The organism is Neoalteromonas arenosi (assembly GCF_030362855.1).
Taxonomy (GTDB): Bacteria; Pseudomonadota; Gammaproteobacteria; order Enterobacterales; family Alteromonadaceae; genus Alteromonas_E; species Alteromonas_E arenosi.
This window is the reverse complement of the sequence record NZ_JAUCBP010000006.1, coordinates 1-57,671: the sequence shown is the minus strand read 5'-3', so window position 1 is coordinate 57,671 and position 57,671 is coordinate 1. Positions and strand designations below refer to the sequence as shown.

The window sequence follows — 57,671 nt, the reverse complement described above, 5'->3', positions numbered from 1 at the left end:
TATCCGTTAAAAAACCCAAGTTTCCTCGGTTTACGCCAACCACAGCCACATTAAAACTGGCCAGTACACGCGCTGCGCCAATCATATTGCCGTCACCACCAACAACAATTGCTAAGTCGGCACGCTTGCCAATGTCTACCAGACTTGCTGCGTGTAGATCAGGACCGTTAAATTCGCCGGCAATCTGCTCTTCTAGCAAGATGATACAGTTGCGCTCCCGCAAAAACTCGATAACTGCATCAAGGCTTTCATGGGTGAGGGAATGTGAAGTCTTACCTATCAGACCGACAGTCTTGTATGTCATTGAATCAGTTGTTTAAAGTCGATGTTCGCTCAAACACTAGCAGAAAAGGGAGCAGAGTAAAACCGCAGGTTATAACCCGCTCCTATTATTGGCTATCGACAGGTCCAACCGCCATCTAAAATCAACGTTTGACCGGTGATATTTTTCGCTGCGTCCGACATTAAAAACTCCGCAGTAGAGGCCAGTTCTGATGGCTCAATAAAGGCTTTCTTGGGCATCGGCTCTAACATGATTTTATTCACCACATCCTCTTCGCTGAGGTTGTTTTCAACCGCTTGCGCTTTGATTTGTTGCTCAACCAAAGGCGTCTTTACATAGGCCGGACACATGGTATTTATGGTTACATCACAATCGCCAGTTTCCAGTGCTACAGTTTTAGCAAACCCTAACAAACCGTGTTTGGCCGCGACATAGGCTGATTTAAAGGGTGAGGCTACCACAGAGTGAATGGAGCCCACATTGATAATACGACCAAAATTCTGCTCGCGCATATGCGGAAGAAAGGCCTGAGTAAGGAGTGCAGGCCCAACTAACATGACTTGAATTAGCTGTTGCCATTTATGCGCAGGAAAATCGTCCAGCCGCGCAACATGTTGGATCCCCGCATTATTTACCAACACATCAATAGGGGTTTCGATAAGTGTTTTCGGTAATTGTGCAACGGCATCGGCATCACAGACATCTACTGCAACTGCTCGGCATTTAGCACCGGCCTGAGCGAGTTTTGTGCAGGCGTCCTCAGCAGCACTCTGATTGAGATCGGCAATGACAACAAAGTGGCCAGCAGCTGCAAGCTGTGCGGCAATACCAAAGCCAATCCCGCTGGCACCGCCTGTGACTAGTACGTTTCTCGATGTGGACATGCTATTTCCTAGATTATTCAGTTCGGGTATTTAATGCATTTACCATATTCACTACGGCTTGAATTTGCACTGCGTCTTTAGTCGCATAGTCGCTACCGGTGTAACCCCACCAATCCCAGCAACCGTGGGGGTTGAGCGGCATTAACATACTGGATTTGGTCTGTGGGTATAGCACAACGATATTGTTGCTGTTTGCCCATTGGTTGATGCCAGTCATCTGCGCGTAACTGTTGCCCACGGCTTCTGCGTTTTGTTTACAGCCATGAAAACTTACGTGTACGCGGCAGGATTCACTTTCGCAACTCTTTGGAATAAACACATAGCCTTGTTCAGCTAGTCCCATTGCACTGTCACCAGAAAGCGCGACTTGATCAACAGTAAACAGTCGTTCGTCTGCTTCCACAGGCGGGTTTAACTCACTGTACAAATGGTTGAGCATTTCACCCGCCGCGTCATAGTCGCAGGCTGCGATATACGGTGATTCCGATGCTGAACATGATGAACCATTCGATAGTGTAGGGAAGTGATGACCAAAGGGCTTGTCATCGATATACTCAACATTGTCAGGTGCTGTCCAGGTTAAATATTGCTCATTGACGGCATCGGCTGCCGATCGATTTACGGTTTGGTCAAATAACCCGTGCAAAATCCAGATGCGGTCATCAGATATGTTATCTAAGGGCGGAATATCCCCTGCTGCTGAGTACTGCTGAGCCTGTTCGAGCAATAGCGCATTATCGATAGGCGGGTTTGCTGTTGCTACACATTGGCTAAGTGCCTTGCGGATATCGCCTTGCGCGCAGTAATAAGGTCCAGTACCAATAATACCAATACCACTTATCCAATCACTATTGGCGAGGTGAAACTGGGTCGCCATATAGCCGCCGGAGGACAAACCACTAACCGTAGTTTGGCTGAGGTCAAGACTTAATGGTGGTAATTGTGCTGAAGCGGCAAAGCTCAGACCAAGCATGGCTGGTAAGACGGAAATTTTCGTCTTTGTTTCTCGCATGATGCTATTCCTTTATTGAAACGGTTTACCTGACTGAAGGCTCAATCTTGTAAAAATTGACGGATTGTTTCGGCGTGTTTAGCGATACCGATGACCCCTTCTAAATGTCCCAAGTCACCCTGTAGCTCAACGTATTGACTATCGCTTTGATTGGCTACAAGTGATTGATGTGCTTCTCTAGCGTGATACGGCATAAGCAACAGGTCGTCAGTAGCGGGTATAAATAAGGTTTTGGCTTGGATTCGAGCTAGTCCAGTGGCTAAATCTTGTCCCTGACCGGTCAAAAACAGCTGACACGCGCGAACGAGATAAAGCAAGTGATTGGCGTCCATCGATTGGGCTCTAGCCTCAGCTCGCTTGCGCAGCCAAGCAGTTATAACGTGCTCTGCATTGATATCGTTGAGCACATCAGGTGCTAAAGATTGATGTTTGAGTGTTTCACCTTGCTGATTAAAGTACGCCGGTGTTAAGGCATCTTGGGTAATAAACATCAACGCTGCGGTGAGTCCAGCTAACGGAGGTTGGCTTTCATAATAATCACCTTTCTGCCAATTTGGGTCGATTTTTATCGGTAATGCCCAGCGCTCCAAAAACGTCGTTGTCCAAGCATCAGCGTGCGCTGCACCGATCACGGAGATAAGTCTAGGTATCCAAGCAGGATAAGCACTGGCCCATTCAATCGCTTGCATCGAGCCCATTGACGGACCTGCAACGGCATATAATTGCTGGATACCTAAGCTTTCCAACAGCGCTTTTTGAACATTGACTAAATCGCGCATGGTGATCACAGGAAAAGCTAAGCCATAAGGTTTGCCTGTGGTAGGGTTGATTGACGCCGGCCCCGTGGTAATCACTTTTGGATCATGGACACCAAGATTGGCCAGGGAATCAACGCTGATCACGAAAAAGCGATCAGTATCGATGGCTTTACCCGGTCCGATAATGGCATCCCAATAGCCCGGAGCCGGATCATCTGGATGATACTTTCCGGCTGCGTGAGAATTACCCGTAAAGTAATGCGTGATCAGAATGACGTTGTCTTTAGCCGCATTGAGCTCGCCGTAGCTTTCCCAGCCCACAGTGACATTCGATATCGTCTTACCATTGAAAAATGTAAACGAGGGCATCTCAAATCGCTGTTTTTCTACCAACAATGATTGCGCTTGCGCATGCATACTCAGCGCGATAACAACAAGCATAATGAATGTTTTTAAAAGCAGTTGCTGCATAGCTGACAGATCCTAGAAAATACTAAATAGGCCGATGGCCATCACTAAGCCGATCAACGGCACAACAACGGTCAATGCAGCCAAAGGCCAATAGGCGGCTTGGTGAGTTTCACCACAAATGGCGCGAATAGTGGTAACGACGTAACCATTGTGTGGCAGCGAATCCAATGCACCGGATGAAATGGAAACGATGCGATGCAACTCCTCTGGGTCTACACCCTGGTCGAGATAATGTGGGCCAACCAATGGCAAAGCAATGGCTTGTCCACCGGATGCAGAACCGGTCAAACCTGCGATGACACTCACTGCAATTGCGGCGCCGATCAGCTCATTGCCAGGAATTTGGGTCATCACTTCTACGGTCGTTTGAAACGCTGCGGTCGCTTTGGCAATCGAGCCAAAGCCAACGACAGCGGCGGTGTTACCGATCGCCAACAATGCCCCGGTGGTGCCTAAGTTTACCGCCTGTGGTAAATTGTGAAAATGTTGGAAATTGATCGCCATTAGCGTCAACACACCACCCCCAAGGGCTACAATCAATGCTAATTGAGCTAATGCTTCGTGCAGAGTAAAAGATAAGATCAGCACCACTATCAAAGGAATTATTCCTGTCATCGGGTGAGGGTAATCGCGTACGGGAATTTCTGGGTCGCTGCTGCGAACTTCAAATTTTTCGCCGTTATCAACCGCTTTGCCAATCATCTTTTTCAGCCACCAATAGCCGAACAACGCCATAAACACCGCGACAACGAAACTGACCTCCCACGCGGCAAATGGGCTGGTACCCAAGTATTTGATTGGGATCCAGTTTTGGATTTCAGGTGAGCCTGCTGAGGTCATCGTAAAGGTCACCGAGCCAAATGCCATGGTGGCGGGGATAAATCGCCGGGGTAAGTTGGCGTCTTTGAATAAACTCAATGCCATCGGATATACCGAAAATGCTACGATAAATACGCTTACGCCACCGTAGGTCAAAATTGCACACGCCAAAACTACTGCCAGTACGGCGCGATGAAAGCCTAGTTTGTCAACAATCCACTTAGCCACCGCGTCTGCGGCACCTGTATCTTCCATGAACTTGCCGAATAATGCACCGAGCAAAAACATGAAAAACCACGACGCGATAAAGCCGGTAAAACCTTGCATGTAAGTAGTAACAAAGTTTCCATCCCCGATAAAGATCGGCAAGCCGCTGGTGAGCGCCACGATCAACGCGCACAACGGAGCAGCTATGAACAGATTCATGCCGCGAATAGTTAAAAATATAAGTAGTCCAAGGCCTCCAACAAGACCGATCAAACTGAGCATAATGCGTTTCCTAATTGAGTACTGTGACCGCAGCCTCTTGAAAACAGTGGCTATAGTGAGAAATTTTGATTAGTTTGCCCATAGTACCATCGTACTACATACCTTAACGATATTTTCACATAGATTTAACAACAGACCGTAGCCCTGATAGACGCATTACAACAATTACAGGAAACCCTAAGGGACAACACTATGCAATTACAATTTTACCCTCAACGCTTCACTCAAAGCGCGTGTGCAACTGCTGTTGCAGCTGCCTTACTAAGCGCCAGTGGCAGTGCGTTAGCGCAGCAAGCAGACGGTTCTGAAGCCGACACTGGCAAACTAGAACGCATCGAAGTCACAGCGCGGAAAACTGTCGAGTCGCTGCAAGAAGTACCTGTTGCGATTACGTCTATCGGTGCGGTAGAGCTCGAACAAAAGGGTATTTCGGTACTGACAGAGCTACAGCAATTCTCACCCAATACTACGCTGCAAGCGAGTCGTGGTACTAACTCGACATTAACAGCATTTATTCGGGGCTTAGGCCAACAGGATCCTCTTTGGGGATATGAGCCTGGTGTAGGTATTTATATTGATGATGTTTATTTGGCACGTCCGCAAGGTGCTGTTTTAGATTTGCTTGATGTCGAGAGAATTGAAATTCTGCGTGGCCCACAGGGGACTTTGTACGGTAAAAATACCATTGGTGGTGCGGTAAAGTACGTCACCAAAGAAATGACCGGTGACATGACCTTTAATGTGCAAGGTACTATCGGAAGCTACTCGCAAAAAGATGTCAAAGTTACGGGGCAAATCCCGGTAATTGAAGATAAGTTTTTCATCGGTTTTGGTTATGCTGACCTGAGCCGCGACGGCTTCGGCCAATATCTAATATCGGCTTTGCCAAATCAGGATTTGGAAAACTACAACAAGGATTTGTGGGCGGCGCGATTGTCCATGGAGTTCCACCCAGCTGACGATTGGTTTGTGCGCGTTAACTGGGATAAAACCAAAGACACCTCAAACGCCAAAGGCGGCTATCGCTTGCTTCCCAGTTTGTTAACAGATGCTCCGGTGCCCGATAGCGTGTTTGATTCTTACACTAGCTTGCCGACGTTCAATGAAGTGACGTTAGAAGGGTTTAGCTGGATGATCCGTCACGACTTTTCCGACAATTTACAGTTGAAGTATATCGGTTCAACCCGTGAGAGTTACTCGCCTACAAACATTGATTTTGACAATACACCGCTGGATATTTTCGATGTGCCAGCCGAGTACGATGACGACAATACCACCCACGAGTTACAAGCAAACTACAGTAGTGGCGATTTCTCATTAGTCAGTGGCTTGTATTTCTACGATGGTGAATCATGCGGTAACTTTGATGCGATTCTGGGTTTCCTTGGACGAGTCGCCTTTGCGGTTCCAGGTTTAACCCGCGAAGTTACTGGTTGCAACAATAGTGAGAGCTGGGCGGTATATTCCCAAGCCAACTTCAACCTAACTGATCAACTTTCGTTGTCGGTCGGTGCGCGTTATACCGACGAAGAAAAATCAGCATTCGTAAACAATGGCTTAATTTTCGATAATGTCTACCCGTATTCAGGTTGGATCCCAGGTTATGAGCGCCCTACAGGAGATATCATTCCTCAAGTTTTAGGTACCGACACCGATGGTGATGGCATTCTCGATGCCCCAGCGGTTGAAAGTTGGTCGCGATTTACCCCGCGCGTGGGGGTTGAATATCAGATGAGTAAAGATGTGATGTTTTATGCCAGTTACTCACAGGGCTTTAAATCAGGCACATTCAATCCGCGAGCAACAATTAATGAGCCTGGCGTAAACCCAGAAATCGTAGACTCAATCGAGATTGGTATGAAGAGCGATTGGAGCGATAATTTACGCGCCAATATTGCGGTGTTTACTTACGATCACAAAGACCGCCAATACATTGGTATTGAAGGCAACAGCAATGATCCTACAGCATTGCTGCAGCGTTTGCGTAATGCCGCTGAAACAGCTGCGGATGGCATTGAAGCGGACTTTACTTATGTTGCAACTGACAATCTACAGTTTGGTTTGTCAGTCGGTTATATCGACTTTGAGATCAAGCGAAACGATGCGATCCCACCACTGATTGGTTTGTCGAACACACCTGAGCTTACGTATAACTTCTCTGCTGCGTATGTATTAGAGTCTGACATTGGTGATTTCGTGTTTAACGCCAATTACTATCGTCGTGACGATTACTTGATTTTTGAAACCAGCGACTTAATTCAACAAGACGCATACGGCATGGTTAACTTAAGCGTCAGTTGGGAGAGTGTTGAAGGTGATTGGTATGCCAGTCTACACGGCAAAAACTTAACTGATGAAGAGTATGTTATCGGTGGCTATGACTTCGTCACCCGCAACGATGACGGTACCCTAGGTGCAGGTTTGGGCGGCGATACAACGTTGATTGGCTATTACGGCGATCCGCGGACTATCCACTTAACGGTTGGTTATCGCTTTTAAGTAATTACGGTCTTCTTGTGGGTACCTTGGCGGCTTCGGCCGCCTTTTTTGTGATAGACTTTTGCTCATGCAGATTACAGAACAAACTCATATGCTGATCGCTGATGATCACCCTTTGTTTCGAGCGGCAATGCGTGCTGCGTTAACCGATGTTGTCAGTGGTGAGCTCTTCGAAGCTGAAGATTTTAGCGCAGCACAACAGTGCTTGCGCGAAAACCCAGATATAGAGCTGGTATTTTTAGATTTGTCGATGCCCGGTAACCACGGTTTGACGGGACTGACGCAAATTCGCAATGAATTTCCTAATACTCTGGTAGTGATAGTGTCTGCTGAAGAAGAGCTTGCGGTGATCAAAAAAGCCGTCGCGCTTGGCAGCAGCGGATATATACCCAAATCCACGTCGTTAGACGATATGGTGACAGCGGTGAAAACCATACTCAACGGTGATAATTGGCTACCGGCGCATATTTCGCTGGACGCTGAGACTCAAACAGCTGAAGAGTCCGATTTTTTAGAGCGTTTAGGCCAGCTTACACCGCATCAATTCAATGTGCTTAAAATGCTCGCTGACGGTCGTTTAAATAAGCAAATTGCTTATGATTTGGGCATATCAGAATCGACAGTAAAGCAACATGTATCAGCGGTATTGAAAAAGCTTGGGGTTATTAATCGCACCCAGGCTGGGGTGCTGTTTAAACAAACTTTACAGTTGTAGAATTAACAGCATGCAAATTTAGGCGTTAGCCTTTATGTGCGTAAGGCAGACAGTCAGTGCACTTTGCTGCCAGAGTTCTTTCTGTAGGCGGTTACCTTCACAAAATAATCTCTGTGACGAACGGCGTTGACAATCTAGCTGTCAGCGACATACTCATAGTCAACGCATAATTTATCTGCGTTAAAGGTATGTTCCCACGATAAAAGGATTGATTATGCAACGTCGCAATTTTACTTCCATTGTTTTTTGTAGTTTGCTTGCACTGGGTCTCGCTGGTTGTAACTCCACAGCAGAATTCGATAATAACACCTTAGGCAAAGTGCTTAATTATCAACAACAAACCGCTCTGTTTGTATACAGTGATCACGATGTGACTGCTGAGTCAGTGTTGCCATTAATGCGCGTCAATGGTCAGGACATTCACTTAGTTACAACAGGCTCAGTGACAGTCGTTCCGTTGCAACCGGGTGTACACAAAGTCTCTTTACACAGCAAAGAGACGCCCTTTGACTATCGCGATGATGCGTTTTACGCCGCTGAAATCGAAGTTAAACAAGGGCAGCAACTGTATTTCCGCTGGCAAGAAGACAATCAGATGTTTGTAACCTTCGAGCGTCCAATGCTGACTCGCGGCGATTATAACTACGGTTTTGTTACTGCTGATGTTGCAATGACTGATATTGAAAATGGCCGTTTTTCGAAATTCACAGTCTCTGAGCTTGTCGAAGTTCAATAACTCAATTCAGAGCAGCGCATTAGGTTGTTGTCAAACAACGGCGTAATGCGCGTTTTAGTGCCACCGGTTTTACTGGTTTGGGTAAAAAATCCAAACCGATCGTAAGCGCTTCATCTTTTACTGAATCATCGCGATTTGCCGTTGTGAGTATGCCTGGCACCTTTTTACCCCACTGACTAAACCCTTGAGTCACAGCATCAATACCGGTTTCTCCGCCATTCAAGTGATAATCAACAATGACTAAGTCAGGGGCAGTTGGAACGTTGCTCAACAGCTGTTGTTGTGAATCTGCCACTGTCACCGTAGCGCCCCATTGTCGCAATAGAGCGGTAACAGCTGTTTGTATTTGATGTTCATTTTCAATCAATACTACGTGTGAATCGGCGAGGAATTGCTCAGAAGCGGAATCTTGCTGTGCCGGTAACAATTGTCCCTTTTGAGGTGCGTCAGTTTTACTCACACTATAGGGAACTGAAACGGCGAACAGACTGCCTTGATGGCGTTTAGAGCGCAGCGATACTTTGTGGCCCAGCAAAGAGGACATACGCTCGACAATCGTCAGTCCAAGACCTAAACCCGCGGCTTGATGTTCAGGGTGGACCCTATGGAACTCATCAAATATTGCGGCTTTTTGTTCGTCAGCTATGCCAATACCATTGTCAGCGACAATCAACTGCAGCTGTTGTCCAGGTCTGCGTTTAGCCCCAATAATAACTTTAGCTGGCACATCAGTGCGCGTATATCGAATCGCATTAGAAATCAGGTTTTGCAATATTCTGCGCAATAGTTTTTTGTCTGACTCGACGACGTAGTGACTCACTACAAAGCGCAACGAAACCGATTTCTGGGCGGCAATGACCTGAAATTCTTTTGCTAAACTGGCAAACAAGTCATTGATTGGAAAGCGCGTGATATGCGTTTGTAGTACACCCGAGTCGAGTTTGGTGATATCGAGCAAGCTGTTAAGTAAAGATTCGGCGCTGTTGAGGGATTGTTGAATACCCTCACTAATGTCCTGCATTTGCTGCGAAGTGTTACTCGATGCTGTTAGTTGATTTAACATGGCTGAGTAAAGCACTGCTGCATTCAAAGGCTGCATTAAATCATGCCCTGCAGCCGCCAAGAACTTGGTTTTACTCACATTAGCTGCATCGGCTTCCAATTTGGCGATTTCTAATTGCTGAGTGCGTTCATAAACGCGTTCTTCTAGTTGTGCTTTGGCTGCACTTAATTGCTCCTGAATTTGAATGTACTCACTGATATCTGCATAAGTCGTAACATAGCCTCCGCCGGGTAACGGTCGGCCGTTAATCTCTATTGTGCGTTTATCGCTTTGCCGGCGTACATATTTGTATTCACGTCCAGTACGCATGTGATCGATTCGCTTGGCAATTTCCTGTTCTATGTCGGCTTGCTGGCCAAATAATCCGCGTTTGGCATTAGCACGCAACACCTCTTCGATGGGCATCCCGACATTAATGAAACCCTCTGGATAGTCAAATAACTGCAGATAACGTTCGTTCCACGCTAACATGGTTAAATTGCTATCTAGAACACTGATCCCTTGTTGGATATGTTGCACCGAAGACTTCAGAACTTCGTGATTAAATTGCAGCGTTTGCGAGGCGCGTTCGGCCAAGTCAACCAATTCATGCATATTGGATCCGCGGCCATGCGCTATAGTGGACAGTAAAATACGCGCCCCGGCAATCCCCACTTGTGAGGCTAAACGCCGCTCGCAATGACTCAACATGGGCGCGCTGGCAATAGCTTTTGGAGATTCTGCAGTGGTTGCTAATAAATCTTGAACTTCATGCGCGGGCAATATGCGTCTTAACAGCGCATCTAAATCGCGCATGTAAATCATCAAATGAGGCTGGCTTTCGCTGTTCTGATTAGCCGTCTCACGCGGTTTACTCAACCATGTAATAATGACGTGCACTAAAACATTGGCGCACAAACTCATAATGAATGCGCTCGCTAATTCAGCATCGCTGGGCACTGGATCGAAGTAATAGCTCGCGGTAATACTTGGCCACAGGATGAGCACCGCCCAACACACGCTCCCGGTTATAATGCCTAGCCAAGCCGCCAACGCATTGCTACGCGCCCAAAAGAACGGCATCAGTATCGCCGGAGTTACTTGTGCAAGCAGGGCCATGGCGACTGTGCCACTTTGTACTAAGGGGGCGGTTTGACTAATGTTTACGTGATACCAATAAGCTACGGCCAACACTATGATCACGGTTAACCGCCGGATCGTTAATACTTGCTGAGTACGCAATGGTCTGTTTTGCTGTTTATTTAGGGCCAAGCGCAACCACAGCGGTGTGACGAGGTTATTAGCGATCATTATCCCCAGTGCAAGCGTAGCGACAATAACCATGCTGGTGGCGGCGCCTAGACCGCCAATAAACGCAGTAATAGCGACAAAGGCTTGCTCTTGTTCGATGGGGATAGCCAGAATATAACTATCTGTGGAGTAGGTGGCACTGTCGAGTACGATGTCACCCGCCAAAGCGATGGGTAAAATAAACAGACTCATCAGCACCAAGTAGGTTGGAAACAACCAACGAGCGGTTCGCAGCTCATCTTCACCGTTGTTTTCGACGAAGTTGATATGGAATTGCCGCGGCAGACAAAACGCTGCGCAAATTCCCAATAATGTATGGCATACGTATACCCACGTGGCACTTTCGCTGGTCAGAGTTTGACGTGCCTCGGCGTTCTGAGCCGCTTGCACAAAGATATCCAAAGGACCGTCGAACAATATATAACAGGTGTAAAATCCGACTATCAGGATACCGACCAATTTAATGATTGATTCGAACGCAATGGTCGTCATTAAGCCGGGATGCTTCTCGGTAAGACTTAGTGTCCGCGTCCCAAACAAGATTGCGAATAAAGCCATTAGACCAGCAACGTAAATACCGACGGTAGAGGTGTTTGCAACGTTATCAGAAGCGATCAAGTTAAATGATAGGGTTATCGCATCAAGCTGCAGGGCGATATAGGGAATGACACCAATAAAACAGACCAGAGTTACCAAGGCACCAATACTAAATTGGCTGTTGTAACGCGCACCGACAAAGTCGGCCAATGAGCTTATCTGATGGGTTTGGCAATATTGTGCAATACGGCGAATTAACTCAAAGCCAAACACAAAAGCGATAATCATGCCCAAATAGGTCGGTATAAATGCCCAGCCGTATTGCGCAGCTTGGGTGGTGGTACCAAAAAAAGCCCAAGACGTACAATGCACACCCAATGCAAGGCTATATATATACGGGTGCTGCTGGTGCTGTTGCTTTTTGCGGTCTGCGAAGAATGCAATCGCAAACAATACCAGCAAGTAAAGCACGACAATGCCGGACACAACCCAAAGACTAAACATACCGTTTATTTCATTGATTTCGATAGGTTTATCATGACAGAAATCACTGGTTAGCCAAAGTCTTTAACCAGCAATCGCAAAAATTATCCATAAAAGTGGTGGGGTTACCCTTGAACCCGCAAAATCAAACCCCATTTAGCCCCCAAAGTGAGTTTTAGCAGGTTATTAGACTGGAGGGATGCATGAGCGAACCACGCGACGTGCAAGAAAACGCAGCAGCTGAATCTGCCTCTGAGGAGGCGTTGCAGCAAGAGGTAGCAAACGAAGCAGTTGACGCGCAAGCGACTGACACTGACGTTGAAGGGGAATTAGAAACCCCAGAAGAAATCATTGCAGCACTCGAAGCTGAATTAGCTGCGGCGCAAGCCACGATTGATGGTCAGCAAGAAAGTGTCTTACGCGCTCGAGCTGAGATGGAAAACGCCAAGCGACGTGCCGAAGCAGAAGTCAGTAAAGCACGTAAATTTGCATTGGAGAAGTTTGCCGGCGAGTTGTTACCAGTCATTGATAATCTCGAACGCGCGATTCAAGTGGCAGATGCGGACAATGAAGTGGTCAAGCCTTTACTGGAGGGTGTTGAGCTAACCATGAAGTCGTTTGTCAGCACGGTTGAAAAGAATGGGTTGACCATTATTGATCCGCAAGGTGAGCCGTTTAATCCTGAGATGCATCAGGCTATGTCGATGCAGGAATCTGCCGACATGCCTGCCAACACAGTTATGGCGGTGATGCAAAAAGGTTATCAAATTAATGGCCGGTTATTACGACCAGCCATGGTAATGGTATCGAGAGCGCCAGAAGGCGGCGTAGATACCCAAGCATAATTGAGTAATTAGTGCGTTTTTTTCGTGGTAAACATTGAAATTTTGTTGAATAGCCCCACAACTAACGCAGGTATTTAGAAACAGTTTTTTGGAGACACACAATGGGTAAAATCATTGGAATCGATTTAGGTACAACAAATTCATGTGTCGCAGTTCTAGACGGCGACAAAGCGAAAGTGATCGAAAACGCCGAGGGCGATCGCACTACGCCATCTATCATCGCATACACAAACGATGGTGAAACGCTTGTTGGTCAACCGGCCAAGCGTCAGGCGGTAACTAATCCGCAAAATACATTATTCGCGATCAAGCGTTTAATCGGTCGTCGCTTTGAAGATAAAGAAGTTCAGCGCGACATCGACATCATGCCGTTTAGCATTGTTAAAGCTGATAATGGCGACGCATGGGTTGAGGCGAAGGGTGAGAAAATGGCACCGCCACAAATCTCTGCCGAAGTATTGAAAAAAATGAAAAAGACCGCTGAGGACTATCTTGGCGAGGAAGTAACGGGTGCGGTAATTACAGTACCTGCTTACTTTAACGATTCACAGCGTCAGGCGACGAAAGACGCTGGCCGAATTGCCGGTCTTGACGTTAAGCGTATCATCAACGAGCCAACTGCCGCTGCTCTTGCATACGGAATGGATAAGAAGTCTGGCGACAACGTTGTTGCCGTGTATGACTTAGGTGGTGGTACATTCGATATCTCAATCATCGAGATAGATGAAGTTGACGGCGAACACACGTTTGAAGTACTTGCGACTAATGGTGATACTCACCTTGGTGGTGAAGACTTCGACAACCGCGTAATCAATTACTTGGTTGAAGAGTTTAAGAAAGATCAAGGCGTTGACTTACGCAAAGATCCTTTGGCAATGCAGCGCCTTAAAGAAGCGGGTGAAAAAGCCAAGATTGAATTGTCTTCTGCACAGCAAACAGAAGTTAACTTGCCATACATCACAGCAGACGCGTCAGGTCCTAAGCACTTAGTGATCAAATTGACTCGCGCTAAGCTTGAGTCATTGGTAGAAGACATGGTTAAGGCTTCTCTTGAACCTGTTAAGCAAGCGCTAGCAGATGCTGACTTAAGCGTGAGCGACGTACAAGATATCATTCTTGTTGGTGGTCAGACGCGTATGCCGTTAGTACAGAAGTACGTATCTGAGTTCTTCGGCAAGGAGCCGCGTAAAGACGTGAATCCAGACGAAGCTGTTGCAGTCGGTGCGGCAATCCAAGGTGGCGTATTGTCAGGTGACGTTAAAGACGTACTACTGCTAGACGTTACACCTTTGTCTTTGGGTATCGAAACCATGGGTGGTGTAATGACTGCTCTGATTGAGAAGAACACAACGATTCCTACTAAGAAATCACAAACTTTCTCAACGGCTGAGGACAACCAGTCAGCGGTTACCGTTCACGTGCTTCAAGGTGAGCGTAAGCAAGCGGGCGGTAACAAGTCACTAGGTCAGTTTAACCTAGAAGGTATTCGTCCAGCACCGCGCGGCGTACCGCAAATCGAAGTAACTTTCGATATCGATGCTGACGGTATCCTGCACGTGTCTGCGAAAGACAAAGACACGGGTAAAGAGCAGAAGATCACCATTAAAGCGTCATCTGGTTTGAGCGATTCTGAGATTGAACAAATGGTTCAAGACGCAGAAGCCAATAAAGAAGCTGACAAAAAGTTCGAAGAGCTAGTACAAGCGCGTAACCAAGCTGATGGTATGGTTCACGGTACTCGCAAGCAAATCGAAGAAGCTGGTGAAGCATTACCTGCGGACGAGAAAGCAAAAATCGAAGCGGCGATTGGTGAGCTAGAAACGGCGATCAAAGGCGAAGATAAAGAGGCGATTGAAGCGAAGACTCAGGAGCTTATCCAAGCGTCTGCGAAGTTGATGGAAATCGCCCAAGCGAATGCTCAGCAGGCTGGTGCCGAGCAGGCAACAGATGCCACTGAGCAGAGCGCTAAGCCTGAAGACGACGTCGTTGACGCTGAATTCGAAGAAGTGAAAGACGACAAGAAGTAATTGTCGGTCTTAAGCACGACGAGAGATAGCAAATAGGCGTAGCAGCTTTCTGCCTACGCCTTTTTGCCAACATACGGGCGTTAAAACCTGTTGTAGAAGGTGGGACAAGCACAAACAATGTCAAAACGAGATTACTACGAAGTTCTGGGTGTCGATAAAGGCGCGAGTGAACGTGATATTAAAAAAGCCTACAAAAAGTTGGCTATGAAGTATCACCCCGATCGCACAGCTGGTGATAAAGCACTCGAAGAGAAGTTTAAAGAAATTCAAGAAGCCCATGAGGTTTTGACTGACGATCAAAAACGCGCGGCGTACGATCAATACGGTCATGCCGGTGTTGATCCGAACCGTGGGGGCGGCGGTTTCGGTGGTGGTGCTGATTTTGGTGACATTTTTGGCGATGTGTTTGGCGACATTTTCGGCGGCGGTCGAGGTGGCCGTCAGTCACGTGCGCGTTCAGGCGCCGACTTGCGTTACAACCTTGAAATGACACTTGAAGAAGCGGTTCGCGGCAAGAATGTTGAGATCCGTGTTCCAACACTGGTTGAGTGTGAGGTATGTGATGGCTCAGGGGCGAAGAAGGGCACCACTCCGACGACGTGTCCAACGTGTCACGGCAACGGCCAAGTGCAAATGCGTCAGGGCTTTTTTGCAGTTCAGCAAACCTGTCCAACGTGTTCGGGTAAAGGCAAGATCATTAGTGACCCGTGTAATGCATGTCATGGTCATGGCCGCGTTGAAAAGACCAAAACACTTTCTGTTAAAGTACCTGCCGGTGTCGATACCGGCGATCGCATACGCTTATCCGGTGAGGGTGAAGCTGGTGAACACGGCGCACCAGCGGGTGACTTATATGTGCAAGTACATGTAAAAGAACACAAAATATTTACCCGTGATGGTAACAACTTATATTGCGAAGTGCCTTTGAGCTTCACGACTGCTGCACTCGGTGGTGAACTGGAAGTTCCAACCCTAGACGGTAAAGTAAAACTCAAAATTGGTGCAGAAACGCAAACTGGCCGCATGTTTAGATTGCGCGGCAAAGGTGTGAAGTCTGTGCGCAGTGGCGCAATTGGCGATTTAATGTGTAAGGTTGTGGTTGAAACACCTGTTAATCTTTCATCGCGTCAAAAAGAATTACTCAAGGAATTAGACGAGTCAATGGGCAGCGGCAAAGACGCAGCTAAGCATCGCCCGAAAGAGCAAGGGTTCTTTGACGGTGTGAAAAAATTCTTTGACGATCTGACTAATTAATCACACAAAAAACCTTTGAATTTAAAAAGCCTCTGAAATTTCAGGGGCTTTTTTATGGTCTAAACACTCGTATTTTGTGTAACTAACAATTAAATTAACCAATTATCACAATCAGTAAGGACATCTAATGAAAAAGCTCACCCTACTAGCAGCGGCAGCTTCTATAGCTATAGGAAGTATCGCGTTTATTGGCAGCGCAACAGCAGAAGAAGCCAAAAGCGAGCGCCAAGCGGCAAATGCTACGCAATTCCGTCAAGCATTGTTCCAGCTCATTCGCAGTAATATGGGGCCCCTTGGAGGCATGGCGCGTGGCGACATCCCAATGAACGCAGACGTTATTGCTACAAACGCTGTGCGTTTAGAACAGCTAGGTATGATGATCCCTGACTATATGGCAACTGATACGACAGGCTTTGGTGTGGACACGGAAGCCTTGCCCAAGATATGGGAAAATATGGATGATTTTACAGCCAAAGCGAATGATTTAGTCGAAGCTTCTCGCGCCCTGCAAGCGGTTGTACTGGCGGGTGATGACAGTTTGTATCGCGGCGCTATTGGCGATGTTGGAAAAACCTGTAAAGCTTGTCACGACGCTTACAAAGCTGAATAGTTTACAGTGACAAATCGTTTTAGACCAAGAGCCTTCTGACTCTTGGTCGTCTATTGTCGATTAGTAATAAAACTCAGGCTCCGGTGGTAAAACAATAACGAGCCAATAGGTCATGGCAGCCACTGCTATCGCAATGACAAGTGCCAACCACAATTTTTGTTGCGTGATGCCCTGTGCATCTGTTTCTTTTTTGCCGCTAAACATCGCAGTGATTATGGTTTGACGTTTGTAGAATTGATAAAACAACGCTGCAGCAATATGCAAACCAATTATCCACAATAAAACGTCAAAAAAGTTAAAGTGAATAAACGCCATGACGTCTTTAACTTCTGCAGATACAACACTGTAATAAGGCCCTTCAGAAAAAATATCGTCGGTTACAAACAGGCCACTGATTGCTTGTAGCGCTATAATTAGCAACATGGCAATAACTGCCCAACTGCCGATTGGATTGTGACCGGCATATACTTCACTGTCTTTACGCAACAATTGTTTCGAGTAATGGATACCTTTGATTGGATGCAAAGGATAGTTACTAAAACGCGCATAGTGCGTTCCCAATAGACCCCAAACTAAGCGAAAGGCTATGAGCCCTAATAAGCAATAGCCTATGGTGAAATGCCAATCGATGGCATTGTCTAAGTATTCTGCAGTCAACCACTGTGTTGTAATACCCGCGACTAATAACCAGTGAAACAAGCGGGTAGGTAAGTCCCAAATTAGTACGTTTTGACTCATACAATTACATCCAATTCTGTTGGCTAAACTCAGTGTTATACAACGCGCGGTTAATAATATTTAACGCCGTTGTTTGTTTAATCATCGGCACCGTCATCACACTCGAGGCTAAGCCTAATTTAATATTGGCCAGACCGACTCGACGCTGAAAGAGACTCTGAGCATAGTCACTTTGCTGAAGCTTACACAATGGACAAACTAATCGGTCGACACCAAAAAAGCCTTTGCGAACATATAAATGCGTTTGGTCATGGTAAACGCCCCAACGGAACCAGCGCAAAACAATTAAGCCTTGTAATACAACCGGAGCGAATAACCACAAGTATTGCATTGCGGATACATCGGATAAGAATACGACAGTGACTATCGCTACAGTAAAGGGCAAGGTGAGTAATGCTGAGTACTTAATAATAAAGCGCTTACTGATGCGTTGGTAGGATTGCTCAAATGGATTATTATGAGAAAAAGCAGCTTGACCCAACAAAACACTCTGTTGTGCAGTAACTGAAGGGACCATCAACGAACTTTGGTCATTAACCGCTCGTTGTGATGTATGGCTGATTTGCTTGTAAACTAGGTTGATTCTGCCAAACAGCCCATCTAACCAGTCTTGGTTGTATTCCACATGCTGAATACGCGATATGTTAATACTGACTTGGTATTTAGTTAATAAGCCACTTAACCTGCGTAAACGTCCCTCTAGTTTTACTAAGCGATAATCGTAAAACGTGATAATTGCACCAACGACTGATAACAACGTAATAAACAAAAATATGAGCAATACGGTTGATAATACAAAGGTGAGATACAACACCAAGCCTTGTTGCTCAATGGAATACATGGCAATTAGATCTGAGTCGGCCAAATAATTGTCTAAATAGCGTATCGCATCATCGATAAAGGGCGAAAACGCACCAAGGATGATCCAAACGCGATTGTTAGTGATGCCGTGAATAATGAGATCGCCAATACTACGCCGGTTAAGCACCTCTCCTTGCTCATTATCCTCTAGCTGCGAATCAGAGGATGGCACAGTGCTGGTTTGCTGTTGATTTTTCTGTTGTTGAATTTGGTCACGCAAGGCATTCGTAGTGCCTTCTGGTAAGGCCACGATAATGGCTTCTTGCTTAGCCGACCCCGCCGTATCAAGCATCACAACTCGCGTATTGTGCCAGCGATAATAAATCGGTTGCTCTAGTTTCACGTCTTGGATTTTGTCGAACGGTAAATTGAGTTTAAGGCGCTTAAACACCCCTTTGTGAATCTCGACACTGTCTTGATTAACGCGAAATTGAAATGCCAAGAAAGCGGCAATGGCATAAGCAATCATGAGCACAGATGCGCCAATCATTATGCCGATAATAGCTGCAGGGTTTGAATCTAGCGCACTGCGCAAACCGATAAAAATTGGTACCAATACAAAAAGCTGGCTCACTAAACCCTTTAGAAATTGGACCGCAAAATAAATCAACGCAACAGGGTGTACGCGCTGCCAGCTCCCCATTGGCTGTTGTAAATCAGATGAGTTCATCATTATCTGAAGCGGCGCTTGAGTATGACTCTGTGTTTACATGGTTAAGCAAAAACTGCCGCAATTGATTGGCTTTACCTTTCTCCAGCCCAGGTATCACACAGGTTTGCATGGCACTTCCAGCAGAATATATATGTAGCTTTGCCAGATTGGCGAACCGCTCAATTGGACCTTGGCTTACTTCAACATGTTGAATGCGGTTAGTCGGTTGTGTACTCACATGACGAAAAATAATACCGCTGTAGAATGATATATCATGCTCTCGCAGCGCATAAGCTTTGGCTTTTGCTGCGAACCATTGATAGACACAACTAAGCACACCCAATCCCAGTGCGGCGATGATCAATATAGATAGGGTATCACGGGTGTTCTGGTCTACGGCAATAAAGGGTTGTAACAACACAACAACTCCAGCAGCCACTACCGTCAGATCGATAACGGCATAGGTAAGCATACTAATAAGCGGGTAATGCCTTGCAAGTGGCACCTTCACCAAGTCTTCAATACTAGGGAGCTCTTCGCTCGTTACATTAGGATTCATAAATACAAAAAAAATCTCATTTCGGTCATACTAAACCAAACAAATACTTTGAAAAGTATTCTTTTCAGGCACAATAAAGAAAAATTAGAGGAATACTATGAATCTTGCAATTTTAGGTGCCAACGGTCGAATGGGTAGAGCATTGTTAGAAGCGGCCCAAAGCGATAATGAGCTGACCGTGACGCTGGCCTGTGTGCGCGAATCATCAAGTCTTGTTGGCCAGTCGGTGAGGCAATTGGTGAATGTCTCTGCTGCTCAAGTGCCAGATTTTACAGTGTTCGGTATATCAGATAATGCCGACGTTGTAATTGATTTTACCTTGCCAGTTGCACTACAAGCGCATTTGGATATTTGTGTAAAAATGCAGCGCCCGGTGGTAATCGGAACCACTGGTCTGAGTGATGAACAGCTCAGCGCTATTGGTGCCGCAGCCAATCATATTCCCATCGTTTTTGCCGCCAATTACAGCGTCGGCGTAACGTTAATGACTAAGTTATGTCGCATGGCTGCGCAAACACTCGGTGACACAGCGGATATTGAAATTATAGAAGCTCACCATCGGTTTAAGCGAGATGCGCCCTCAGGTACTGCGATGGCGATCGGTGAGGCAATTGCCGATCAGCTCGATATTAAACTGCAAGACCACGCGATTTATGGTCGCGAGGGCGACACGGGCGAGCGCAACCAGCGCACGATTGGCTTTTCGACTATTCGCGGTGGCGACATTATTGGTGATCACACAGCTTTGTTTGCAGACATTGGCGAGCGAGTTGAAATTACACACAAAGCGAGCAGTCGACAAACATTTGCTCTTGGAGCGCTGCGGGCGGCTAAGTGGTTATTGAATAAACCCGCAGGCTTGTATGACATGGAAGATGTTTTAGGATTGAAATAATTGTAATTAATGGCGCTTACATTCAATTTTATAGATGAGCGGCGTATTTTTATAAATTATCTGATTTAACGTAGACCTAAATTCAACCTTGCTATATACTCAGCGGAATTTGCCAAAAATCCGCGTCCTGACTCTTCGTTTCGTGCAATTCGAGGCCTGAAAATGGATGCTTATTAGCTGCAAAGACCGCAAATGAGTGGGGAATCCTACTTGTTATTGTCCTGTACTTAAATGCCAGTTTGAGTACATGAGTTAACTTATGCTTGGAGGTTGACTTGGCTAATTCTGCCCTGTTAGTGCTTGAAGACGGTTCTGTTTTCAAAGGCACTGCCATTGGAGCTGACGGAACCACTGTTGGTGAAGTCGTTTTTAATACGTCGATGACGGGATATCAAGAAATACTGACTGATCCCTCATATGCTGAACAAATCATTACTTTAACCTATCCCCATATCGGTAATACCGGAACCAACGAAGAAGACGTCGAATCAGACGAAATTAGAGCCAAAGGTTTGGTTATTCGCGATTTACCGCTGTTAGCCAGTAATTTCCGTAACACCTTATCCCTATCCGATTATCTCAAAGCAAAAAACATCGTTGCAATCGCAGATATCGATACTCGTCGTCTAACGCGCATTCTCCGTGATAAAGGCGCCCAGAACGGTTGTATTATTGCCGGCGATGATTTAAGTGAAGACAAAGCCCTAGATGCGGCTAAAGCTTTCCCTGGTTTAAAGGGGATGGACTTAGCCAAAGTTGTTACAACCGATAGTGTCACAGAGTGGCAAGGCAACACTTGGCGCTTGGAAGATGGTTACCAAGCCGCGCCGTCTGAGCAACCATTTCATGTGGTCGCGTATGATTTCGGAGCGAAGCACAATATTCTGCGCATGTTGGTCGAACGCGGTTGTAAAGTAACTTTGGTGCCCGCGACAACGAGTGCTGAAGAAGCACTTGCGCTAAACCCTGATGGTATATTTCTAAGTAATGGCCCCGGTGACCCTGAACCGTGTGACTACGCAATTACAGCAATCAAAACATTCTTAGATAAATCTTTGCCGATATTTGGTATCTGCTTAGGGCACCAGCTGCTGGCATTGGCAAGCGGCGCGAAGACCGTGAAAATGAAGTTCGGTCACCACGGTGCCAACCATCCTGTTAAAGACTTAAATCGCAATGTGGTGATGATAACCAGCCAAAACCACGGTTTTGCAGTTGATGAAACATCTTTACCAGAGACATTGAAAGTGACTCATGTGTCATTGTTTGACGGATCATTACAGGGGATCGAACACACCAGTAAACCGGCGTTTAGTTTCCAAGGGCACCCTGAAGCAAGCCCAGGACCGCAAGATGCGGCACCACTGTTTGATCACTTCATTGAACTTATGACTAATCACCAACGCTAGGACCTTGAAAGCATGCCAAAACGTACTGACATAAAAAGTATTCTGATTTTAGGCGCAGGCCCTATCGTAATCGGCCAAGCCTGTGAGTTTGACTATTCTGGCGCTCAAGCGTGTAAAGCGCTGCGCGAAGAGGGTTACCGAGTCATTCTGGTTAACTCTAACCCTGCAACTATTATGACTGATCCAGATATGGCTGATGCCACTTACATCGAGCCAATCCATTGGGAAGTTGTCCGCAAGATCATTGAAAAAGAGCGTCCAGACGCTGTGCTGCCAACCATGGGTGGGCAAACCGCATTGAACTGTGCGCTTGATTTGAACAAACACGGTGTATTAGAAGAGTTTGGTATTGAACTTATTGGTGCATCGGCAGAAGCCATAGATAAAGCCGAAGACCGCGAGCAATTCGACAAAGCGATGAAATCCATTGGCTTGGAATGCCCGCGAGCGGAAATTGCGCACAGCATGGAGCAAGCTCATGATGTGCTCAGCCGGATTGGTTTCCCGTGTATTATTCGCCCGTCGTTTACTATGGGCGGCACCGGTGGCGGTATCGCCTACAACATTGATGAGTTCAATGAGATTTGTGCACGCGGCCTAGATTTATCGCCAACTAGCGAGCTGCTAATCGATGAATCATTGATCGGTTGGAAAGAGTACGAGATGGAAGTTGTCCGGGATAAAAACGACAACTGCATCATTGTTTGTACGATTGAAAACTTCGACCCAATGGGCGTGCATACCGGTGATTCAATTACCGTAGCACCTGCACAGACGCTGACAGACAAAGAATTCCAAATTATGCGTAATGCGGCGATGGCCGTCCTGCGTGAGATCGGTGTTGAAACCGGTGGTTCAAACGTACAGTTCGGCATATGCCCTGATACGGGGCGTATGGTGATCATTGAGATGAACCCGCGGGTTTCGCGTTCATCGGCCTTGGCGTCAAAAGCTACGGGGTTCCCGATTGCTAAAGTCGCTGCGAAATTGGCGGTTGGTTTCACTCTCGATGAACTTGCTAATGATATTACTGGTGGTGCCACGCCAGCGTCATTTGAGCCAGCAATCGATTACGTGGTTACTAAAATTCCACGTTTTAATTTTGAAAAATTTGCCGGTGCGAATGACCGTTTGACCACGCAGATGAAGTCTGTGGGTGAGGTAATGGCGATCGGCCGTAACCAGCAAGAGTCATTGCAAAAAGCTTTACGCGGTTTAGAGGTTGGTGCAAACGGCTTATCGCCAATTCTTGACCTTGAAGATCCAGATGCTCGCACTAAGTTGATTTATGAGCTACGCGAGCCCGGTGCTGAGCGAATTTGGTACATTGGTGATGCCTTTAGAATGGGTATGACCATCGACGAAGTGTTCGAATTAACCAACATCGACCGTTGGTATCTCGTCCAATTAGAAGAGTTAATCCAACTAGAGGCGTTGGTTGCGCGTTTAGGTATTGCTGAAATTGACGCGGATCTTATGCGTAAGCTAAAGCGTAAAGGTTTCTCTGATTCGCGCCTCGCTGAACTGACCAATGTCGCTGAAAGCGATATCCGCGATATTCGTGTGAAGTTTGAGGTTCTGCCCGTTTATAAGCGTGTAGATACCTGTGCGGCGGAGTTCTCAACTAGCACGGCATACATGTATTCGACGTATGACGAGGAGTGCGAAGCGCAAGCCACGGATCGCGATAAGATCATGGTGCTCGGTGGCGGACCTAACCGTATCGGTCAAGGGATCGAATTTGACTATTGCTGTGTTCATGCTGCACTCTCTATGCGCGATGATGGTTATGAGACCATTATGGTTAACTGTAACCCAGAAACGGTTTCAACCGACTACGACACGTCTGACCGCTTGTACTTTGAACCGGTAACGCTTGAAGATGTACTTGAAATAGTGCGTGTTGAGCAGCCTAAAGGGGTTATCGTCCAATATGGCGGTCAAACACCACTGAAACTGGCACGTGCACTTGAAGAGAACGGTGTACCGATCATTGGTACCAGCCCCGATGCTATAGATCGTGCAGAAGACCGTGAACGCTTCCAGCAAATGGTCAACAAGCTGGGCTTAAAGCAACCTGCAAATGCTACCGTGAGCAATATGGAAGAGGCGCTTGCACGCGCAGAAGATATTGGTTTCCCATTGGTTGTTCGCCCGTCCTACGTATTGGGTGGACGCGCGATGGAAATCGTGTACGACATGAAAGACTTGAAACGCTACTTAAATGAAGCCGTTAAAGTATCAAACGACTCACCAGTATTGCTTGATCGCTTCTTAGATGATGCGATTGAAGTCGATATCGATGCGGTGTCAGACGGTCAAACGGTCGTGATTGGCGGCATTATGGAGCACATTGAGCAAGCCGGGGTTCACTCGGGTGATTCAGCGTGCTCACTACCGCCGTACTCGTTGCCGAAGGACATCCAAGACGTTATGCGTGAGCAAGTTAAAGCGATGGCACTGGAGCTAAACGTTGTAGGTTTAATGAATACCCAATTCGCCGTTAAAGACGGTGAAGTATACCTCATTGAAGTAAACCCGCGCGCCGCACGTACGGTACCGTTTGTATCGAAAGCTACTGGTGTGGCTTTGGCGAAAATTGCGGCTCGTGCCATGGCTGGGCAATCATTGGTGGAGCAGGGCTTTACCGAAGAGGTCATCCCGCCATTCTTCTCAGTAAAAGAGGTGGTATTACCGTTTGCTAAGTTCCGCGGTGTAGACCCGCTGCTCGGCCCAGAAATGCGCTCTACCGGTGAAGTTATGGGCGTTGGTGATACGTTTGAAGAAGCCTACGCGAAGGCCAACTTGGGAGCCGGCTCGCCGGTACCGCAAGAAGGTAAAGCATTGATTTCAGTGCGCGAGCACGATAAGCAAAAAGTTATCGAGTTAGCGCGTGAGTTAAAGGCTAAAGGCTTCGAGATTGAGGCAACTCGCGGTACAGCGACGACGCTTTATGACGCGGGTATTATGTCTACTGTGGTCAACAAACTATCAGAAGGTCGTCCGAACATTGTTGATGCGATTAAGAATAAAACCTATACCTATGTTATTAATACGACAGAAGGGCGTCAGGCTATTAATGACTCTGTGTACATTCGTCGCGAGGCGCTGGCCAGCAAAACGACGTATACCACAACATTAAATGCAGGTTTTGCGACTATACGAGCCAAGGACTTTGATGACCGCTCTAAGGTTGCCTCTGTACAAGAGTTACACGAACGCGTAAAACATCGCGCTGACTAAGTGACAACAGCGTCAATTGACGCTATCCTATCTGACTATTCAAAGTGCGCTTTTTTAAGCGCACTTTTTTGTGTTGATTACTAGAGAGAGACGTTATGAGTCAATACCCTATGACAGCTGAAGGCGCAGAAAAGCTTCGCGAAGAACTGCACCACTTAAAATCTGTCCGTCGCCCACAAATCATTGAAGCGATTGCTGAGGCACGCGAACACGGCGACTTAAAAGAAAATGCCGAATATCACGCGGCGCGCGAGCAGCAGAGTTTTTGTGAAGGACGTATTCAGGATATTGAAGGTAAGCTGTCAAACGCACAAATTATTGATGTCACCAAAATGCAAAATACTGGCAAGGTTATTTTTGGTACGACCGTTACAATTTTAAACGTACAAAACGACGAAGAGACGACTTACCGGATAGTGGGGGATGATGAAGCCGATATCAAAGCGAATCGTATCTCTGTCAACTCACCGATTGCGCGTGGTTTGATTGGTAAGATGATCGATGACGTAGTTAACATCCAAACACCCGCTGGGACAGTTGAATTCGAAATCATCGAAGTGGAATATATCTAACCAAATTGCGGCTCTTGTCGGGCCGCAATGTTAAATTATAGATTAAACATCTCTTGTTTCTCTCACGTTAGCTAACCACTCAGATGAGATTAACCGCATTAGAAGTCAATTTGTTCTGACGCTTGTAGCAAGCGTGAAAGAGTGAGATGCATGCGAAGATTCAGCGCCTGTGAATCGATTGTTTGACACAGTGCTTGTTAGAGGCTCTACTTTTTGCTAGCGTGAATGACGCAATCAAGTTCTTACCGAGTGAGGTATCCATGGCTCGTCGGTCTTTTCAACAGCTCTTCAGCAACACTAAACCAGAAACAATCGATCTTGTTTCGTCTGTAATGCACCGTTTTTCGGAAGACATTGCATCAGAGTTTTATGATGCGATGCTAGAATCTAAAGAATCTGAAGTTTATCTCAAGCATGCGCTGGTGGAGCGGAACTTGTCGGTTTCCTTTGCCCGGTGGGCCGCTACGCTGTTTTGTGTCGTTACAGACTTTGACAGTGAAAAGTTAGAGCAGGGACATAAAAAAATTGGTCAGATACATGCTCGAATAGGTATACCCATGCGACTGGTCGACTATGGCATGCAGGTAGTTAAGGATTTTTGTTTTCGCGTTTTTCTAGAGCATACAAAAGAGCAGGAAAAAGTTCCCGGTGCAATCATATACATCAATAATTTGTTAGATACGGCGTTGTCGACAATTAACGAGAGTTATTTGGAGGTCACAATCTCTAATGAAAGAAACTCACAGTTACTTCGTCTTAAAATGGCGTCAGCCGATTTAAATGTTGAATGTGAAAGAGTTAGAAGTGATTTACTCGTCTGGTCTCGAGACATCCTTTCTCATATTTTATCCGGAAGCAAAGATTCGTATATCGAAATATCTAATATCAGCCAAACTAATTTCGGTCTTTGGTTTAATCACAAAGCGGTATTTTATTTTTCCGACTGTGATGAGTTTAGCAAAATTCAAAATTTATTGGTTGAGTTAAACACTATTTGTCAAAACTATAAAATGTTAACTTCTGGATGTGATGACGCCGATTTCATAGATTTCCTGCGTGTGTTTAACTCAACAGTAAATGAAATTTCATGGCTGCTATCTCAAATCATTGAAAAGAATACCCGTGAAAATCAAAGTAAAGACCCGCTGACAAACTTATTAAGTCGCAGATATCTTGATGGTATTTTGAAGCGAGAGGTAGAGATAAGCATAAAGCAAGCGCAAAAGTTCGCGGTATTACTCATTGATTTGGACAATTTTAAAGGCATAAATGATTCATACGGACACTCTGCTGGTGACATGGTACTTCGAGATGTCGCCGCACTGATACAGCAATGTACTCGTGCGACTGATTTTAATATCCGCTATGGCGGCGAAGAGATTTTAATTGTGCTAACCAATATTAGTGAATTGCAAGTGCGCAACAGAGCAGAGCATATAAGAGAAACTATCGCCAGCCATGCATTTGTCGACGGTGCTAGTCGACAAATTTCCGTTACAACTAGCATTGGAGTGGCCATTCACGATGGTCACCCAGACTATCAGCGTACAATCGATATTGCAGATGAAAAATTATACGCAGCTAAACGCGGTGGAAAGAACAAAGTTGAGTTGTAACTGACGAGCAAGAGCAGATTTTGCTGAAGTAAAGTTGCGGTGGCAGAGTATAGATGCTCAATCTTGATTTCAATATAGAACACCGGTTACCACTTTGATCTTATTGGCCCTACGTACGTTGAAATAAGAGTTATTATCCAAAATCGAGGCGTTCCATGTTTACTCATCAGCCCACAATGGCCGACTTGTTTACCCAACTAGGCTTAGACAATTCCGAAGCAGCGATTGATGCCTTTATCGAAAAGCACAAAGGCTTAAACGAAACCACTTACTTGCATCGAGCCCCATACTGGAACGCCGCTCAAGTAGCCTTTTTAAAAGAGTCGATTATTGAAGATGCCGCCTGGGCTGAAGTAATTGATGAGCTCAATGCAAGATTGCACTGAATCGTTTGCTGCCAAACGATTCAGTGGATAATCCAGTCCACCTTCATCAGTATTAATGAAGAAAGGCGATTACCGATTTCGCCCGTATTGTTCGTGAGACGATACCCAGTCTAACGACGAAATAGCAGAGGCCAGAGAAATCTCTCCGGCTAACGCTGTGCCAGCCACTATTTCAGCGAATTTCATTGCACTATTTTCGCCAGTGCAGCCCATCATTTTCAAGCACTCTTGTTGTGTGGGCAAGCCCGTGCCACCGCCATAGGTAGCAACGATCAAGGATGGCAGGGTTAGGGATAGGTACAAATCTCCGTCAGGGGTGATCTCGGAATAAAGAATTCCGGTCGAAGATTCGGCAACATTTGCTGCGTCCTGACCAGTAGCGATAAACAACGCAGCAATTCCGTTCGCGGCATGTAAGCCATTATTGTTGACGCCCGCTAAAAACGAACCAATAGATGCCACACGGGCGTGGTAATCGATTTGCTCTGGGTCAACGTGCATGACTTCCTGCAACACTGATTTCTTGAGCGTTACTTCTGCTGTGACACGCTTACCACGTGTATGCATCGTATTAATTTGTGAAGCCTTTTTATCGGTTGCCATATTTGACTCTAGATAAAAATTTTCTATTTTGGGGTAGGCAGAAATGATCCAGTTGCACGCAGCGTAAGTGGCTTGACCGACCATGTTTTGTCCTGCGGCATCACCAGTTGCAAAATTAAAACGAACAAAGACAAATTTGTTTGCAGTATAGGGGTCGATATGTTTGAACTTAACAAAGGGATCAGTGTTTTCTGCGTGGTTTTTAATCATCGCTTGTTGCTCTGGCGCCATAAGCCATTCCAAGAATGTCTTCGCTTCTGCTGCATCGTTGAATACGAACACGGGAGCACGCTGCATAGCAGAATCCATCACTGTCACCTTTACACCACCACAGCCATTGATTAGCTTCATTCCGCGACTATAGCTTGCAACCAGGGTTCCTTCAGTTGTCGCTAGTGGTACATAGAACTCACCATCTGCGTGGGCACCTTTAACAAGCAGAGGGCCTGCCAAACCTACTGGGACCTGAGCCGTGCCTATAAAGTTTTCAATATTACCCTCAAACGGCGCGGTATCACCGCGATAACCAAACAGCACTGGCGCTTGAGTTTGACATTGCTCGCGAACAAATTCCTGACGACGTTGAATAATACTTTCACTCAAATTGTTATAACCATCACGCGGAATACCCGAAATGTGATCGTGCTGGTCACGTAAGACATCAGAAAAATCGATACTCACTTCACCGAAGGGGGCCAATTGCAGCGTTACTTGAATTTTGTTCTGTTCCTCGAAAGACACAAGATCCATAGGTATGGAGAATACTATTGAGCCTCCTAAAGGGAGCGTGGTTGCTTGTTTATTCGCATTAAATTCAACCAACAATTCTTCGAGCTTGTGTTTAATTGAAATTTCACCCAGCGCTAAACTTTGCCCATTGAAATTGATGTTTAGCACTTTCTCTAAGCTTGCGACTTTAAGTCTGTTTTTAAATTCGAAAAATACCCGATTATTGATTTTTCGGAGAGATCCTTTGGTATACAGCTTGCGCAATATTGAACTGGGAATAAACATACGGCTCCTATCATTTTGGGGAAATTATTTCTTCTTTGAATACTGAGAGTATTGCCTTATTCACAGGTTGAACAGTTGTGGTAAATCAAACTATTGGTCAATAATTTTTAAAGTATGTGCCATTAATACTTTTCATAATCCCGTTGCGCGTGATTGGCATATAGTGTCCATTTTTTTTACATAAACGATACTTTTCGTATTCGACTCTTATTAATTCGATATAAATCAATGGTGTGTGGCCGTGGTGTCAATTTTGCATAAACTGTTGGAGAGCATTTTTCACTAACAATCAGAGAAGTTTAAGAAGTAACGTATGATAAGAAGTATTAAGCGATTTATCGCAATCAGTGTTTTATTAGCAGTGCCTTCACTTGCATCAGCAGGATTAATTGTCGACCTAGCGGTTGAAGCTGAGGGCCCCGGCTCAGGTCTTAACGGTTGGATATCTGATGGTGGTTGGTATAGCTATCCGGGGTCTGCCGAACCATTTTTCGGTGAAATTAAAGAAGGGAATTGGATCACTCATTCGAACAATAATGGTGTCAGAAACTCAGATGTTTCACAGGGGGCCCACACTCTGCAACAGGGTCTGTACACTATTTACTTCGCTGCGGGTAATTACAATAACGTACCTTTCGCGTTTCAGTCATTTAATTTGTTTTTTGCTGGTATGTCTGTAGCTGACGCTATTCAAGCGACTTCAGTTACGCCTGCCCTTGGTGGTTGGGAATTGTGGAGTTTCACATGGTCGGTCGGGGCAGATAACGTCAATATTGGCAATGCTTTGAGTTTTTCTATTTCGGCGGCAAATTATCCAGGTAGCGGCGCTAACGCAGCAATTGATGGCGTTGGTAATTTAATGAGAGCCGGGAATGGTTTCTTGGTGGATTATAGTGCTGCAAATGTGTCTGAGCCAGCAATCGCTCCTCTCTTAGCATTATCTATTTTGCTAATGTGGAGCAGGCAGCGCCGCCGCAAGATGCACTAGACTTCTATCATGTTTAGTAAGTGTGCCAGACTTTGAGTCTGGCATTTTTATTTGCATTGCATCTACTACCAGCCTTCACTCCAAACAAAACGCTAGAGCTGCTCAAGAATGCATTGTGGGCTAGTCGGTTGAGCGTTCATACCAAATTCCGTACTTATCGCCTTGCCACTTAAGAAAGTGAAAAAAGTACGCACTACCTAAAAGAATTATGCCTCCAGCTAGCGCTGGCTCGCTGTAAAAACCTGCGCTACAAAATAGGAAGCCAAATAGGTGAGCAATAATTTCTATGCGTTTGGCTGAGTCTCTGGTAGGCCGCATTTGCAAGAAGTTAAATATAAACCAAATTTTTAAAAATAATGGCAACGTGCGCCAGTTTTGTGAATTTTTATCAATCATAACCTTGTCCTGAATGAGAGTTTCAATTTCAACGTCTAAGGCTGCGGCAATACATTTGATCGATTCGACACTTGCATTGTGGCCGCTTTCGATCCTTTGAATAGTCCTCACATTTAAGCCTGACATTTGAGCTAACTGCTCTTGCGATAAATGACGACTAATTCGCAAGGGTTTCAAAGTAAATGTTTGCATAATCAACCTTAGTTCAGATGTTTTACAGGATAGTAACAATGTCGGTTACGAAACCACGCCGACATTTACCCGACACTTGTTCAAAAGTAAAGGTTGAACCCTGGATAAGCGAATTTTTATGTCAGATTACGTGTGGCTCTGGCAACACCTCTATAGTGTCTGATGTTGAGATAAATAATGATTAGGCAGTAATCGTGGTATCTATTTATATGAGAGCTCACTGGGAAGGTGGGCGGTCACGTCTATCGACTTTGTCATTGATTCGACTGAATCGAGAAATATGATCTAGAACAAGTTATCGCTGTTCTTTACTCGTTTTTTTCCTGAGGTTGTGTGAAGAATAAAACATGAACACAACAGCAAAGGTGACGATATGAGGCGCAGTGGATTACTGATTTTGGGTTTATGTTTGACTTATGCAACTCATGCATATTCTCAAGAACAAACTGAAGCACTGGTTGAACAGGGTTTACAACGCCTTGAACAGAATCGTGAGGCTCAAGCAGAAGTCGATAAAGAGAACGAAGCGGCAAGAGTATTGGAAAAACAATACATAGAACAACTCAAAATTGTTGATGGGTTGAATATGTATAACGCAATGCTCCAGCGTCAACTCAACGATCAGCAGACAGAGATCGACAAATTGGACTTCTCCATCAGCAATGCCACTCAGATAGAGCGCCAAATCATGCCCTTATTGGTGCGCATGGTCGATGCCTTAGAAAACTTTGTGCGTTTAGACTTTCCTTTCCTAACACAAGAGCGCGAAGAACGAATTCACGGCTTGCGTATTCTGTTAGAAAAATCCGAGTTCTCGACATCAGAGAAGTGTCGGCGCGTGTTTGAGGCCTATCAAATAGAAAATGAATATGGTTACACAATCGAATCCTACAAAGGACGAGTGCAACTTGAAGAGCAACAATTTGCCGTCGATTTTCTGCGAATTGGACGCATCGCTCTGTTGTATCGCGACTTGGCTGGCGAAAAAGTAGGGATGTGGGATCCCGTTGCCAAGCAATGGCTTGCGCTTACCGAACGTCAATTTTTACGTCATGTGACAAAAGGTCTGAAAATTGCCCGTGAAGAAATTTCGCCTGAATTGATCACGATTCCGCTTTATTCAACGTTGGAGGTGCGCTAATGAAACAATCGATCTGGATAGTTTTTTTAGTCTCTTTATGTTGTTCTATGTTGGTTTGCGCACAGGATACAGAGGCCGAAGTTACTGATGAACAGCAAGTCTCGCGAAAAGTAGTGTCCCTTGACCAGTTATTGGAGCAGGTCAAAGAGGGCAATCGTACAGATACGATATTTAATCAACAACGGATTGCAGAGTTTCGTCAAGCCAAAGACAAACAGGCAGCCATGCTTGCAGATATTCAACGTCAACGAGAAGTTGCTGAGGCCCTTAGCGCAACTCGCGAGCAGATGTTTGAAGATAATGACCAACAGATCACCTTGTTGCAGGAGCGTCTCAGTGAGCGCTTAGGTGCTTTAAAAGAGCTCTTTGGTGTTCTGCAACTCGTCGCCAATGATACACAGGCACAGTTTGAAAACTCACTAGTGCAAATACACTATCCACAACGCACTGCTGATTTAAATGCTTTTTCGACCAAAATGGGATCGTCCACTGAATTACCCACGGTCGAAGAAATAGAAGCGTTGTGGTTTGAGTTACAGCGAGAAATGACTGAATCAGGCAAGATCGTCATGTCACAACAAACTGTCTTAAATGCTGATGGTGAAGAAACGATTGAAGATGTTATACGGGTTGGAACATTTAACCTGGTCGCAAATGGCAAATACGTTCAACGAATAATGGAAACTGGCCGACTGGTTGAGTTCGCGCGTCAGCCATCGAATCGTTATATGAGTGGCGCTGAAGCTATTGCTGATAAATCAGGCGAATTAGTAGCCATGACCATAGATCCTGTAAGGGGCCAGTTGATTGCGTTAATGGGCGCTGCTCCTGACTTGCGCGAGCGCGTCCAACAAGGTGGGGTGATTGGCTACATCATTCTTAGTCTAGGCGCAGTCGTCATTGTTTTAGCGCTAATTCGTTATGTAGTACTGATGATTGAAGATGCGCGGATTCGTTCGCAACTCACGCAACTGGACAATCCCGGAAACAATGCGCTCGGTCGGATTATTAAGGTTTATTTAAAGAATCGCGACGAAGGCCTTGAGTCATTGGAGCTAAAATTGGGTGAAGCTGTTTTGCGCGAGATACCCAAAATAACACGAGGACTGTCTTTTCTAAAAATAAGTGCCGCAATTGCTCCGCTACTGGGTTTGTTAGGTACCGTGACAGGCATGATAATTACGTTCCAAGCGATCACACTGTTTGGTGCCGGTGATCCTAAACTAATGGCGGGTGGGATTTCACAAGCATTAGTAACCACTGTCTTGGGCTTAACCGTAGCAATACCAGCATTACTGCTGCATAACTTAGTAAACGATAAGGCTACTAAGTTGTCACAAATCATTGAGCAAGAGTCAGTCGCTTTGGTTGCTGTGCAAGCGGAAAAGTCAGAGGGGTAGGCCAGGATGCCCGTATTTCTTGATAATTTGTTTCCATGGCTTGGAGATATGCTCGAGCTTGGCGGCGATATTTTACTGTTAATAATTATCATCGCAGCATTTATGTGGGCGCTGATCATTGAGCGGCTTGCGTTTTTTACCGTGGTATTACCGAATAAACAGCAAATCGCCAAATCGATGTGGCGGGACCTGCCAGAGCATCGTAGTTGGCATGCCGGCCAATTGCGGCAGCTGTTAATCAGTCGCTTATCTCGCGATATGCAACGCAATCTTCAACTGATCCGGACGCTAGTAAAAATCTGTCCTTTGTTAGGGTTGCTTGGCACCGTTATGGGAATGCTGGAGATCTTTGATGCATTGGCCATCACCGGTAACAACAGTGCCAGAACCACAGCGGGAGGGGTTTCAAAAGCAACGATTTCTACAATGGCGGGTATGGTTGTAGCGATATCGGGCCTAATGGTATCCAACTATTTAATCAAAAAAGCTGAAGTTGTGAAATTATCATTTTTTGACAGTTTTAGAATGGAAGAGCGCCATGTGCGGCTCAAAAAGGTGGTGAAACATGCGTAGATTCATATCGGCTCAAGCTCAAGATCAGGAAGCCAGTGTTGATATCACTCCAATGCTTGATGTCGTATTTATCATGCTGATCTTTTTTATCGTAACGGCCACGTTCGTAAAGTTGTCGGGTATCGAGGTCGATGCACCACAGGCATCGACATCAGTTGTACAAGAAAAAGCCAATATCCTGATTGCCATTGACGCAAATAATAAAGTTTGGATAAATCGCCGTGAAGTTGACGTGCGTGCACTACGACCAAACATTGAACGGCTACATGCCGAAAATCCCAAAGGTATTGTGGTGATTCAGGCTGATCGAATGTCTCGGAATGAAGTGTTGGTTCAGGTTATGGATGCGTCGCGTAAAGCGGGCGTCTACGATATCGCGCTGGCGGCGGATAGAAACTGATGAAGTCCGTTTTTATTGACCAACTAGAACAGATATCTGATCGCACCTACAGTCTTCGATTCGTGCTATTGCTCATGTTTGGGATAGCAATCGCCGGTGGATTGACACTGTTTATGCACGTGTTGATTGAGGCCAGTCACAAAGAGCTCGATCAAAGTGTACGGGCGAATATGTTAGATTTCGTTCGAGTCAAGCGAGAGGAGTCGTCTGCTCACAATAGACGCAAACCGACCAAGCCAGAACAACAGCAGGCACCTCCTGCACCACCAAGCCCGCAATCGGAACAGCAGGATTTGGGCGATGGTGCGCTAGAGGTTGCCGTGCCGACGGTAGACACCGGAATGAATGTCGATGTTGGTGGTATTGGCGTCGGTCAAGGGGATGGCGAGTATTTACCCATAGTAAAAGTCGCGCCAGCCTATCCTATCAAAGCCTCAATGGAAGGTCTTGAAGGCACGTGTTTGGTGCAATTTACTGTAACTGTAACCGGTTCGACAAAAGACGTAGAGTCGGTGCCCGGTCAGTGCCATCGCTATTTTGTTAGGTCCTCAGTTGAAGCGGCAAAAAAATTCAAATACAAGCCGCGTATTATTGATGGAGAGCCGATTGAAGTGCCTAACGTACGCAATTTATTCAATTACTATTTAGACCAAAGAGACGAGCAATGAGTCTAGCAATGAAAGTGCAAAGTGTATTATTGATACTGCTTGTGTGTCTGGCTACAACAGCTGAGGCTAAACGCAAAAAAACCTATGCAATGAGCCTAAATGTGTTTAGAGCGGTTGAGCAGATAAATCTACTCGTTGACAATGAAGAAACTCAAGAAGCATTGCTAGAACTTGAAGAAACACTTAGTTGGAGCCGTCTAACTAAGTATGAGAAAGCACAGTTATACTATTTAAAAGGCACAATTCTATATAAACAGGATGGTGAAGCCGCTTCTATGCCAGCATTCAGTCGAGTACTGGATTATGCCGGGGATATTCCAGACTTTTTGCATCAACGTGTCACGAGGACATTAATGCAACTTAACCTTGTACTTGAGGACTATAGCTCTGCACGAGAACTGGGGCAGCAACTCATCGCTATTTCTGAAACGCCCTCCGCCGATGATTGGACGCTGCTAGCCCAAGCAAATTATAAGTTATCAGACTGGCAGGCGGCATTAGAAGCCATTCAAGCCGCACGCGAGATTAATCGGTTGGCGGGCAAGGTACCTAAAGAAAATGTGTTGTTATTGCAAAACGCGACCTATTTTGAGCTAAAGCAAATGGACAATATGATCACAACACTTGAAACGCTGATAAAACACTATCCCAAGTCCACGTATATTTTGTATCTAGCGTCTATTTTTGGCCAGGTCGACCGTCTCGACAAACAGACGGTATTGATGGAATCACTGTATGAAGCTGGCAAGCTGACCGACTCATCTCAACTGATCAATTTAGCCAGTTTATATATGTCTGAGAAAGTGCCAATTAAAGCCGCGCATTTGCTCGAAGCAGCAATTGATGACTCTACAATTAAGGGCAGCCAGCGAAACTATGAAATGTTGTCACAAGCGTGGCGTTTGGCGGCAGAAGATGAATTATCCATGGCGACATTGGCTAAGGCAGCAAATCTTGCTGACGACGGAGAGTTGACTTTGCGACTGGCGTATTTGTTGTACGATTCAAACCAGTGGCGAAAAGCTGCGGAAACTGCAAAATTGGCGATTGAAAGAGGCTTGACACCCAAGTACGTCGGTGAGTCATATTTATTGATCGGTATGGCTAATTTTAATATGAACGCGTATACCGCAGCCATTACTGCATGTGAGCGTGCCGCAGAGTATCCAGATAGCCGAGATTTAGCTGAGCGCTGGGTCTCTTACATCGCTACAGAACAAGAGAAGGTTATCGCAATGCAAGCAGTGAACTGACAAGTTAGCCTTTTCTTGTTTGTAAAGCGTCAAGCAACTGCCGGTAGGTGGGCGTTGACTCTTTGGTGTAGTTCAAATTCTTGAATTTTCCGGTTAGCGCTGTGAAATACTGACGGGCTTCTTGTTTGTCGGCGAATGAATAATCGCAATCCACGTATTCCAGTATGAGATTAAATAATTGCTTTTGCCGGTCTAACGAACATGCGGCATCAACTGGGTCGAATGCATCTTGCTGCAAGTAAACCATATCGACAAATAAACCTTTTAAATACTGAACAAAGTCTTCAAGCGTAACTCCGTCCTCTCCCGTAACTTGCATCATCTCGAGCACTGCTTGGCCATTTTTGATCAATGCAATCACGTGTTCTACAGAATCACTCCAACCGGATTGCTGATGCTCATCAAACCATTCATCCAATTGCTCCCGGTAGCGAGACCATGAGTTCAATGGATCGACTGCGGGGTAAAAACGTTTGTAAGCGCGTTCTGAAGATAGACCTAAGAAACATTTAACTGTTGCTAGAGTTGCTTGTGTTACTGGTTCATCGAAGTTACCACCGGCTGGGGAAACTGTGCCAATAAGCGTAAGACTGCCATGTGTTCCATCATTGGTTTTAAAGCTGCCGGCACGTTCATACACACTTTTGATGGACGACTCCAAATAGGCAGGAAATCCTTCTTCGCCTGGGATTTCTTCTAACCGACCAGACGTTTCGCGCATAGCCTGAGCCCAGCGAGATGTGGAGTCAGCAATAATTAGAACGTCTAACCCCATTTGCTGATAATACTCACCCACCGTAATACCAGTGTAAATAGAGGCCTCGCGAGCGGCTACAGGCATTGAAGATGTATTGCAAATAATAATGGTTCTATCCATCAGGCTGCCATTGCCCTGAGGATCGGGTAATTGTGGAAACTCAGTGATTGTCTCGACAACTTCACCCGCTCGTTCACCACAAGCAACAATAATAACTACATCAACGTCTGCGTAACGAGAGATTAGATTTTGTAGTACCGTTTTGCCCGCTCCAAATGGACCAGGTATACAAGCTGTCCCACCCCGAGCAATAGGGAAAAATGTATCTATCAATCGTTGACCGGTTAGTAAGGGATCCGTAGGGTAGAGGCGTTGCGTGCTATTGCCTTTAACAAGTGCTTGATTGAGAGGTTTGCGAACCGGCCAAGATTGCGAAAGCGTGACATCATGAGTACGGTTATTAGGGTCTGATACTCGCGCTACAACGTCAGTAACAGTAAAAGCTCCTTCCTGTATCCATTCAAGCTTAAAGCTACCGCGCCAATGAAAAGGCAACATGATTTTGTGCAGTATTTTCCCCTCTTGAATGGTGCCTATTGCGTCTCCTGCACGCATCGTTGAACCGGCTTTTGCTGTGGGCGTGAATGCCCATTTCTTGCGCTGATTCAAAGCTGAAAGTTGCACTCCTCTAGGCAAGAATGTGCCGAATTGGGAAGCGAGCTCTGGAAGAGGTGTTTGCAAACCGTCGAAAACCTGGCCAAGCAAGCCCGGTCCCAGTGTTACCGACAACATTTGACCGGTTTGCACGACAGGATCACCCACAGCAACCCCATGTGTACTCTCATAAACTTGTGCATCAGCACAATTGTGGCGAACTCTCAGTACTTCCGCTTTTAACCAAACAGGCTGCTCATTTTCAGTTTTCGGGCAGATATAAATCACTTCGTTTTTCATTAGACGCTGCGTACTGTTTGCATCTAATTGAATTTCGACTAAATCATCCTGCACAGACACTACTTTTGCTGATGGGGGAGTCGCGTTAGTTTGCTGCATTTACGTTCCCTAATATATCGTCGATTTCGGTATAACTGTTTACACAATCCTGAATTAGTTGTTGGAAACGCTTGTTCGCTGCATAACTGTTCATTTTTAATGAACGTTCAAGCAAGTTCCACTTTAATACGTAAATGACTACTGCCTCAAAGTCATACATGTGCGGGTAACTTAACCTTTTTAGCTGTTTCATCGCTTCTGTCAGGATCAACTTCTCTAGTGCAAGAGGGTCGTCATTGTCTAAGTATTTTTGCGCAGTAGGTAACCAAGGAAAGGTCTGAGACAAGGCAAAATCTTTTTCATTCCAGTGGCGCCTGATATGTGATTGCCAGCGTCCAAATCCCCATTGGTCATCTAATGGTTTAGGCATTTGTTGTTTGCGCATTCGCAACGCGGCGAGCAGTGTTCGCAGCTCTAGTCGATTGCGAATGACAGTTCTCAAGGTGCGATTCGCTACGCGCGTGTAGGCCTCGCGATCGCGATCTGAAAGTACTTGTTCGCTTAAATTTGCGTCGAGAAAGCGCCAATCCAGAGCGCGCTCAACACTTTGCAAAATGCGCTTTTCTTCAACTGATAATACATTGAGTCTGCGTTCAAGTTTAATACGCGAGAGTGGCGTACGCTGTGCCACAAATAAGTCATCCGGCCTTGGTAGACTAGTAATTAACATTACGTATTTATCGCTACCAGTCGCGATCATCGAATGACTCCTTCGATCATTGCTCTAAACCTAGGTTGTATATGGGCGAGTAAAAGTTCACTAACAGCGGAATCACTTAAATCGAGTGTGACATCCTTATCGACTAAACGTATTTGTATGCCGGCGTTCAGATCCTCGGACACAACAAAAGATACACCTTCACGCAATCTATTTTGGGTCAATCCAAACACGAGTTCAGAAATTGGACCTGTTTTTAACGCACTGGGGTCGTTGCGCAGTTCCGATAAACCGATAATTTTTTCAGGCAGAATAACTTCAATATTTTTTGCCGCTTTCGCCGTTTTAATTGAACTAGCGGCGGCCTCAACAATGAGCTGTTCCAATACTTCAGTTTTCAGCATGGCCTCGCTAACAAGGCGTTGCAAGTCTTCACTCAACTCTCGAGTTAAATCGGACTTTAAGCCAAGCATCATGTCACGAACCGCAATTTTTAAGGCGGACTCGGCGGCTGACTGGAACTCGCGTGCCTGTTCTCGCGCCTTATTAATCCGTTGTTGTGACTCCTGCTTGGCTTTGGCAATAATTTGTTTGGCCTGCTGTTCTGCGTCAGCAATTATCGCGTTTGCTTTTTGTTCGCCGGCAGCGACCCCTTCATTCTTTAATCGCTCTATGAGTTGGTCGACGCCTTGTGAGATCTGTTGCGGTTCACTCATACTGCTGCTCCGCTTATGTTACCGCTGATCACTAGAGCAAAAACGAATGCGAATACTGCGAAGCCTTCGATAATAGCGGCGGGCGCTAGTGATAGGCCAAATATTTCGGGTTTTTCCTTGGCCGCATTTATTGCAGCTGCGCATGCTTTACCCTGCCAAATTCCACTGTAAAGCATCGCTATACCAGCCAGCGTGCCAACGCCAAAAAGGCCGCCTGCATTATCAATAGTAACTGTTCGATTGAGAGTAAACATTATAACGATGCCGTATATGACAAAGGTGGATGGGAATGCTGAAATTCCAATGTAGCGACCGTAGCTACTTTCAGTTTCCAACATAGCTCCAATCCCTGCTTGACCGGCAATTCCGCAGCCGATACTGCTCGCTACAGCGCCCATTGCCATGGGGGCATATATACCGAACCAACCCAGCGCTACAACAAATTCATTCATTATCTATCCCCTTGCGTTTAAAACGCTTGAACGGTTGTCCTTCAACGGGAAGTCCCCATTTATAAAACTCGATAAAATTCAAGCGTAAGCCATGTACCAAGCCACTAATAAGTGAGAGAAGCAGATTAAGCACATGACCAAGAACTAAAATTAAAATAGCGCCCAATAAGCCCAAACCTGAACTACTCGAATAGACGTCTGACGCTAATTGATTAAAGGTAACGGCTAGCGATGCACTGGCTAAACCGAGTGCGAATAGGCGCATGTAGCTGAGAATGTCACCAAATAAACTCATTAACCCGGATAATTGAATGGCACCATCCATAAAACGCATTATATGTGCCTTAAAAGAATCTGTCTGACGCATACTCGAGAACGTTAGAATCAACAAGGTACCAGCCACAAGTAGGGCAATTGCTACGAAAACTAGCAGCTCTGATGACTGGGCTTGCCATAACAACAAACCCGCGCAGATGATCAATATCCAGCCACAAGGCACTAGTTTTTGCGTTGCATGGGGTAGGTGATATGCGTGCATCGCATTGGCTATTACTATGTGCAATGCACCAATATATATCGACAATTGCATCATGCTGTCGAAATCTTTTATATGCAGAATGTGGAAGTGGGCAAGCCAATGTGACGGTGCGGGACTGATACCAAAGTAACTACCGACCAAAACGCCGTAGATACAGGTCGTGAAACTGAGTGCGATGCCGAGTAAAAGGTACGCGCTTCCTTTGGTTTTTCGTCTAATCCATTTTTTGCTACCCAACATGATTACTAAGAGAACCAGTCCATAGCCAGCATCAGCGAGTATCATGGCAAAAAACAAACAGAATGATGCGAGTAATAGCTTACTCGGATCCCAGCTATGGTAAGCAGGTGTTTGGTAGAACAGACTCATATCGGTTCCGGTTGCCAGTGCCGGAGGTTGCTCTAGTAATGTTGGTGGCAGCTCATTGAACGCTGGTTCCTCTACAACTAGCGCAGAGTCATAGCGTTGACATATTTTTGTTAGCTCATCAGTGCAGTGTCTAGGTACCCACGCCTGTAATAAAAACCAATGTTGACTATCAAGAGATTGTGCCGACACATAGTCTAACAGTGCCTGATCATCAGCTTCGGCAAGGTGTAACCGAATTAACAGTAGATAGCGTGTAAGTTTCTGTCGTTGCGCTTCTAATTCTTCAATTTCAGACACAGTTTGTTCACGTTCATTGCAAAGTTCTTGCATCGGTAACGCGCCCATGTGAATGCGTGCAACGGGAAGTAAGTCCGGTGGTGGTTCCTGAGGTGCAATAATTACAAGATAAGCATACTGCGTGGATTGTGAAACAATTTGCCACGGCAAATTGATACCAGTCAATTTGTCCATATGCTTAAGAGGCAGCCGGTAAAACCACAGGTAATTACCACGTAATGTTTGTGTGGGGGGGAAGGTGATATCTCCCCATGGACGCATTTGTTCGATGCGCTCATTGAGAAAGTCGAGTTTGTCTGACTTGTCGCGCAATGAATTTTTAATTGTAAGAGCCTGTGCGGTTATTGCCTGTACATCGAAATCTTCACTGCGGGTAAGCTGATGTCGTTTGTATTTCACCGCGTTTAAAAAATTCAGAGCTTCATAAGCAGACTCAGCGCGTATATCGCTGCGTTTGTTTATCGGTAACTGATTGGATTCTTTAAGACTAATAATGTGGCACTCGCCCAGTGCTTGCAGCGACGACAAGAACGCTGACTTTTCTTTCACAGGCACAATCATGGTGACTTTTTTGAGTGCGATGATACTCAAAGCATGCCCTCCGCTGAATCAATTGGATTCGATAGAGAAGAGGTTTGGTCTAGCACTTTCTTTTTCGCTATTTTGGCTCTGACCACCGCAACCATTTGCTCGTCAGATAGAAAAATACGGATGCGTTTGATGTTGTGCTCAGCCTGTGGGATCAAGACTTGTTCAAAGAGGTTCACCCTTTGCGTGATGGTTGCAACCGCTTCTTCAAGACGATTAATGCGTTGCTTTTGCAGCGCAATTTTTATCGTCGCGGTGACAGTCTTCTTTAACTGCAGGCAATAATTGTCAACCCAGTGCGGTTTCGCTAGAAAGCTATAGCTTGGAGCTGAAAAAGCAATATGCTTGAGTGAGGGTAACTTAATCCCAACCACATTTTCCTCTGCCACTGTTATATCTTCGATAGCGATCAAGTTGGATATATCAATGTCAGAGTTTGAAAGCATGGGTAACTGAGTCTTGACAAAATGGTAGAGTGCTTCTTCTTCGCTTTTAAGCTCATCCAGTATCCGATATGCGTGCGCTCTCTCGGCGAGTAATTGTTGACGTTTGAGATCCAACGACGGCAAAAAGCGCTTATATGACTTTAAAGCGCGCGTGTGCTTTGCTAATGAAGATTTATTCAGCTGTAACCGCGCCATTACTATCTTCCGGTTGCTTATATTGCACAAAGTATTTATCTATGAGGGCTTGCTTCATAAGCAACTGATCGGCCTCAAAGCACTCAGCTAAGGTTTGCCAGCAGAGATCTAACGCTTGCTCTAGTGGCATGCTGACATTGATGTCCATAAAACGCTGACGAAACAGATCGCCAAATCGAATAAGTTGATGATCAAATTCAGACAAGTCGAAGGCCATTGCTTGCTTTTTTGAGGCGTCTTGGGCATCTGAGTAAAAGCGGATCATGGTATTCATCAACTGACCATGATCATCGCGAGTCTCTTTGCCAATAACGTTTTGCTTTAAGCGCGACAGGGAGCCAAAGGGATCAATCACGCCTTGGTGTAAATAAAATTGTCCTTCTGTGATATATCCTGTGTTGTCTGGTACTGGATGAGTCACATCATCGCCGGGCATCGTGGTAACCGATAATATTGTGACTGAGCCCCCTTTGGCGTAGTCACACGCTTTTTCATAGCGTCTGGCTAGTTGCGAATACAAGTCGCCCATATATCCGCGATTAGAGGGGACTCTGTCCATTGCGATACCGACTTCTTTCATTGCATCGGCATATGCAGTCATGTCAGTCAATAAAACAAGTACTCGTTTATTTTCATCGATTGCAAAACGCTCGGCGACTGAGAGCGCCATATCAGCAACGAGTAAGCGTTCTACAATGGGATCTGAAGCTTGATTGATGAACATGACAGTCCGAGCAAACACGCCTGCGTCTTCAAAGCTTTTTCGAAAGCGATAATAGTCATCGAAAATCAACCCTAATCCGCCAAAAACCACAACATCCGCATCGGCTTGTATACCGATTCTGGCTAAAAACGGGTTGTAGGGTTCTCCGGGAATGGAAAAAATCGGAATTTTTTGGCTTTCAACCAAACTATTGAACACGTCAATCATCGGCACATCGGTTCTTATCATCTTTTTGGGTACAATTCGCTGACACGGGTTGACCGACGGCCCTGTTATTGAAATTTTGGGGTCCAAACTCAAATCCGGACCATTGTCTAAGGGTCTACCAAGGCCATCAAAAACACGCCCTAAGATATTGTCCGAATAAGTGACTTGGATTGGGTGGCCCAAAAACGTTACTGTGGCATCGCTGGAAATGCCTTTGGTACCGGCAAACACTTGCAGAGAAACTGTATTGCGATCGATATTGATGATTTGTGCGGGTAATGATTCGTCTTGGCGTGTGCGAACAACTGCCAGATCGCCGAGCCTGATAACGATGCGGTCATCGTCACTATTAGGCACAGTGACTCTTAAGATGTCGCCAATAATCTCTCGGATATGAGAAAAGCGTGCGAGCTGTTGCAAGTCGTCCAACTCCAATTTCGTTAACTAGTACCTTACTATTCTAAGCTTTGCAGACCGTTGCAATACCGAAAAATCGGTTTATTGATTGAGATCATGGCTTTTCGATTGCCCAGTTAGAATAACGCGGGGATTTTTCGGTCCAGCAAATAATTCGTTAGCTTTTGCATAGTTTGTTTATCAGGAGTAGGGGTACCCTCAAGAGGATATTTGTCTGTATAGGGCGCCCATTTGTGTTTGCCCAGCTCGTGATACGGCAATAGCTCGACTTGCTCGACCCCTGTTAAGGTTTGAATAAACGCTGCAAGAGCACTAATGTTTTCAATCGTGTCCGTATAACCTGGAACCACAACATGGCGTATCCACATTGGTTGCTGGTGCTCGCCAAGAAACTGAGCGAATTTCAATATGTCATGATTATTGACCGAGGTTAATTCAACATGGAGTGGATTGGACATGGCCTTAATATCAAGCAATACCAAATCCGTTACTTCCAAGAGCTCTAGTACTTGTGCATCGGGTTTGTGGATGTAGCCATTGGTATCCAGTGCAGTATGAATCCCCAGTGCCTGACAACGTTTAAACAACTCGATAATGAAAGGAAGCTGTAATGTCGGCTCACCACCTGAAACGGTTACTCCGCCATGCGGTTGAATATACTGTCGATATTTGAGTATATCTTCGACGAGCGCATCGACACTGTAGACCGTCCCCAAATGCCTATCCCACGTATCACGGTTTTCGCAATACAAGCAGCGCAATTGACAACTTTGGAGAAAGACCACATAGCGTACTCCTGGGCCGTCAACGGTGCTAAATGACTCTTTTGAATGAATAAATCCGCTTACAGTCATAAACTCTCAGTAAATGTCCGAGATATAACATCTTGTTGTTGCTCTGGTGTTAGCGCATTGAATCGAACCGCATACCCCGAAACCCTAATTGTCAGCTGCGGATACTTATCAGGATGCTCAACTGCGTCGAGAAGCATCGCTTTATCCATGACATTAACATTTAGGTGTTGCCCACCTTCTTGAGATTCGTCGTGATAAAAATAACCATCGAGCAAATCGAGTAAATTGGTGATTTGCGCTTCGATAGTTTTTCCCAGTGCGGTGGGAACGATTGAAAAGGTATAACTAATGCCATCTTGAGCATCGCTAAATGGCAGCTGTGCAACAGAAGAAAGCGACGCTAAAGCACCGCGGGTGTCTCTACCATGCATTGGGTTTGCACCTGGTGCAAAAGGGGCTCCAGCTATTCTACCATCAGGTGTATTGCCGGTTTTGTGCCCATACACCACGTTTGACGTAATGGTTAGAATGGACTGAGTGGGTCGTGCGTCGCGGTAGGTAACAAACTTGCGAATTTTAGTCATAAATTCCGACACTAACTCACTTGCAATGCTATCTACGCGTTGGTCGTTATTGCCAAATGTGGGGAAGTCACCCTCAATATTAAAATCCGTCGCGACCCCTTGAGCATTGAATAGCGGGGTAACATTGGCATATTTGATCGCCGAGAGTGAGTCAGCACAAATTGATAAACCAGCTATACCCATAGCCATTGTGCGCTCGACATCACGATCATGTAAGGCCATCGATACAGCTTCATAGCTATACTTGTCGTGCATATAGTGAATACAATTTAATGCAGTAACGTATTGATGTGCGAGCCAATCCATTACCTCATCAAGCCGCTCTCGAACTTCGTTGTAGCACAGTGGTTTGCTGCTCAGTGGTGAACGTTTGGGAGAAACTTGTGCGAATGAAATTTCATCAACACCACCGTTAATTGCATACAATAATGCTTTTGCCAAATTGGCCCGGGCACCAAAAAATTGCATTTGTTTGCCAATGATCATGGGACTTACACAACACGCAATGGCGTAATCATCAGAGCCAAAGTCTTCACGCATTAGATCATCGTTTTCGTATTGGATAGACGATGTTGCTATTGAAATTTTCGCGCAGAAGCGCTTAAAGCCCTCTGGTAAAGACGGGGACCAAAGTACGGTGATATTCGGCTCCGGGCTTGCGCCCATCGTGTTGAGAGTGTTGAGGAATCGAAAGCTTGTTTTCGTAACAAGTGTTCTTCCGTCCTGACCCATTCCGCCAATGGATTCGGTTGCCCATATTGGATCACCACTGAAAAGTTGGTCATACTCTGGTGTACGTAAAAATCTAACCATGCGTAACTTCATAACGAAGTGGTCGATGTATTCTTGCGCTTGTTCTTCAGTCAACACCCCATTGGCTATGTCACGGGTGATATAGATATCGAAGAACGATGATACACGCCCCAAACTCATCGCCGCGCCATTTTGACTTTTAACGGCTGCAAGATAGGCAAAGTATGTCCACTGTATCGCTTGTTGCGCAGTTTGTGCAGGCGCACTGATATCGAATCCATAGGTACTAGCCATGGCTTGAATCTCATGTAAAGCCCGCAATTGATCAGCGATCTCCTCGCGCAGTCTCAATGCCTGCTCGAGGTCATGTTCACTGTTGCAACCGTAGACAGCATCTTCTGTACTGTGCCATTGTGCTTGCTTATCGGCAATAAGTCTGTCAATACCGTATAAAGCAACACGGCGGTAGTCACCAATGATGCGACCGCGCCCATAGGCATCGGGTAAACCGGTGATAAGCCCTGAGCGGCGACAATCACGTACAGCAGGAGTATAAACATCAAACACGCCTTGATTATGTGTTTTGCGATGTTCGCGGAAAAATCGACTGAGACTTGTAGAGATTGACTTGCCATACACGCGACAAGATTCTTCGACCATTCGAATGCCACCTTGACAGATCAGCGCGCGTTTAAGTGGCTTCTCCGTTTGTAATCCGACTATTTTTTCAAGTGACTTATCAATGTAGCCTGGTTCGTGCGAGGTCACAGTTGAGGGGATCTCGGTATCAAAGTCAATCGGACCGTGTAGGCGGTTTTCTTCACTTATCCATTTAGAGACCTTGTGCCACAGGCGTTGTGTGGTATCACTAGCGCCAAAGAGAAAAGCGGCATCCCCGGAGTATGGTGTATAATTTTGTTGGATAAAATCACGGACATCAATTTCATCCTGCCATTTATTGAAGCGAAAGCCCTGCCAGTAAGTCGTTTGGATCGTTTTATTTGAGCCCATGGGACACCCCGCCAAATAGTTATTGCTCATCTTTTCAAGTTTACTGCACTTTTTCTAACGGGATATTGATGCCTATCAAAAACTGTGCGATTTGTGGTGGTTTTTTCACTTACTTTGCGCGCGTACCATCGATTTTTGCCAACGGTATAGCATTAATACAAATACACGACAGACTGAGTATTTAGTAATGCCATCTGTATAGGGGCTTCGGAGACTTTATTGCATTATTTATAGGGTAGGTTTTTTCGATATTTAAATTTTTAATTATCGGTAAAAACTGATAAAAGATAAGTGATAAACAAACTATTTTGTTATCCCTTAATGTAGCTTTAACCGTTAAAATACCGCAATTTTAAATTGCATGAGAGCCCTTTAAATGGATTTCTTGCTTGAGTTTGGCGTACGGCTAGTTGCGCAATTACAGACACCCACCATCGGTTTTCTTGTCGGCGGCATGTTATTAGCTGCATTTGGCAGTAAGTTAACCATTCCAAGCGCAATTTATCAGTTCATAGTGTTTATGTTGCTGATGAAAATCGGTTTAAAGGGCGGCATGGAAATCCGCAACGCAGAGCTGTCTGATATGCTGCTACCGCTGATCTTCGCAACCTTAATAGGTATCGTGGTCGTACTGCTGGGCAATGCGGTATTTTCGTTAATCAAGTCAGTCAAGAAAGAGGATGGTATCGCTACCGCTGGATTATTCGGCGCGGTAAGTGCATCAACTTTAGCCGCGGCCACGGTTGTGTTGGACGAAGAAAACATGGTCTTCGAAGCCTGGGTTCCAGCGCTTTATCCATTTATGGATATCGCAGCATTGGTGTTAGCCATTGTGCTTGCGAATGTTTATCTGAAGCGTAAAAACGACGAAGATGAAGAACCGGTCAATTATTGGCAAATAGTCAAAGATAGTCTGCGTGGTTCCGCACTTTCTGCTTTGATATTGGGATTGTTACTCGGTTTAGTCACTAACCCGGAAGCCGTATACGATGACTTTTATGAGCCGCTTTTCAGAGGTTTTCTATCCATTTTATTGTTGATCATGGGAATGGAAGCCTACGAGCGCTTACACGAATTAAAGCGCGTCGCCCACTGGTATATGATTTACGCATTGTTAGCGCCTATTACTCATGGCTTGATTGCGTTTGGCTTGGGATACATTGCTCATGTCACAGTTGGGTTTAGCGCGGGTGGCGTGGTACTGTTAGCAGTAATGGCAGCTTCGAGCTCCGATATTTCAGGACCTCCGACGTTGCGTTCAGCGATCCCTTCGGCTAACCCTTCAGCGTATATTGGCTCATCAACCAGTATTGGTACACCGGTGGCAATAGCAGTATGTATTCCGCTATTTGTAGCGCTGGCGCAAATCGTCTTTGATAACTAATAGTGAGGCTATTATGACGTTATACACTGCTGAAAAGCTCGTTATCATCACCGAAAAACTTATTTGTGAAAAAGTCTGTAGCATTATTACGAAAGCCGGTGCTACAGGTTATACCCTGACGCCTGCAGGAGGTAAGGGGAGTCGCAACAAGCGATCAACCGCTGATCGCGCAACCGTTGTGGATGATTTCTCTAATGTGAAAATTGAGGTTATTGTCAGTGACAAAGCGATGGCAGAGGCCATCGTTGAAGAAGTTGCACATAAATATTTTAACAACTATTCTGGGATTGCGTACGTAGAAGACGTTGGTATTCTGCGACAGTTTAAATTTAATCATGCAGAATTGAACAACTCTCAATAACAGTGTTAGGGATAACATCGTTACTACATCTATACAATGAGGTTCTGTAGTGATAGTCCGTTCCTGTTTCAACGTTCTGTTTTTATGGTGTATCGCAATTAGTGCAAATGCGAATGCTCGCCATCGATATTAATTGGTTTTGTAGACGCCCCGCCATATTCATTCCTTGACCGCAATCAGCAACCCGCTGGCCAACTTATTGATGTATTTAAAGTCATCGCCACTGAATTAAAATTAACACCTGAATTTATTTACGTGCCACATAAACGTCAGTTGGCATTCATTGAACAAGGTATGGTCGATCTATGGGCCGGTCAGAAAGACTCGCGAGTATCAAGCGATTTGGCTCTGACCAGCGAAAAGCCGCTATTTGTGATGGAGCTTAGCGTGTTTTGGCCCGACGGTGGCATACCTGTTGGGTCATTTGAGCACCTCAAAGGGAAGCATCTAATCCTTATATCAAGTTATTCCTATGGGGGACGCTTCGAAGCCCTTGTTAATGGTGCGGCAAACGTCTCTTACGCTATAAATCACGAAGATGCACTTGATAAACTGCATCAATTCCCTGCGGCATACATGCTGGGCTATAGTTCAATCACAAAGCAACTACAGCAAAAATATCAGCTCGATGCGGTCAAGCAACACGCTCTAGATAGGATTCCTTTGTTCGCAAAGCTGTCGACTCAATTTGCGAACGCGGAACAAACAATCATAGAGATTAATGCGGTTTTAGCCTCGCTAGAAAGTCAGTAACAGGGACAAGTTCAGTAATTTTCCGTCCTTCAGATTCTTGTTTCGTTACTTGAGGCTTGTGCCGTTTGGCTGGTTAATAACGTTTAACTGACACTTTAAATCGATTGGCTTCAAATTTTCTCGGTACCTTTCAAGGCAAAATTTCTAGCGTATGATCGTGCTCAGGAATGACTTCTTTGTTTAATTCGCGGGCAATTATATTGCGAAAATTGATGATGTCTTGATGCAGTCTGACTTGCATACGAGCGATATCATGCTGGTTATTGATAACAATTGAAAGAAGCGCAGAAAGTTCTTTGTCTTGGCGAAGTTCTTCGATATCAAATCGAGGACTGAGCATGGGGTCTGTATTGCCGTAGCCTCGATCAATTCTTTTGTAAATATCAAAAACCGCGGGCGAGCTATCTCGTCTGTTCCTCGACACCACGTAGTTTATACGGTCTAACTTTTCTAGGAGTTGGCCAATAGCCAGTCTAACTTCTGCTGATTGGATCAGTTTTAAATCTCCCGCAGAGATTAATTCATTCAGCGTTGTTATATTGATATCGATACCGATATCCCTTTCAATCGTGCTTATGCCTGTAATAAAAGCCTGCTCATCATACGCAGAGTCGTCAGGCGCACGCAAAAATCGGTAGGTTTCAACAAGCTGTTTTCTTCTTTTTTGGAAGGCGGGGATGAGTATCTCTTGAAGCTCAATATTGTTATCGAAGTCGATCAAAATACGCTCTAAGTATTCAACGCTTCTGTTATCTTCAACCCGTTGATTATTCCACTCAGTGACCTGCAGACCCAGAAAAATCCCTAAGATAACGACTACTAAATCAAGGATAACTGCTAACCAATTTTGCTCATTAAGATTTAACATGAAACGACGAAGAAGCATAAATAAATGTCTCTGGTTTTTTTAAACTATTCAGAAAGTTAAGTTAACTATGCTGACATGAGAATCTATTCTCACATAATTTAATTTAAATTAATGTTAACAATATTCACTGATTGAATCGCCTTTCATTTCTACTACACCTCTTAGTTAGAGCTTTTAGGACAATATTCGCGCGTAGCTGTCTTAACTATTTTTTCACTTTAATGTTAGCAAAGCGTCTATTTCAGCCAGTAGTTAACCTAAGTTAACTAGCCTATGACGAGCGAGCCTGCAAACAGCTGCTACACAGAAATGGCGAGAACAATATACAAGTGATATAACAAAGAAGGTGAGTAAAAGAGCCAAAAAAACTAGTAGCAGTGACTGATATGACCAAACTAATTATTCTGATTTGTCTGACTATACTTATATCGCCAGTCTCGGCCTCTGAGGTTTTAAAAATCGCGTATGGAGACGGTTACGCGCCATTTGCATGGATGGGAGAGCGTCAAGCTAAAGGTGTCCAAATTGACTTTCTTGACGAGATATTGGTTCAGCGTTTGGGATTTGAGGTGCATCATGTCGCCTGTCCTTGGAAACGATGCCAGCGTTTAGTTGAAAATGCGGAACTAGACGGCTTTTTCACAGTACCAACTGACAGTCGTGCAGAATATACAGAAAAAACTAAAAGTCCTTTTTACACCACGAATTTTTTAATCCATACAAAGAAAGATCATCCATTGCTCTGTGAATTTCAATCGATTCGTTCGCTTGAAGAGCTTTTGCAGATGCAAGGGTTGAGACACGTCTTTATGCGGGGTTCAGGCTGGCATGAGCAGAATTTAGCAGGTTTAAAAAATATCACTCAGGTAGCGGACGCTGCGGTGATTCCCAAGTTACTTGTACAAAACCGAGCTGATCTTTATCTTGAGCAAGCCGAGATGTTCAAGTATCAGGCCTCTCAATTAGGCCTTCAAGACCAATTGGTTTCTCTATCTTCCCCGGTCATAAAGCGGCAAGGATGGCATCTTTTTATAGGAAAGTCTTCATTGCATGTTGGGATCGTAGCTCAGGTAGATAGCTTACTTGAAGACATGCAATCGACAGGTGAACTTGAGCAACTGCGACGAATCATATTTGCTCGATATGGAATTCTAACCGTGCCTAAAGCCTGAATCTTTCCCATTATTCCTCAATAACTCTAGACTTCGAGACTATTCTGAATGCTAGGTTTGAAAAGTGATAACACAATTTACAAGTCTAAAGTTCTATCATGCGCTAAAAATTACAGTTCGGATTGATCATTACCAACATGTGAGCTGCTGAAGAACGGCCGTGTCTTGCAAGAACAGACAATTTGCGGACGCTAAAATTGCTCAGATTTGTGCCGCCTCAATGATCACTAACTAGGTATTGCGGACGTTGAGACGACCGCAACTTAAACCAGCTTTAATAGCGAACTCAGTCCATAGTGGCTTTACTGGATGACTGACAGCTGACATGCCGATTGCAGAGAGTTACTCCTTTATTTTCCTTTAACCTTGACACCCAACGGTAAAAGCACAAACTTATTGACTACACTTGAAATCAATCAAAACAATTGAAGTAGTGATGAGCCAACAACAAAAAAAGTACCACGCTTTTATCTCATACCGGCATGCAGACAACGTTGATTCTGGCAGGCAATGGGCAACGTGGCTGCACCAAGCCATCGAGACTTATCAAGTTCCTGAGGAATTAGTCGGGCAAGTGAATAGCCGTGGCTAAGAAATCCCTGAACGCATCTTTCCTGTCTTTAGAGATGAAGAAGCGTTACCCGCTGATGCAGACCTTTCCAATGTCATCACTCGCGCATTAGATAATACGCAATTTTTAATTGTCCTTTGCTCACCAAGAGCACGTGAATCCTCATTTGTAGCAGATGAAATTCTTTATTTTAAACGACTAGGCAATAGCGACCGAATCATTGCTGGAATCATTGATGGAGAGCCCAATACCAGTCTGGAAGAAGGGAAAATCAAAGAAGGATTCTCGACAAAAGATGAATGTTTTCCAGAGCCTCTTCAATTTATTTATGATGATAATGGCGAACAGACATCGCAACGAACAGAGCCTGTAGCGGCTGACTTTAGAGTTGTGATTAATGGAAGAAAAACACAAGGTTGGACCTCACCCCAGGCACTTCAACAACATCTCATTGAAGAAACAACGCTTAGTAAAGAGAAAGTAACCCGTATCGTCAAGGACTATGACAATCAGCTGCAACTGATGCTCCTTAAGGTCATTGCTGGCATTATTGGCGTTCCGCTCGATGACCTCACTCAGCGAGATAAAGCCTATCAACTAGCATTGGAGAAACAAAAAGCAAAACAGTTAAGACGATGGCTTGTGGGGGTGACACTCCTGGCTGCAATCTCGGTTGGGACAGGGACCTACGCATTCAAGCAGCAACGTATCGCGGAAGCACAGCGAGACCGCGCCGAGGGCTTATTGGATAATGTCCGAGAGAACCTTAATTTCATGAATTTTGATTTACGGGATGTGATGTTAAAATACGCGCCTAGTAACGAGCGCGTTAGGGTTATGCAGCGTATCGATGCTTTATTAGAGGCTTTATCAACACACAACGATTCACAATCTGAAAATGATCTTCGAGCTGAATTAATTGTTTTGTCACAAAAGGCCGACGTTATCTTAAGCAGTGCCGCTGAAAATCCAGAAGAAGCGCTACCACTTTACGAGCAATCGCTGGTTATTGCACAGCAACTGATTGCTCTAGATCCGAAAAACTCACTTTATAAGCAAGACCTATCGGTATCGTATCAAAGAGTGGGCAATATCCAGCTGCGCATAGGCGATACCGATGCTGCCCTTGAGGCCTATCAGCAGGCACTGACCATAGATAAGCAACTGGTGGCTCAATACCCGCTAAACGCCGGAGTTCAGCGTGACTTGTCGATATCGTATAACAAGATTGGCAATATCCAGTTGCAGTTAGGTAACACCGAGGCAGCACTTGAATCCTATCAGCAGGCACTGACCATTAGAGAACAACTCGTTGCGCTGCACCCACAAGACGCAGAATTTCAGCGTGACTTGTCGGGATCGTATAACAATCTGGGCAATATCCAGCTGCGCATAGGCAATACCGATGCTGCCCTTGAGGCCTATCAGCAGGCACTGACCATTAGTAAGCAACTGGTGGCATTGGACCCGCAAAATGCCGATTTTCAGCGTGACCTGTCGATATTGTATAACAATCTGGGCGATATCCAGTTGCAGTTGGGCAATACCAATGCTGCCCTTGAGGCCTATCAGCAGGCACTGACGATTAGAGAACAACTCGTTGCACAAGACCCGCAAAACGCCGGATTTCAGCATGACTTGTCGGTATCGTATAACAATCTGGGCGATATCCAGTTGCAGTTGGGTAACACAGAGGCAGCACTTGAATCCTATCAGCAGGCACTGACCATTAGAGAACAACTCGTTGCGCTGGACCCACAAGACGCAGGTTTTCAGCGCGGCTTGTTAGTAAGTTTTTGGAATTTAGCACGCGCTTTAGATGAACAAGGTAAGGGTGCAGAGGCCAAATTGTTTTGGCAAAAATGCCTGAACCAGTTGTTAGCCATGCAAAGCAATGGAACACTCCTTCCAGATGATGTTCAATTTATTGAAGTAGTTAACCAAAAGTTGACTCAATAAATCTGAAAGGCATGAGCCAAGCTTCCCTTTTGACCTTTTGGTCTGTTTATCAACTTTTAAACCTGAATGTCAGCAATGTTGTATTGCCCCATTTCTGTGGGCACTCTTAACTAGTTTTATGGCTACACCAATGGGTGTGAAATGGCTAAAGGTAAACAATACCAAAAGTATCCTGCTGAGTTTAAACTTATGGCTTTGCTTAAAACGTCTGAAGATGGGATGGCTGATAATAAAGTGTGCGAAGAGTTGAGGATCAGTGTATATAAAAACGCAAACGTGCAAAAAGTTAAGACCAACGTATCAATTGCGCAAACAAGTTAAATTAGGAGAAAGAGCTTTGGACAGGTTAATTATGATATTGTGCGCCTTACCTATTCTTTGGGTTGGCGAGGCATATTCGGCACAACTTAGTTCTGATTATACTCATAAAGACAAAAACGGTATCCCATATCCTCAGTTCATCGGCGACAACCCATGCAATAAAAAAGGCTATGAATCGCCTGCGTGTAAACAGTATATGAACTATTTGTCTTATCAGCAGAAAAAGGCTAACAATTGCATTGTAAGGACCATCGAAGATAAAGATGGACTGGTTCGCCAAGAAAAAGTTTGTCTTGAGAAACGCTATTAATCGTTGAGTGTAGTCTGCGGGCTAAGTCTGAAACTCAACACTTCAGTTACATCGCCGATTTGCTCTGTTTCGCAATGCGCATGTGGCGGTGCTTCAGAATATTCTGCTTCATAGGTCATTTTGGCATCCGCTGATAAATGTTTTAGCCGTACAAAATAGTAATCAAAAAAGTTTCCCAAAGGCTCGATATCCCTCCCATGCATTAGATAATCGAGTGGATAAAAGGTGAATTCCGGATGTCCCTCAGCGGCAGTGCAGATAGCCAGATAGGTCTCTTCTTCAGCAATCGTCATCCCGCAATAGGTCTCCCATTGTAGAGCAAGGGTTCGCGTTGTGGTGAACTTGCTTGCGTTATTAGATTTATAAAGAAAGGTCACTGTATCCGAAGCTGCATGCTCATCTACTTCGACACAAACGGTGCCTTTGAGGGTTTCTAGACTTTCACAAGCGTTAAAGGGCGATGCTTGCGCTTCAACAAAGAGTGGTGTTATTGCAAATAGCCCCATAGTAAACGTGAGTGCGCGCGCCATTCTGCTTATCCTATTAATCTTCATCGTCAATGACCACATCAGGCGTTTCACTCACAATGCCAAATCCGATATCCTGAACATATTCATTATTTCGCGAAATCATGAGTAGCTCCGCGGCGTAGTCAAACGAGGCTCATCGACGAATACCCTGTTCGATTGCGGTTTGGTTAGCAACGTTGTGAGGTGTTGTTGTCACTCTCATGGATAATATGCTGCCTGAGGGACTAAATTGAATTGAAACTCTGGCAATAAACGGGGTGTGTTTATCAGGTAGATGTACATGCGCTTTGAGCGCCTTTTCAAAACCCTTTGCCACCAACCGTTTCACAGCCATTTTGAGCGATGTGATTTCGTTTTCGAACTCTTTTGGGTAGCGCCGGTCCTCTGCCTGTGAACTAAAAGTCAACAATAGTAGATTGAGCGCAATAAACGTGGTTATCATACTAGCAGTCGTCTAGCAGTCGTTTGCTCACGAGGAAAAAAGAAAGTGAGAGGTCTATACATAAGCTAGCGCTCGCTTCTATCGTTAGTTAGTTCACCATAATGCCCAACTACGTTAACACAAAACACGCGATGGTGACTTTATGTCGTTTAATCTTTGGCCAATTTCGCTATGCTTAAAGTCTAACCTCAAAGGTATTGTGAGCCATGACATCAACATTTGAAGCACTCAGTGCATTACCAGAAGAGCTGTTAACTCAATTTAGCAATACGGCGACATCGCGAGAAGGGCATGGCTATTTTTCAGGTAGCGGCAGTGTGGGGCAAGATATGCGCATAGGGCTTGCTATCGCCCAACGTGTTATCAATCAGCATCCACTCAACCCTAATGTCAATTACCATGCCTACTACCAAACACTCTACCAAGCGATTAAAGCACAAGCTGAGCAGGTTCTCGATAGCGATGAGAATGGCTATATTTATGGTACTGCGATGCAAATAGCGACCGATTTACAAACACAAGCCAATGAGATACTCGCCGCTGCCCAAAAGGATAATCATTGTTCATGATTTTTCGTAACGATACCGCCTATACTCAGCCGGTTATTCCTACCCCGACACGCCATTTGATGGACCGCAGTATTGTTGGGCAGCACCTGATGATGCGAACCCATGATACGCACTTTAAGACCATTGGCTGGTTTGAAAAAGGTCAAGTGCCTGATTCGCGTGGCCAGCTCAGTGACAAGCATGCCAATATTCTGGCTGACCTAATTGAAAAGGGACCACAGTTTTGCTGGCGAGGCGCCATGTATGGGGTGGCAAATCAGTATTTGTTTGTGAGCCCTTATCAGGACCGATACCCTAGGCATGTGATGCCCTATTTTCGTGATGAGCTTGTTGAATTTCATGCCAATCGGGTATCGATGGTTCGAGGCAGCGATAATGTGGTGTGGGTCTTTCCGCAAAGTCTCATTTACTGGATAGCGCGAGGCTATAATCCGCCGAGTGAATTCCAGCACGCAATCCTGCATGGAAAGCCGGTACTGCACAATGAGCTGGTGTTTCACCCGTTTTCTGAAAAACAGGACGGCTTTGGTTTTTATGAAGAGTGGCAAGCATTTGACGTTGAGCGCACCAAGTTCGACTATGACTCTCCGCGGCCGTCGGAAATGTTTGATTTACCTCGCCGCTATCAAGGGAACTATCCAGCCAGGCTGATTACCCTTCCGATGTGGGTCAATTTCGGCGCTGGCTTTGAGGATGGCGAATATGTGCATCAATCCTTCGAGGTGCCATTTCCTCATGATACCACTGATATACATGCCATCTTGGGGCGTCAAAGCCTGATAACGCTAGCGCTCGCGCACATGGCCCAAGGCTATGGCAAATTAGCGGCCGTGAGTGAATCCCATCCCAAGCTAGGGGAGGCACTCAAAGAGGCCTTTCTAGAACCGCACATAGTTGATGAGTTAGATGCTTACATTCACCAGAGACACGGTTGGCAAAATATGCCCGATAAACTGCGTACGCTGGGTCAAACGTATTTCCCCTATCAGGAGGAGTTAGATGAACAAAATTGAGCGGTTGTACAACCAGCTTTATGCGGTTGATAAAGACTTGCCACAATTGGTCGTAACCTTGCTGAAACGGTGTAACCAACCCGTTTGTACATGCAGGGAAAATACGCAGACAGTCGCGCAGTTTGTTGCCCATATGCGTGAAAAACAACTGCAGTCGAATAAATCATTACATGATTTACTTAACAGCTTAAACGCCAACCCGAACCTTTGCGCCCTGCAAGAACAAAAAGAGCTGATTGAAGCAAGAAGGGAAAATAAAACGCCAAAACAAGCTGACGATGGTAATGCATAGCAACAGCTCAAAGATATATCGAAAATGAAAACATCTCATGGTCTTTATTACTAAGTCTACGACCAAATAATTCCAATAGGTGTCTTTTAATTGTTTACGATTAGCGCTCACAACTTGATAAGTGTTAACTAACCGTCCCACTTTATTGGGATAAAATGTAACTACCCCCTAAAATGAAACAGCTTACTCGTAGAATTTCTTTTAAACTATTTGAAAGGAGTTTTGCGATGACT

General features: G+C 45.3%; 53 protein-coding genes and 1 pseudogene (1 of these 54 running past the window's edge). 31 read left to right on the top strand and 23 right to left on the bottom strand.

Going from position 1 to position 57,671, the window contains the following annotated elements; genetic code table 11:
* From nadK to QTP81_RS04450, 5 genes are all read right to left on the bottom strand, one after another.
* A protein-coding gene (gene nadK, locus QTP81_RS04470) for an NAD(+) kinase (RefSeq protein ID WP_289364023.1) crosses the window boundary here: on the bottom strand, positions 1-304 show its 5' portion. The gene continues 572 nt to the left of window position 1, outside the view; the window shows 304 of its 876 coding nt (coding positions 1-304); its start codon is at positions 302-304; its stop codon lies off the left edge, out of view.
* Positions 305-396: 92 nt separating this feature from the next.
* On the bottom strand, positions 397-1,167 hold the full coding sequence (locus tag QTP81_RS04465; RefSeq protein WP_289364021.1) for a 3-hydroxybutyrate dehydrogenase: 771 nt from the start codon (positions 1,165-1,167) through the stop codon (positions 397-399).
* Positions 1,168-1,180: 13 nt separating this feature from the next.
* On the bottom strand, positions 1,181-2,179 hold the full coding sequence (locus tag QTP81_RS04460) for an extracellular catalytic domain type 2 short-chain-length polyhydroxyalkanoate depolymerase (RefSeq protein WP_289364019.1): 999 nt from the start codon (positions 2,177-2,179) through the stop codon (positions 1,181-1,183).
* A gap of 41 nt (positions 2,180-2,220) precedes the next feature.
* Positions 2,221-3,408: an E22 family MetX-like putative esterase gene (locus QTP81_RS04455; protein ID WP_434532966.1), complete on the bottom strand. Its 1,188-nt coding sequence runs from the start codon at positions 3,406-3,408 to the stop codon at positions 2,221-2,223.
* A gap of 12 nt (positions 3,409-3,420) precedes the next feature.
* Positions 3,421-4,716, bottom strand: a complete 1,296-nt coding sequence (locus QTP81_RS04450) for a GntP family permease (RefSeq protein WP_289364017.1) — start codon at positions 4,714-4,716, stop codon at positions 3,421-3,423.
* 192 nt (positions 4,717-4,908) lie between these two features.
* Here QTP81_RS04450 and QTP81_RS04445 point away from each other — a divergent pair, with 192 nt between their 5' ends.
* The 3 genes from QTP81_RS04445 (at position 4,909) to QTP81_RS04435 (ending at position 8,666) form a co-directional block, all read left to right on the top strand.
* Positions 4,909-7,215 carry a TonB-dependent receptor gene (locus tag QTP81_RS04445; protein ID WP_289364016.1) on the top strand — a complete coding sequence of 769 codons (2,307 nt, stop codon included), beginning with the start codon at positions 4,909-4,911 and terminating at the stop codon, positions 7,213-7,215.
* A 67-nt stretch (positions 7,216-7,282) separates the two neighbouring features.
* On the top strand, positions 7,283-7,930 hold the full coding sequence (locus tag QTP81_RS04440; RefSeq protein WP_289364014.1) for a response regulator transcription factor: 648 nt from the start codon (positions 7,283-7,285) through the stop codon (positions 7,928-7,930).
* 214 nt (positions 7,931-8,144) lie between these two features.
* On the top strand, positions 8,145-8,666 hold the full coding sequence (locus QTP81_RS04435; protein WP_289364013.1) for a hypothetical protein: 522 nt from the start codon (positions 8,145-8,147) through the stop codon (positions 8,664-8,666).
* A 19-nt stretch (positions 8,667-8,685) separates the two neighbouring features.
* On the opposite strand, the gene QTP81_RS04430 is transcribed toward QTP81_RS04435, so the two are convergent.
* A complete protein-coding gene (locus tag QTP81_RS04430) occupies positions 8,686-12,060 on the bottom strand; it encodes a PAS domain-containing hybrid sensor histidine kinase/response regulator (RefSeq protein ID WP_289364011.1) in 3,375 nt (1,124 codons plus the stop codon).
* A 182-nt stretch (positions 12,061-12,242) separates the two neighbouring features.
* Between QTP81_RS04430 and grpE the strand changes: the two genes are divergently transcribed.
* The 4 genes from grpE (at position 12,243) to QTP81_RS04410 (ending at position 16,775) form a co-directional block, all read left to right on the top strand.
* A complete protein-coding gene (gene grpE / locus QTP81_RS04425; protein ID WP_289364010.1) occupies positions 12,243-12,884 on the top strand; it encodes a nucleotide exchange factor GrpE in 642 nt (213 codons plus the stop codon).
* A 101-nt stretch (positions 12,885-12,985) separates the two neighbouring features.
* Positions 12,986-14,911 (top strand): molecular chaperone DnaK, encoded by a 1,926-nt coding sequence (gene dnaK / locus QTP81_RS04420; RefSeq protein ID WP_289364008.1) that lies wholly within the window; start codon positions 12,986-12,988, stop codon positions 14,909-14,911.
* Between the two features lie 117 nt (positions 14,912-15,028).
* Complete coding sequence (dnaJ, locus tag QTP81_RS04415) at positions 15,029-16,165, top strand: molecular chaperone DnaJ (protein ID WP_289364006.1); 1,137 nt, start codon at positions 15,029-15,031, stop codon at positions 16,163-16,165.
* Between the two features lie 127 nt (positions 16,166-16,292).
* On the top strand, positions 16,293-16,775 hold the full coding sequence (locus QTP81_RS04410; protein WP_289364004.1) for a c-type cytochrome: 483 nt from the start codon (positions 16,293-16,295) through the stop codon (positions 16,773-16,775).
* Between the two features lie 60 nt (positions 16,776-16,835).
* On the opposite strand, the gene QTP81_RS04405 is transcribed toward QTP81_RS04410, so the two are convergent.
* The 3 genes from QTP81_RS04405 to QTP81_RS04395 are packed head-to-tail and all read right to left on the bottom strand — an operon-like array spanning position 16,836 to position 19,585.
* The gene (locus tag QTP81_RS04405; protein WP_289364003.1) at positions 16,836-17,513 is read right to left on the bottom strand and encodes a cytochrome b/b6 domain-containing protein; all 678 of its coding nucleotides are present in this window, start codon (positions 17,511-17,513) and stop codon (positions 16,836-16,838) included.
* 4 nt (positions 17,514-17,517) lie between these two features.
* Positions 17,518-19,047 (bottom strand): PH domain-containing protein, encoded by a 1,530-nt coding sequence (locus tag QTP81_RS04400; RefSeq protein WP_289364002.1) that lies wholly within the window; start codon positions 19,045-19,047, stop codon positions 17,518-17,520.
* Positions 19,031-19,585: a PH domain-containing protein gene (locus QTP81_RS04395; RefSeq protein WP_289364001.1), complete on the bottom strand. Its 555-nt coding sequence runs from the start codon at positions 19,583-19,585 to the stop codon at positions 19,031-19,033. Before QTP81_RS04395 ends, QTP81_RS04400 begins: the two co-directional genes overlap by 17 nt.
* A gap of 97 nt (positions 19,586-19,682) precedes the next feature.
* Here QTP81_RS04395 and dapB point away from each other — a divergent pair, with 97 nt between their 5' ends.
* The 6 genes from dapB (at position 19,683) to QTP81_RS04365 (ending at position 27,706) form a co-directional block, all read left to right on the top strand.
* Complete coding sequence (gene dapB, locus QTP81_RS04390) at positions 19,683-20,480, top strand: 4-hydroxy-tetrahydrodipicolinate reductase (RefSeq protein WP_289364000.1); 798 nt, start codon at positions 19,683-19,685, stop codon at positions 20,478-20,480.
* A 275-nt stretch (positions 20,481-20,755) separates the two neighbouring features.
* On the top strand, positions 20,756-21,889 hold the full coding sequence (gene carA, locus QTP81_RS04385; protein ID WP_289363998.1) for a glutamine-hydrolyzing carbamoyl-phosphate synthase small subunit: 1,134 nt from the start codon (positions 20,756-20,758) through the stop codon (positions 21,887-21,889).
* Between the two features lie 12 nt (positions 21,890-21,901).
* Complete coding sequence (gene carB, locus QTP81_RS04380; protein ID WP_289363996.1) at positions 21,902-25,132, top strand: carbamoyl-phosphate synthase large subunit; 3,231 nt, start codon at positions 21,902-21,904, stop codon at positions 25,130-25,132.
* A 95-nt stretch (positions 25,133-25,227) separates the two neighbouring features.
* Complete coding sequence (gene greA, locus QTP81_RS04375; protein ID WP_289363994.1) at positions 25,228-25,704, top strand: transcription elongation factor GreA; 477 nt, start codon at positions 25,228-25,230, stop codon at positions 25,702-25,704.
* Between the two features lie 260 nt (positions 25,705-25,964).
* Positions 25,965-27,320, top strand: a complete 1,356-nt coding sequence (locus QTP81_RS04370) for a GGDEF domain-containing protein (RefSeq protein ID WP_289363991.1) — start codon at positions 25,965-25,967, stop codon at positions 27,318-27,320.
* A 155-nt stretch (positions 27,321-27,475) separates the two neighbouring features.
* Positions 27,476-27,706 (top strand): DUF2789 domain-containing protein, encoded by a 231-nt coding sequence (locus QTP81_RS04365; protein ID WP_289363990.1) that lies wholly within the window; start codon positions 27,476-27,478, stop codon positions 27,704-27,706.
* A 69-nt stretch (positions 27,707-27,775) separates the two neighbouring features.
* Here QTP81_RS04365 and QTP81_RS04360 read toward each other — a convergent pair whose 3' ends face one another.
* Positions 27,776-29,323 carry a hydroxymethylglutaryl-CoA reductase gene (locus QTP81_RS04360; protein ID WP_289363988.1) on the bottom strand — a complete coding sequence of 516 codons (1,548 nt, stop codon included), beginning with the start codon at positions 29,321-29,323 and terminating at the stop codon, positions 27,776-27,778.
* A 313-nt stretch (positions 29,324-29,636) separates the two neighbouring features.
* Here QTP81_RS04360 and QTP81_RS04355 point away from each other — a divergent pair, with 313 nt between their 5' ends.
* The gene (locus QTP81_RS04355; protein ID WP_289363986.1) at positions 29,637-30,311 is read left to right on the top strand and encodes a hypothetical protein; all 675 of its coding nucleotides are present in this window, start codon (positions 29,637-29,639) and stop codon (positions 30,309-30,311) included.
* A gap of 120 nt (positions 30,312-30,431) precedes the next feature.
* Here QTP81_RS04355 and QTP81_RS04350 read toward each other — a convergent pair whose 3' ends face one another.
* The gene (locus QTP81_RS04350) at positions 30,432-30,899 is read right to left on the bottom strand and encodes a helix-turn-helix domain-containing protein (protein ID WP_289363984.1); all 468 of its coding nucleotides are present in this window, start codon (positions 30,897-30,899) and stop codon (positions 30,432-30,434) included.
* A gap of 373 nt (positions 30,900-31,272) precedes the next feature.
* On the opposite strand from QTP81_RS04350, the gene QTP81_RS04345 reads away from it, so the two are divergent.
* The 6 genes from QTP81_RS04345 to QTP81_RS04320 are packed head-to-tail and all read left to right on the top strand — an operon-like array spanning position 31,273 to position 36,334.
* Positions 31,273-32,040, top strand: coding sequence for a DUF3450 domain-containing protein (locus QTP81_RS04345; protein ID WP_289363983.1), 768 nt, complete (start codon positions 31,273-31,275; stop codon positions 32,038-32,040).
* Entirely contained in the window at positions 32,040-33,440 is a 1,401-nt protein-coding gene (locus QTP81_RS04340; protein WP_289363980.1) for a MotA/TolQ/ExbB proton channel family protein, read from the top strand. Before QTP81_RS04345 ends, QTP81_RS04340 begins: the two co-directional genes overlap by 1 nt.
* Before the next feature lie 6 nt (positions 33,441-33,446).
* Entirely contained in the window at positions 33,447-34,013 is a 567-nt protein-coding gene (locus QTP81_RS04335) for a MotA/TolQ/ExbB proton channel family protein (protein ID WP_289363978.1), read from the top strand.
* Complete coding sequence (locus tag QTP81_RS04330) at positions 34,006-34,413, top strand: ExbD/TolR family protein (protein ID WP_289363975.1); 408 nt, start codon at positions 34,006-34,008, stop codon at positions 34,411-34,413. The genes QTP81_RS04335 and QTP81_RS04330 overlap by 8 nt, the downstream gene beginning before the upstream one ends.
* The gene (locus QTP81_RS04325; protein ID WP_289363973.1) at positions 34,413-35,081 is read left to right on the top strand and encodes an energy transducer TonB; all 669 of its coding nucleotides are present in this window, start codon (positions 34,413-34,415) and stop codon (positions 35,079-35,081) included. The genes QTP81_RS04330 and QTP81_RS04325 overlap by 1 nt, the downstream gene beginning before the upstream one ends.
* Complete coding sequence (locus tag QTP81_RS04320; RefSeq protein ID WP_289363971.1) at positions 35,078-36,334, top strand: tetratricopeptide repeat protein; 1,257 nt, start codon at positions 35,078-35,080, stop codon at positions 36,332-36,334. The genes QTP81_RS04325 and QTP81_RS04320 overlap by 4 nt, the downstream gene beginning before the upstream one ends.
* A gap of 4 nt (positions 36,335-36,338) precedes the next feature.
* On the opposite strand, the gene QTP81_RS04315 is transcribed toward QTP81_RS04320, so the two are convergent.
* The 9 genes from QTP81_RS04315 to pflB form a co-directional block, all read right to left on the bottom strand.
* Positions 36,339-38,144: a V-type ATP synthase subunit A gene (locus QTP81_RS04315; protein WP_289363968.1), complete on the bottom strand. Its 1,806-nt coding sequence runs from the start codon at positions 38,142-38,144 to the stop codon at positions 36,339-36,341.
* Entirely contained in the window at positions 38,131-38,844 is a 714-nt protein-coding gene (locus QTP81_RS04310; protein ID WP_289363966.1) for a DUF2764 family protein, read from the bottom strand. The genes QTP81_RS04315 and QTP81_RS04310 overlap by 14 nt, the downstream gene beginning before the upstream one ends.
* Positions 38,841-39,518 (bottom strand): hypothetical protein, encoded by a 678-nt coding sequence (locus tag QTP81_RS04305; protein WP_289363965.1) that lies wholly within the window; start codon positions 39,516-39,518, stop codon positions 38,841-38,843. The genes QTP81_RS04310 and QTP81_RS04305 overlap by 4 nt, the downstream gene beginning before the upstream one ends.
* Positions 39,515-39,970 carry an ATP synthase subunit C gene (locus QTP81_RS04300; protein ID WP_289363963.1) on the bottom strand — a complete coding sequence of 152 codons (456 nt, stop codon included), beginning with the start codon at positions 39,968-39,970 and terminating at the stop codon, positions 39,515-39,517. The genes QTP81_RS04305 and QTP81_RS04300 overlap by 4 nt, the downstream gene beginning before the upstream one ends.
* On the bottom strand, positions 39,963-41,765 hold the full coding sequence (locus tag QTP81_RS04295) for a V-type ATP synthase subunit I (RefSeq protein ID WP_289363961.1): 1,803 nt from the start codon (positions 41,763-41,765) through the stop codon (positions 39,963-39,965). Before QTP81_RS04295 ends, QTP81_RS04300 begins: the two co-directional genes overlap by 8 nt.
* Positions 41,762-42,403 carry a V-type ATP synthase subunit D gene (locus tag QTP81_RS04290; protein ID WP_289363960.1) on the bottom strand — a complete coding sequence of 214 codons (642 nt, stop codon included), beginning with the start codon at positions 42,401-42,403 and terminating at the stop codon, positions 41,762-41,764. The genes QTP81_RS04295 and QTP81_RS04290 overlap by 4 nt, the downstream gene beginning before the upstream one ends.
* Positions 42,381-43,754, bottom strand: a complete 1,374-nt coding sequence (locus QTP81_RS04285; RefSeq protein WP_289363957.1) for a V-type ATP synthase subunit B — start codon at positions 43,752-43,754, stop codon at positions 42,381-42,383. The genes QTP81_RS04290 and QTP81_RS04285 overlap by 23 nt, the downstream gene beginning before the upstream one ends.
* A gap of 113 nt (positions 43,755-43,867) precedes the next feature.
* Positions 43,868-44,605 carry a pyruvate formate-lyase-activating protein gene (gene pflA / locus QTP81_RS04280; protein WP_289363955.1) on the bottom strand — a complete coding sequence of 246 codons (738 nt, stop codon included), beginning with the start codon at positions 44,603-44,605 and terminating at the stop codon, positions 43,868-43,870.
* A complete protein-coding gene (gene pflB / locus QTP81_RS04275; RefSeq protein WP_289363953.1) occupies positions 44,602-46,893 on the bottom strand; it encodes a formate C-acetyltransferase in 2,292 nt (763 codons plus the stop codon). Before pflB ends, pflA begins: the two co-directional genes overlap by 4 nt.
* Before the next feature lie 376 nt (positions 46,894-47,269).
* Between pflB and QTP81_RS04270 the strand changes: the two genes are divergently transcribed.
* The 3 genes from QTP81_RS04270 to QTP81_RS04260 all read left to right on the top strand — a co-directional run bounded on the left by QTP81_RS04270 (position 47,270) and on the right by QTP81_RS04260 (position 49,391).
* The gene (locus QTP81_RS04270) at positions 47,270-48,277 is read left to right on the top strand and encodes a sodium-dependent bicarbonate transport family permease (protein WP_289363951.1); all 1,008 of its coding nucleotides are present in this window, start codon (positions 47,270-47,272) and stop codon (positions 48,275-48,277) included.
* Positions 48,278-48,290: 13 nt separating this feature from the next.
* The gene (locus QTP81_RS04265) at positions 48,291-48,638 is read left to right on the top strand and encodes a P-II family nitrogen regulator (protein ID WP_289363949.1); all 348 of its coding nucleotides are present in this window, start codon (positions 48,291-48,293) and stop codon (positions 48,636-48,638) included.
* A gap of 126 nt (positions 48,639-48,764) precedes the next feature.
* Positions 48,765-49,391 (top strand): substrate-binding periplasmic protein, encoded by a 627-nt coding sequence (locus QTP81_RS04260; RefSeq protein ID WP_353059718.1) that lies wholly within the window; start codon positions 48,765-48,767, stop codon positions 49,389-49,391.
* A 130-nt stretch (positions 49,392-49,521) separates the two neighbouring features.
* Here the strand turns inward: QTP81_RS04260 and QTP81_RS04255 are convergent, their stop codons facing one another.
* Positions 49,522-50,277 carry a hypothetical protein gene (locus tag QTP81_RS04255; RefSeq protein ID WP_289363948.1) on the bottom strand — a complete coding sequence of 252 codons (756 nt, stop codon included), beginning with the start codon at positions 50,275-50,277 and terminating at the stop codon, positions 49,522-49,524.
* A 368-nt stretch (positions 50,278-50,645) separates the two neighbouring features.
* Between QTP81_RS04255 and QTP81_RS04250 the strand changes: the two genes are divergently transcribed.
* From QTP81_RS04250 to QTP81_RS04230, 5 genes and pseudogenes are all read left to right on the top strand, one after another.
* Positions 50,646-51,431, top strand: a complete 786-nt coding sequence (locus QTP81_RS04250; RefSeq protein ID WP_289363945.1) for a substrate-binding periplasmic protein — start codon at positions 50,646-50,648, stop codon at positions 51,429-51,431.
* A 436-nt stretch (positions 51,432-51,867) separates the two neighbouring features.
* Positions 51,868-52,023 carry a hypothetical protein gene (locus tag QTP81_RS04245; RefSeq protein ID WP_289363942.1) on the top strand — a complete coding sequence of 52 codons (156 nt, stop codon included), beginning with the start codon at positions 51,868-51,870 and terminating at the stop codon, positions 52,021-52,023.
* 369 nt (positions 52,024-52,392) lie between these two features.
* Complete coding sequence (locus QTP81_RS04240; protein WP_353059716.1) at positions 52,393-53,961, top strand: tetratricopeptide repeat protein; 1,569 nt, start codon at positions 52,393-52,395, stop codon at positions 53,959-53,961.
* A 141-nt stretch (positions 53,962-54,102) separates the two neighbouring features.
* Positions 54,103-54,219: pseudogene (locus QTP81_RS04235) on the top strand (IS3-like element ISCps2 family transposase); the annotation flags it as partial.
* A 46-nt stretch (positions 54,220-54,265) separates the two neighbouring features.
* On the top strand, positions 54,266-54,592 hold the full coding sequence (locus QTP81_RS04230) for a hypothetical protein (RefSeq protein WP_289363940.1): 327 nt from the start codon (positions 54,266-54,268) through the stop codon (positions 54,590-54,592).
* Here QTP81_RS04230 and QTP81_RS04225 read toward each other — a convergent pair.
* Positions 54,589-55,122 (bottom strand): hypothetical protein, encoded by a 534-nt coding sequence (locus QTP81_RS04225; protein WP_289363938.1) that lies wholly within the window; start codon positions 55,120-55,122, stop codon positions 54,589-54,591. The genes QTP81_RS04230 and QTP81_RS04225 overlap by 4 nt on opposite strands.
* A gap of 133 nt (positions 55,123-55,255) precedes the next feature.
* The gene (locus QTP81_RS04220) at positions 55,256-55,564 is read right to left on the bottom strand and encodes a hypothetical protein (RefSeq protein WP_289363937.1); all 309 of its coding nucleotides are present in this window, start codon (positions 55,562-55,564) and stop codon (positions 55,256-55,258) included.
* Between the two features lie 206 nt (positions 55,565-55,770).
* On the opposite strand from QTP81_RS04220, the gene QTP81_RS04215 reads away from it, so the two are divergent.
* The 3 genes from QTP81_RS04215 to QTP81_RS04205 are packed head-to-tail and all read left to right on the top strand — an operon-like array spanning position 55,771 to position 57,438.
* Entirely contained in the window at positions 55,771-56,133 is a 363-nt protein-coding gene (locus tag QTP81_RS04215) for a hypothetical protein (RefSeq protein WP_289363935.1), read from the top strand.
* Entirely contained in the window at positions 56,130-57,146 is a 1,017-nt protein-coding gene (locus QTP81_RS04210; RefSeq protein ID WP_289363934.1) for a hypothetical protein, read from the top strand. The genes QTP81_RS04215 and QTP81_RS04210 overlap by 4 nt, the downstream gene beginning before the upstream one ends.
* Positions 57,133-57,438 carry a hypothetical protein gene (locus tag QTP81_RS04205; protein ID WP_289363932.1) on the top strand — a complete coding sequence of 102 codons (306 nt, stop codon included), beginning with the start codon at positions 57,133-57,135 and terminating at the stop codon, positions 57,436-57,438. The genes QTP81_RS04210 and QTP81_RS04205 overlap by 14 nt, the downstream gene beginning before the upstream one ends.
* Positions 57,439-57,671: the final 233 nt, after the last annotated feature.

Coding starts and splice junctions, on each gene's coding strand:
- QTP81_RS04245 (WP_289363942.1), top strand. CDS start 51,868: ATGAGCCAACAACAAAAAAAGTACCACGCTTTTATCTCATACCGGCAT.
- QTP81_RS04465 (WP_289364021.1), bottom strand. CDS start 1,167: ATGTCCACATCGAGAAACGTACTAGTCACAGGCGGTGCCAGCGGGATT.
- QTP81_RS04210 (WP_289363934.1), top strand. CDS start 56,130: ATGATTTTTCGTAACGATACCGCCTATACTCAGCCGGTTATTCCTACC.
- grpE (WP_289364010.1), top strand. CDS start 12,243: ATGAGCGAACCACGCGACGTGCAAGAAAACGCAGCAGCTGAATCTGCC.
- carB (WP_289363996.1), top strand. CDS start 21,902: ATGCCAAAACGTACTGACATAAAAAGTATTCTGATTTTAGGCGCAGGC.
- QTP81_RS04340 (WP_289363980.1), top strand. CDS start 32,040: ATGAAACAATCGATCTGGATAGTTTTTTTAGTCTCTTTATGTTGTTCT.
- QTP81_RS04325 (WP_289363973.1), top strand. CDS start 34,413: ATGAAGTCCGTTTTTATTGACCAACTAGAACAGATATCTGATCGCACC.
- QTP81_RS04365 (WP_289363990.1), top strand. CDS start 27,476: ATGTTTACTCATCAGCCCACAATGGCCGACTTGTTTACCCAACTAGGC.
- QTP81_RS04300 (WP_289363963.1), bottom strand. CDS start 39,970: ATGAATGAATTTGTTGTAGCGCTGGGTTGGTTCGGTATATATGCCCCC.
- QTP81_RS04270 (WP_289363951.1), top strand. CDS start 47,270: ATGGATTTCTTGCTTGAGTTTGGCGTACGGCTAGTTGCGCAATTACAG.
- QTP81_RS04455 (WP_434532966.1), bottom strand. CDS start 3,408: ATGCAGCAACTGCTTTTAAAAACATTCATTATGCTTGTTGTTATCGCG.
- QTP81_RS04315 (WP_289363968.1), bottom strand. CDS start 38,144: ATGCAGCAAACTAACGCGACTCCCCCATCAGCAAAAGTAGTGTCTGTG.
- QTP81_RS04360 (WP_289363988.1), bottom strand. CDS start 29,323: ATGTTTATTCCCAGTTCAATATTGCGCAAGCTGTATACCAAAGGATCT.
- QTP81_RS04215 (WP_289363935.1), top strand. CDS start 55,771: ATGACATCAACATTTGAAGCACTCAGTGCATTACCAGAAGAGCTGTTA.
- QTP81_RS04460 (WP_289364019.1), bottom strand. CDS start 2,179: ATGCGAGAAACAAAGACGAAAATTTCCGTCTTACCAGCCATGCTTGGT.
- QTP81_RS04410 (WP_289364004.1), top strand. CDS start 16,293: ATGAAAAAGCTCACCCTACTAGCAGCGGCAGCTTCTATAGCTATAGGA.
- QTP81_RS04440 (WP_289364014.1), top strand. CDS start 7,283: ATGCAGATTACAGAACAAACTCATATGCTGATCGCTGATGATCACCCT.
- QTP81_RS04430 (WP_289364011.1), bottom strand. CDS start 12,060: ATGTTTAGTCTTTGGGTTGTGTCCGGCATTGTCGTGCTTTACTTGCTG.
- QTP81_RS04305 (WP_289363965.1), bottom strand. CDS start 39,518: ATGAGTGAACCGCAACAGATCTCACAAGGCGTCGACCAACTCATAGAG.
- QTP81_RS04350 (WP_289363984.1), bottom strand. CDS start 30,899: ATGCAAACATTTACTTTGAAACCCTTGCGAATTAGTCGTCATTTATCG.
- pflA (WP_289363955.1), bottom strand. CDS start 44,605: ATGACTGTAAGCGGATTTATTCATTCAAAAGAGTCATTTAGCACCGTT.
- QTP81_RS04445 (WP_289364016.1), top strand. CDS start 4,909: ATGCAATTACAATTTTACCCTCAACGCTTCACTCAAAGCGCGTGTGCA.
- QTP81_RS04225 (WP_289363938.1), bottom strand. CDS start 55,122: ATGGCGCGCGCACTCACGTTTACTATGGGGCTATTTGCAATAACACCA.
- QTP81_RS04450 (WP_289364017.1), bottom strand. CDS start 4,716: ATGCTCAGTTTGATCGGTCTTGTTGGAGGCCTTGGACTACTTATATTT.
- QTP81_RS04335 (WP_289363978.1), top strand. CDS start 33,447: ATGCCCGTATTTCTTGATAATTTGTTTCCATGGCTTGGAGATATGCTC.
- QTP81_RS04400 (WP_289364002.1), bottom strand. CDS start 19,047: ATGATGAACTCATCTGATTTACAACAGCCAATGGGGAGCTGGCAGCGC.
- QTP81_RS04255 (WP_289363948.1), bottom strand. CDS start 50,277: ATGCTTCTTCGTCGTTTCATGTTAAATCTTAATGAGCAAAATTGGTTA.
- QTP81_RS04205 (WP_289363932.1), top strand. CDS start 57,133: ATGAACAAAATTGAGCGGTTGTACAACCAGCTTTATGCGGTTGATAAA.
- QTP81_RS04290 (WP_289363960.1), bottom strand. CDS start 42,403: ATGGCGCGGTTACAGCTGAATAAATCTTCATTAGCAAAGCACACGCGC.
- dnaK (WP_289364008.1), top strand. CDS start 12,986: ATGGGTAAAATCATTGGAATCGATTTAGGTACAACAAATTCATGTGTC.
- QTP81_RS04370 (WP_289363991.1), top strand. CDS start 25,965: ATGGCTCGTCGGTCTTTTCAACAGCTCTTCAGCAACACTAAACCAGAA.
- QTP81_RS04265 (WP_289363949.1), top strand. CDS start 48,291: ATGACGTTATACACTGCTGAAAAGCTCGTTATCATCACCGAAAAACTT.
- QTP81_RS04405 (WP_289364003.1), bottom strand. CDS start 17,513: ATGAGTCAAAACGTACTAATTTGGGACTTACCTACCCGCTTGTTTCAC.
- QTP81_RS04345 (WP_289363983.1), top strand. CDS start 31,273: ATGAGGCGCAGTGGATTACTGATTTTGGGTTTATGTTTGACTTATGCA.
- pflB (WP_289363953.1), bottom strand. CDS start 46,893: ATGGGCTCAAATAAAACGATCCAAACGACTTACTGGCAGGGCTTTCGC.
- QTP81_RS04355 (WP_289363986.1), top strand. CDS start 29,637: ATGATAAGAAGTATTAAGCGATTTATCGCAATCAGTGTTTTATTAGCA.
- QTP81_RS04395 (WP_289364001.1), bottom strand. CDS start 19,585: ATGAATCCTAATGTAACGAGCGAAGAGCTCCCTAGTATTGAAGACTTG.
- QTP81_RS04310 (WP_289363966.1), bottom strand. CDS start 38,844: ATGATCGCGACTGGTAGCGATAAATACGTAATGTTAATTACTAGTCTA.
- dapB (WP_289364000.1), top strand. CDS start 19,683: ATGAATCTTGCAATTTTAGGTGCCAACGGTCGAATGGGTAGAGCATTG.
- QTP81_RS04250 (WP_289363945.1), top strand. CDS start 50,646: ATGACCAAACTAATTATTCTGATTTGTCTGACTATACTTATATCGCCA.
- greA (WP_289363994.1), top strand. CDS start 25,228: ATGAGTCAATACCCTATGACAGCTGAAGGCGCAGAAAAGCTTCGCGAA.
- QTP81_RS04320 (WP_289363971.1), top strand. CDS start 35,078: ATGAGTCTAGCAATGAAAGTGCAAAGTGTATTATTGATACTGCTTGTG.
- QTP81_RS04330 (WP_289363975.1), top strand. CDS start 34,006: ATGCGTAGATTCATATCGGCTCAAGCTCAAGATCAGGAAGCCAGTGTT.
- dnaJ (WP_289364006.1), top strand. CDS start 15,029: ATGTCAAAACGAGATTACTACGAAGTTCTGGGTGTCGATAAAGGCGCG.
- QTP81_RS04220 (WP_289363937.1), bottom strand. CDS start 55,564: ATGATAACCACGTTTATTGCGCTCAATCTACTATTGTTGACTTTTAGT.
- QTP81_RS04435 (WP_289364013.1), top strand. CDS start 8,145: ATGCAACGTCGCAATTTTACTTCCATTGTTTTTTGTAGTTTGCTTGCA.